Raw genomic sequence first — 56,584 nt, 5'->3', positions numbered from 1 at the left:
CCGAATTCGGCCAGCCAGTCGGCGAAGCGGATGCGCCGGCCCAGCCCGGTCAGCTTGTCGGCGGCGCTGGCGAAGCTGCGCAGCACCTCCAGGTCCGCGCGCACCTGTGCGGCGACCTCGGGCTTCTGCACCTTGATCGCCACCGGGGTGCCGTCGCGCAGCGCGGCGCGGTGTACCTGCGCCAGCGAGGCGCTGCCCAGTGGGGTGTCGTCGAAGGCGGAGAAGGCCTTGTTGATGCCGACGCCGAGCTCGGCCTCGACGATCTCACGGATGCGTTCGCTCGGAATCGGCGTGGTGTTCTCCTGCATCCGCTCCAGGGCGGTGGCGAACTCCGGCGGCACCACGTCCGGACGCGTGGACAGCATCTGCCCAAGCTTGACGAAGGTCGGGCCCAGCGCCTCCAGGTCGGTGACGAACTGTTCCGGCGTGCCTTCCGGCGGCAGCTCGTGCTCGCCCTGGGCGGTCTCCATGTCCATGCCGGAAAACACCCCGGAGCTGCGGTAGCGCAGCAGCAGGCGCAGGATCTGGGTACGGCGGCTGAGGCCGCCGATCACGTGCGGCGTGGCCGCAGCGTCGGGCGTCGCGCTCAAGGTGGGCTCCGGGCAGGCGAAAGGCTGCGACGAGTGTGGCCACGGCCGGGTCGTCGCGCAGTGAATCCCGCGCGGGGTCGGGCCCGGTGCCGGGGATTGCGGGCGCCAGGCTGCGTTGCCGTGGCGGCGCGCTGCCGGCAACAGGCTCGCCGGGACCGCGGTTTGGCCAACCGGCTTGTGCCGATGGTCGGGCGACGTGCCCGCCGCGTATGCTGCCGCGCAACGCGGGTCAGAGAGCAGCGCGCAGTGCGGCAGGACGAGTGGCGATGATGGTAAAGAGGGTGGGACGCAGCGGACGCTCCCGGTGCGGCGACGGAGCGCGGGTGGCACCCGCGCCGCGACGCGCTGCGCCGTGCGTTGCGCAATCGTACCTGGTCGGCCGGGTGCTCGGCCGTTGAGCGGACGTCGGCTCGCGCTGTTGGCGGCTGGGGTGATCGTGGTGCTGCTCGTGGTGGCCTGGCTGGGCGAGGACGGCGGCGGCATCGCCACCGAGGCGCGCACGGCGCTGCGGGCGCTGGCACGCGCGCTATTCTGACGCGCCGCCGTCCGCTCGCCTCTGGCCGGCCGCCACGGCCGGCCTTACCCTTGGCCTCCGCTGCCAGCCGCCAGGAACACCACCATGTCCTCCATCGTCTCGCATGCCGTTGGCCATGCCCGTGTGCTGTCGACGCGTGCACGCCTGGCTTTGCTGCTCGTGCTGCTGTCGTCGACCGCGACCGCGACCGCCGCGACGCAGACCCAGCAGTATGCCGGCGACGACTTCGATGCCAAGGCCTTCGCCGCCAGCACGCACCGCCGTTACGACCTGCAGGACTTCTCCGATCGCTACCGCGCCACGTTGGAGATCGAGGACAGCGGCGAGGTGTTCCGTCCCGGCATCGTGCGCGTGTTCGCCCGCGGCAACGCCACGCCGCTGCTCGAGGTGGCCTCCCCGGAGCTGGTGCTGGACACCGATGCGAAGAGCGGCAAGGTCAAGGCCAACGTGCACGAACTGCCGTACGGCGAGCAGAGCGTGCTGATCTACGACGATTTCAATTTCGACGGGATCAAGGACCTGGCGGTGATGGACGGCCAGAACAGCTGCTATCACGGCCCCTCCTACCAGGTGTACCTGGGTACCGCCGACGGCTTCGAGGCCGATGCGGACTTCACCGAGCTGGCGCAGAGCAACTGCGGCCTGTTCGAGGTGGATGCGCAGGCGCGCGAGCTCCACACCATGACCAAGGACGGCTGCTGCTGGCACCAGTTCGCGCCGTACTCGATCCGCGATGGTGAGCCGCTGCTGGAGCGCGAAGTGGTCGAGGATGCGCGCGGCGACGGGCCGGGACTGGCGCAGGAGACCGTGTATCGCGACCGTGGCGGCAAGCGCGTGCCCGACATGCACTACCTGTGGGACGAGGAAGGCGAGCCGGCGGTAGGCCAGCGCAAGATCCTGCTCGAGTTCCGTCTGGCGCCGGCCGGCAAGCGCATCGTGGTGTTCGCCAACGTCGGCGACGGCGCAAGCGGCACGCCGTACTACGCGGCGCTCGGTGCGCAGCAGAGGGTGGATCTGCTGTATCCGGACGCGCAGGGCGAGGCGATGGACTACGACGCCGACCGCCATCTGCTCAGCTTCGCGCGTGGCGACACCACCTATCGCATCGTCGGTAATGCGCAGGGCGTGCCGCAGCGCATGGAGGTGGTGGCGCGCGGCAAGACCCAGCCGCTGGCGCTGCAGCCCGGCTCGGTGCATGGCTCGCTGCAGGCGGTGGCGCAGGTGCTGGAGGCGGCGTCGGCGGAGTAGTGGGGTGACAAAGTGATCCGGCCTTGCAGCAGTCGGGACTGAAGTCCCTCCCACAGTGCGCTCGGACAGCCCATTGCAGCCGCGATGGCGCCCTCTGTAGGAGCGGCTTCAGCCGCGACCGGCGTTATCGGTGAATCCTGTCGCGGCTGAAGCCGCTCCTACAACGTGGGAGGGCACGGCTGCCGATCTCTGGTGGCATTGCATGCGGAGTTGCCTACGTGTGCGGCGACAACGTCATGCATGCCGCGTGCTTGCTTGTCGTAGGAGCGGCTTCAGCCGCGACCGGCGTTCCCGAACACGCCTGCCACCTCGATTGACCCATACCTGCCTCGCGCCGCATCGACCGACCCGACCGGCTGCTTCACCGCCACGCCGCGAATGCCCGCGCCACCGCTTCGGCACCGGGGTCGATCACGCCACGCAAGGCATCCGCCGGCACCGCGGCGGCGCGACCGGCGCCGGCGCGGATGAGCTGCGCGGTGGCATCGGCACCCGCGCGCGCGGCGTGCGCGGCGGCGTCCACGCCCGTGCCCTGCGCCAGGGCGTCCAGCGCCGGCAGCAGCGCATCGAGCAGGGTGCGGTCGCCGCGTTGCGCGCCGCCGTAGTGCTGCATCCGCGCCACGCCGGCCTGCAGCGCCTGCACCCAGTCGCGTCCCTCCGCCAGAGCACCGGCGGCGGTGGTGAACAGGATCGACAGCAGTACGCCGCTGGAGCCGCCCATGCTGTGTTCGATCGTCGCCGCCAGGCCGCGCGCCAGTGCGGCGGCGTCGCCGGTGGCCAGCGCATCGGTGTCCAGCGCCTGCCGCAGGGCGCGCGCGCCGGCGGCGAAGGTGCTGCCGGCGTCGCCATCGCCGCTGCGTGCGTCCAGCGCGTCCAGCTCGGCCTGCGCGGCGATCAGGGCTTGCGCCACCCGGCCCAGGGCCGCTGCGCACTGCGCATCGCGCGCGCCATCGCGGTGGCTGTCGTCGCGCTTCAGTGCCGGCGCAAAGGTCTGCACTGCATGCGGCACACGCACGCCGGGCCAGCCCAGGGTCTGCACCGGCGCCTGCAGCGCGGTGAGCACGTCGGCGTCGGCCGGGGCGAGGGTGATCGAGAAGCCGTGCATGTCCATCGAGGTCATCAGCGCTGCCGGCACCGGCATCAGCGCCACCCGCTCGACGCCGATGCGCTGCAACGCCAGCCGCGTCAGCACGCCCAGTTCCTGCGTCGAGCAGCCGCCGAGGTCGTTGAGCATCAGCACCAGCGGCGCGTCGGCGCCCAGGCGGGCATCGGCCTGCGCCAGCAGCGGGTCCAGCACCAGCGCCAACGCCTCTTCCACCGTGCCGGGCTGCACCGGCCGCGCGCCCGGCTCGTTGTGGATGCCCAGGCCCAGTTCCGGCGCGCGGCGGCCGGCCCGCTGGCCCGGCACGCTGCAACTGGACAAGGCCATGCCCAGCGACAGCAGGCGATCGGCGAAGGCCTGGCCGCGCTGCGCCAGGTCGGCCAGCGGCACGCCCTCGCGTGCCAGGTGGCCCACGTACTTGTGCACCAGCACCGTGCCGGCAATGCCGCGCGGCTGCGCGGCGTTGGGCAAGGCGATGTCGTCGGCGACCAGCACGCTGGCCACGGCGATGCCCTCGGCGCGGGCGCGCTCGGCGGCCAGGCCGAAATTGAGCCGGTCGCCGGTGTAGTTCTTGATCACCAGCAGTACGCCGGGCGCGTCGGCGCAGGCGCGGATCGCCGCCAGCACCGCCTCCACCCCGGGCGAGGCGAACAGGTCGCCGGCGATGGCGCCGCTGAGCATGCCCGGGCCGACGAAGCCGGCATGCGCCGGCTCGTGCCCGGCGCCGCCGCCGGACAGCACCGCGACCTGGCGCGGATCGCGCGCTGCCTGCAGCACGATGCGGGTGCCGCTGTCGGTCTCGGACAGCCGCAGCGGTTGCAGCATGGCCGCGGCCGCGAGCACGTCGTCGACGATGGCGCGGGGGGCGGTGAGGAACTGGTCCATTCGGGTCTCCTTCGCGGGCAATGCGGGCCTGCCGCGCACGGTAGCCGAGCCGGCGTTATGCGCGGCTGAGGCGGCACCGCTCACGCACGTGGCCGGCGGAATCGGCGAGAATCGCCGCTCATCCCGAATGGAATCCCCGCATGGCCGGCGCCAGCCTGTTCACCCTGCTCGACGACATCGCCACCCTGCTCGACGACGTGTCGCTGTTGACCAAGGTCGCGGCCAAGAAGACCGCCGGCGTGCTCGGCGACGACCTGGCGCTGAACGCGCAGCAGGTGACCGGGGTGAACGCCGACCGCGAACTGCCGGTGGTGTGGGCGGTGGCCAAGGGCTCGCTGCTGAACAAGGCGATCCTGGTGCCGGCGGCGCTGGCGATCAGCGCCTGGCTGCCGTGGGCGATCACCCCGCTGATGATGATCGGCGGCGCCTTCCTGTGCTTCGAGGGCGTGGAGAAGCTGGCGCACCGTTTCCTGCATTCGAAGGAAGAGGACGCGGCACGTCACGCGCAGCAGGTGCAGGCGCTGGCCGACCAGCAGGTGGACGTGGTGGCGCTGGAGAAGGACAAGGTCAAGGGCGCGATCCGCACCGACTTCATCCTTTCGGCCGAAATCATCGTGCTGTCGCTGGGCGTGGTCGCCGGCGTGCCGTTCGTGCAGCAGCTCGCGGTGCTGGTGGCGATCGCGCTGGCGATGACCGCCGGCGTCTACGGGCTGGTCGCCGGCATCGTCAAGCTCGACGACCTGGGCTTGTACCTGAGCCGCAAGGGCGCCGCCGCCGCGACGGTCGGCCGCGGCATCCTGTGGCTGGCGCCGTGGCTGATGCGCACGCTGTCGGTCGCCGGCACCGCGGCGATGTTCCTGGTCGGCGGCGGCATCCTGGTGCACAGCATCGGCCCGCTGCATCACGCCTTGCAGGGCATCGCCCCGAGCGGCGGTTTGGGCAGCCTGGTGCTTGCGCTGGGCAACGCCTTGGTGGGAATCGTGGCCGGCGCCTTGGTGCTGGCGGTGGTGTTAGGGATCAAGAAGGTGCGGGAATAGGGATTCGAGATTCGAGATTCGTAACAGCGGTGCGCATTCCCGCTTTTGCGCATCCCCAATCCCGACTCCCCAATCCCGCGCCGGCCACGCCGGCGCCAGCTAGTCTGCCGATACCACCCGATTCTTGCCGGCCTTCTTGGCCTCGTACAGCGCACGGTCGGCGCGGCGGATCAGCGCGTCCTGCGCTTCGCCGGGCTGGCGCAGCGCCACGCCGGCGCTGAAGCTGACGAACACCCGCTGGTCTTCGTGCACCACCGCGCGCTGGGCCAGCGCGCGCTGCACGCGGGTCACCGCCGCACTGGCCTCGAAGATCGTGCAGTCCGGCATCAGCAGCACGAATTCCTCGCCGCCGAAGCGGGCGATGGCATCGCTGGCGCGCAAGGTGGTGCGCGCCACTTCCACCAGGTGGCGCAGGGCGCTGTCGCCGCCGGGGTGGCCAAAGGTTTCGTTGAGCTTGCGGAAATCGTCCAGGTCCAGCATCGCCACGCACAGCGGCTGCGCGCTGCGTTCGGTACGCACCAGCTCGCGCGCGAACAGGTCCTCCAGCCCACGGCGGTTGAGCGCGCCGGTGAGCTGGTCGACCCGCACCAGGCCGCTGACGTCCTGCAGTTCCTGCTCCAGGCGCAGGATGCGCTGCTCCGCCGCCTCCACCTCCTGGCGTGCGGCGATCAGGTGATCGCGCGCGCGCAGCGCCTGCTCCTGCACGTGGCTGGTGTCCTGCAGCACTTCCTGCAGCAGGCGGTTGAGGTCGGCGATGCTGCGCGCGTCGCGGATGGTCTGCGAGTAGTCGGCGATGCGGTCGTGGAATTCGCCGGTGCTGGCGGCCATGCCGTCCAGGTCCGCGACGAAGGTCAGCATCAGGTCCTTCATCGCCTCCTTGGATTCGGCGATGCCCTGCTTGAGCAGGCCCTGCTTGTAGATCACCTCGCGCAGGCTGCCGCGCGCCTCCTCGATCGAGTAGCGGTCCAGCGGCCCGGCGATCAGGTCGCGCACCACCGCGATCTGGCCCTGCAGCCAGCTGGTGTCGTCGAGCAGTTCGCCGACGTTCTCCAGCAGCAGGTCGAACAGGCTCAGCAACAGCGCCTGCTGCTCCTGGCCGTCGTTGGCGCGCAACGCGATCTGGTGGCACAGCTCGCGCACCTGCTGCGCCACCGGCTCCAGCGGTTGCCCGGGGCGCCACTGGCGCAGCGCCTCGCCGCTGGCCTCGGCCTCGCCGGCCAGTTCGGGCAGGGTGTGCAGCAGTGCCGCCAGCGCGCCGGCCACGGTCTGCCGCAGCAGGTCGCGCAGGCGCTCGCTGTCGCTGGGCCCGGCCAGCGGGTCGTCGACGTCGATGGTGCGGATGTACTTGTCGATCAGCTGGCGCAGTGCGCGGCCATAGCTGGGCCAGTCGCCGCTGCTCGCCGCCGATTGCAGGCGCCGGCCCATGTCGCCCAGTTCGCCGTGCAGCGCGGCCATGCCGTCGGCGAAGGCGCCGAGCAGGCCCAGTGGCTCGTGCGCCTGCTGGAACAGGCGGATCAGCGCGGCCGTGGCGGCGGCCGGGTCGGTCGCCGCCTCTGCAGGCGGCGCCGCGTGGCCGTGCTTGTGCCCGTGGCCCTGCGCGCGGGCCGGCAGCGTCGCGGTCGCCGCCGGATCGCGCCGACGCGGCGACAGCAGCTTGCGCAGTCCGCTGATCGGCGGCTCGTCGCGTTGGTCCGACATGCCAGCCGGCTCCTCCCCAGGTCAATGCGCCGCCCATGCTGGCGCTCAGGATCTGGATATCGGCGCCGGCGGCGCGCGCTTGAGCGGGCGGGCGGTGGGTCTGTGAAGAGGATTCCATGGCGGCCGTACCCTCACCCCCGGCCCTCTCCCTGAGGGAGAGGGGAGTGGCGTGGCCGGCGGCGGAACTCGTGAGCACGGCGGCCCTTCCCTTCTCCCTTCGGGACCATGGCCCCCTTTTCGGGGGAAGGTGCCCCGAAGGGGCGAATGAGGGTTGGGGCGCTAGGGAGGTGTCTGGGGGACGAGGTTCCCTAGCCGTCGCACCCTCACCCCCAACCCCTCTCCCGGAGGGAGAGGGGAGCAACACCTGGCTTCCGAAAGATCGGGCGTGCCACGGCGCTGTGCAGAACGCGCACGACGCTGGCACTCTGTCGGCCGCGCCTGCCGCGGCGCGCCCACCACCTCCACGGAGACTGCGCATGGCCGATTCCCGCGAACCCCTGCTGCACCCGGTCCCGATCCTGTCCCTGCGGCCCACGCAGATGACCGTGGGCATGCGCGAGGTCAAGGAGAAGCGTAGGCGCTGGCGTGCGCATGCGTCCAAGCACAAGCAGGCCGAGCTGCTCGGCACGCACATGATCCCGGTGGTGCTGGGGCCGGACGGCAAGTACTACGTGGTTGATCACCACCACCTGGCGCGGGCGCTGCACGACGAAGGGGTGAAGGACATCCTGGTCACGGTGATCGCCGACCTCAGCGTGGTCGACAAGGGCGCGCTGTGGAGCGTGCTGGATCATCGCCGCTGCGCCTATCCCTACGACGCCAAGGGCGAGCGCCGCCCGTTCAAGGACATGCCGACGTCGATCGCCGACCTGAAGGACGATCCCTACCGCAGCCTGGCCGGGGAGGTGCGGCGCGCGGGCGGCTACGCCAAGGACACCACGCCGTTCAGCGAATTCCTGTGGGCCGACCTGTTCCGCCGCCGGCTGCGGCGCCGCGACATCAAGGAGGATTTCGCCCGCGCCGTGGAAACCGCGCTCGCGCTGGCCAAGAGCAGGGACGCGAGCTACTTGCCCGGCTGGTGCGGGCCCTTGTCCGACGACTGATCCGGCGGGGTGTCATGCGCCGGCCTGCCGCCCAGGAGCGCGTGCAAGGCGCGTTCGACGCGCCCGCCGAACAGCAGGATGACGAAGGCGATGACCAGCGACACCGCCACGATCTGCCACTGGCCGGCGCCGCACATGATGCCGACGCAGGCGGTGAGCCAGACGCAGGCAGCGCTGGTCAGGCCGTGGACCCGCACGTGCTTCTCGACGTGATAGATGACGCCGGCACCGAGGAAGCCGATGCCGGTCAGGATGCCCTGGATGACGCGGCTGCCGGCGTCGGTGAAGCCGCCCTTGCCGAGCGGGTCGGCCAACAGCACCACCATCGCAGTGGCCAGGCCGACCAGGCCCAGCGTGCGGATGCCGATCGGCTTGCCATGCAGGTCGCGGTTCAACCCGATAGCCGCGCCTGCAAGCGCAGCGATGCCCAGGCGCACGGCGATGTCGGACAGCTCGATCAAGGCAGGTCTCCTGGTGGATGCGGCGGGGTGGACGGCCGGCTCATCTTAGGCAACTCGGCCGCGCGCGCTGCGTGCACATTGTCGGCCGACGTCAGAGCGCGGCGCGGACCTCGTCCAGACGGGGCGGGTTGGCGCCGGCGCGGGTGCAGTTGATCGCCGCGGCGGCCACGCAGAACTGCAGCAGGCGTTCCAGCGCGGCGGGCTCGCTGCCCAGCGCCGCCAGCGCGGCCGGATTGGGCAACTGCTGCAGCAGCGCCGCCTGGAAGCTGTCGCCAGCGCCGACGGTGTCGGCCACCTGCACCACGCGGCCGGGCACGCGCGCCTCGCTGTCGCCGCGCCAGGCCACCGCGCCGTCGCTGCCCAGGGTCATCACCACCAGCGACGGGCCCTGCTGCAGCCAGCTGCGGGCGACGGCGAACGGATCCTGCTGCGGATACAGCAGCTCGATGTCCTCCTGGCTGACCTTGACCACGTGCGCCAGCGCGATCCAGCGCGCCAGCCGCGCGCGCCACACCGCCATGTCCGGCTCCACCGTCGGCCGCACGTTCGGGTCCAGCGAGATCAGCCGCTGCCCGCGCTCGCGTTCGGCCAGCGCCTGGAAGGTGCTGGCGGTGGTCTCGGCGACGAGGGTGTAGGAGCCGAAATGCAGGCCGCCGACGCGCGCGTCCAGCGCCGGCAGGTCGGCCTCGGTCAGCGCGCGATCGGCGCAGCCGGTGCCGTAGAAGGCATAGTTGGGCACGCCGCTCGCGTCCAGCGCGACCATCACCAGGGTGGTCGCCTCGCGCTTGTCGATGCAGTAGTCCAGGGCCACGCCTTCGCCTTCGAGGGTGGCGCGCAGCTGGCGGCCGAGCGGATCGGTGGACAGGCCGGTGAACAGCGCCGACGGCGCGCCCAGGCGGGCCAGGCCGATCGCCACGTTGAACGGCGAACCGCCCTGGCGCGCGGTCATCGCGACCGAGGTGCCGGCGTAGCCGTCGATGAAGATGTCGTACAAGGCCTCTCCGCACACCACGAACATCGAACCGCTCCTCGTCAGGTTGCAGCGCGCCGGCCGGCGCGATGGGGCGGCTATTGTGGCGTACCTGCTGCGGCGCGGCGACCGTGGGTGGCGGGTTGCTGGGCTGCCGTGTGGGATGGACGCCTGGCTGGGCTGCCGTCCCTTCTGCAGGGAGATGCCTGGCTGGCGCCCGTACCCTCATCCGCCCCTTCGGGGTACCTTCTCCCGGTGGGAGAAGGGAACAGCCAAAGCCCCTCTCCCTCCGGGAGAGGGGTTGGGGTGAGGGTACGGGCGCGCAGCGCCTCATGGATCCTGGAGGCGAGCGGCCGGCGCTGTGCTGGCGCGCTTGGCTGCATGCTGGCGTTTAGGACCGATGCCTGGCTGGCGCCCGTACCCTCATCCGCCCCTGCGGGGCACCTTCCCCCGAAAAGGGGGCCATGGTCCCGGTGGGAGAAGGGAGAAGCCAAAGCCCCTCTCCCTCCGGGAGAGGGGTTGGGGTGAGGGTACGAGCGCGCAGCGCCTCATGGCCCACGCCCACCGCAAACATCCCAGACAGCGCCTTGCCACCACCCCTGCAATAGTCGCCCCATCCCAGCCAACCCCAAGGCCGTTCCCATGAAGATCCTGCTCGCCGGCGCCACCGGCCTGGTCGGCGGCCACGCGCTGACCCAGTTGCTGGCCGAGCCGGCCTGCAGCGCGGTGATCGCGCCGACCCGGCGCGCGCTGGCCATGACCCATCCCAAGCTGCACAACCCGGTGCTCGACTTCGACGCGCTGCCGGCGCAGGCACCCTGGTGGCAGGTGGAGGCGGCGATCTGCGCGCTCGGCACCACGATGCGCCAGGCCGGCGCGCGCGCAGCATTCCGCCGGGTCGATCACGACTATCCGCTGGCGATCGCGCGCCTGCTGCGCCAGCACGGCACCGAGGCCTTCGCGCTCAACTCTGCGCTGGGCGCGGATCCGCAGTCATGGGCGTTCTACAACCGGGTCAAGGGCGACCTGGAACACGACCTGCGCGCACTCGGCTTTCCCTCGCTGGCCCTGGTGCGGCCGGGCCTGATCGGCGGCGAGCGAGCGCAACGCCGCCGCGGCGAGCATGCCGCCAGCGTGGTGCTGCGCGCGCTCGGGCCGCTGCTGCCGCGGCGCTACCGGATCAACCCGGCCGAACGTATCGCCGCGGCGCTGGTGGCTGCCGCGTTGCGGCCACGTCCGGGCGTGCAGGTGATCGAGGCGGCGCAGTTGGTTTAAGAGCGGGGATTGGGGAGTGGGGATTCGGGATGGGAGAGCGTGCGCGAGTGCGCAGCATCGCCCGTGCGACCAGCCTCAGGCGCCCAGCGACTGCCCGCCGTCCACCGCCAGCACCTGGCCGGTGATCCAGCGCGCCTGCGGCGAGGCCAGGAACAGCGCCGCGTTGGCGACGTCGTCGAGTGCGCCGAAGGCGCCGAACGGAATGCTGGCGCGGATCTGCCGGTACAGCTCGGGCTGCTGCTGGCGGCGCTGCTCCCACAGGCCGCCGGGGAACTCGATGGAACCGGGCGCGATCGCATTGACCCGGATCCGCTCGCGCGCCAGCTGCGTCGCCAGGGTGGTCGTGTAGTAGTTCAGTGCCGCCTTCGCCGCCGAGTACGCCGGCACCCGCGGCGTCGGCCGCAGGCCGTTGATCGAGCTGATGTTGAGGATGCAGCCGCGGCCGCTGCCGCGCAGGTGCGGCAACGCGGCGCGGTTGCAGCGCACCGCGGCCATCAGGTCGATGTCGAAGCCGGCCTGCCAGCTCGCATCGTCGTCGCCATGGCCGTAGCCGGAGGCGTTGTTGATCATCACGTCGATGCCGCCCAGCGCGTCGGCGGCCTGCGCCACCCAGGCCTCGATCTGCGCGGCGTCGGCCAGGTCGCAGCACTGCTGCGCCACCGGATGGCCATGGCGCTGCAACTGCGCGGCGGCCTCGGCCAGCGGCGCGGGACTGCGCGCGCAGATCGCCACCGCCGCGCCGTGGCCGGCGAAGGCGTCGGCGATGGCAAGGCCGATGCCGCGGCTGGCGCCGGCGACGAGCACGCGGTATCCCGCGAAGGCGGACGGATCGGTCATCGGTGGCTCCTGCGTGGCGGTGGGGCGTGCATCGATTATCCGCGCAATCCGCAGTGCGCGGCCGCTTCTGGCACCATGGCGGCCCATCCCACGCAGCGCCGTCCCGCGACGGCCGCCTGAGCGTGGCTCACAACACGTCGCGCGCAGTTCCGCACCCGCTTGGCGGCTGCACAGTCGTTTTGTTGGCTGCGCTTATTCCCTTTCCAGGATTTCCCACAATGAAGAAGACCTACCGGCTCCGCATCGAAGGCAAGCATCCCGACCGCCTGCTCGACGCCGCCAAGCACGACATCCGCAAGTACATCCGCCGCGAGCGCCGCAAGACCCTGCCGGCCGGCGCCGACTACTGGGATTTCGACACCCTGTTCGGCACCGAGGAAGCCACCGCCGCCGTGCTGCCGCCGGCCGAGCTGCTGCGTGCGGTCGACACGCTGGCTGCCGCCGGCGGCGAGCAGTTCTACGTGGAGATCCGCAGCCGGGCATGCACGCGGCCGCCGCGGGCCAAGGGTGGGCAGGGCGAAAGCGAGCACGATCCCTTCGAGGACTGAGCGCGATCCGGCGCACCCGCGCGTCGGGGCCCGTGCCGCGCGGCTCAGCCGCTCGCGGGTGGTTCGCCGCCCTGCGCACGCGCCGCGCGCAGCCTGTCCTTCTTGCTCGGCCGCTTGCCTTTGACGCCACCGGTGGAGGCGGTCGCCTCCGTCGCCGCAGCGGCCGGTGCCGGTGCAGGCGTCGGCTCGAAACCGGGGATGCGTTCGCGCGGCACGCGCACACCCTGGCGTTTCTCGATCAGGCGTAGGTGCGCCGCGCTGGCGGCATCGACGAAGCTCAGCGCCTGACCCTCGGCGCCCGCGCGTGCGCTGCGGCCGATGCGATGGGTGTAGTCCGCGGTGGAACGCGGCAGGTCGTAGTTCACCACCACCGGCAGCGCGGCGATGTCGATGCCGCGCGCGGCCAGGTCGGTGGTCACCAGCACGCGCAGTTGTTGCTGACGGAACGCGTCCAGGGTGCGCTGGCGCCGGCCCTGGGCGAGGTCGCCGTGCAGTGGTTGCGCGGCGATGCCGGCCTTGCTCAGTGCCGTGGCGACCTGCTCGGTGCTGTGCCGGCTGGCCACGAACACCAGCGCCCGCGGCCAGGCCTCGTGGTCCAACAGATGCTGGAGCAAGGCCAGACGCCGGTCGCTGTCGACCTCGATCCCGCGCTGACGCAGCGTCGCCGGAATCGGTGCGGCGTCGGCGGCGTCGCCGATCCGCCGCGGCGCGCGCAGCAGGTGCGCGGCCAGCGCCGCGATCGGCGCCGGGATGGTGGCCGAGAACAGCAGGGTCTGCCGCGTCGGCGGCAGTAGGCGCAGCAGCCGCTCCAGTTCGGCGCCGAAGCCCAGGTCGAGCAGGCGGTCGGCCTCGTCCAGTACCAGGTGCGCCACCGCGTCCAACTGCAGCGCGCGCTGCGCCAGCAGATCCAGCAGGCGTCCGGGCGTGGCCACCACCACGTCGGCACCGCCGCGCAGCGCCAGCATCTGCGGATTGATCGAGACGCCGCCGACCGCCACCACCACCCGCGGCCGCCGCGGCAGTTCCAGGCCCAGCGCGACGAAGGTGTCGGCGACCTGCACCGCCAGTTCGCGAGTCGGCACCAGCACCAGCACGCGCGTGGAGCGCGCCGGCCTGGCCGCTTGCGCGCACGCCTGCAGCAACGGCAACGCGAACGCCGCGGTCTTGCCGGAACCGGTCTGCGCCATGGCCAGCAGGTCGTGGCCGGCGATGATCAGCGGCACCGCCTGCTGCTGGATCGGCGTGGGCGTCTGCCAGCCGGCGCGCGCGAGCGCGGCGGCGAAGGCGGGATACAGCGCGGGCGACAGACCGAGGGAAGCGAACGGCATCGGGGGCGGGCAGGGCGCGGGAGAGACCGCACAGTATCGCCGACCCGGCGCAGGAGCGGCTTCCGTCGTGACGCTTTGGCGATCGCGCGTCGCGGCTGATCCCGAAAAAGGGACAAGAGCCGCTCCCACAAGGGCGTGCGGCGAGCTCGCCGAGTGCACTGTGGGAGGGACTTCAGTCCCGACGCATTGCGCCATCGGTACGCACGCCGCTTCGCCCGTCGCGGCTGATCCCGAAAAGGGGACAAGAGCCGCTCCTACAAGGCGATCGGCGCGAGCCGCTGTTGCCAATCCCCAATCCCAAGCCGCAACGCACGGCCATCCACGCGGATGGCCGTGCACGTCTTCGCAGGCCTTACTGCGGGCAGCTCACGCCAACGGCGGCGAAGGCATTGCGCACCGCGGTCACCGAACGGCTCAGGTCGCTGGCCGCGGTCTGCACGCCGCAGGCGCCGCTGTTGAAGCTGGTGCTGGGCGTCCAGTACAGCTGGTTGGCGCGGGCGAACACTTCGAAGGCGCTGCGCGTGTTCCAGCCGGAGGTGGTGGCCAGGGTGTAGAACGCCTTGTTGTAGACGCCCGAGGAGTAATGCACGTCCAGGCCGCTGCGGTAGTTGGCGGCGTTGTCGATCGAGCTGCCGTCCTGGGTCGGGGTGGCCATGTAGCGCAGCGCACCGTTGGCCTTGAAGATCTCGGTGCCGACCTTGAAGTCGTTCGTGCCCTTGAGGTAGTACTCGGTGGCCTCGCCGGCCATATCCGAGAACGCCTCGTTGATGCCGCCGGACTGGCCGGAGTAGGTGAGGTTGGAATGCTGCTCGGTGAAGCCGTGCGAGACTTCGTGGCCGGCGACGTCGGCGCTGACCAGCGGATAGAAGCGCGTGTTGCCGTCGCCGAAGTTCATCGTCGAGCCGTTCCAGAAGGCGTTCTCGTAGCGCGTGCCGTAATGCACGCGCATCACCAGCTGGAAGGTCAGCGGCGCCACGCCGACGTAGCTGCGGTACATCTTCTCGATCACGCCGCCGAAGTAGTGCGCGTCGTTGATCGGCGAGTAGGCGCCGTTGATGGTCTTGTAGGTATTGCGCGGGCAGGTGAACTGGTACGCGGTGGTGCCGGAGCTGCCGCCGTTGAGGTTCACCGACTTGACGTTGGTGTTCTGCATGCGGCAGTTGTCGTCCACCTCCAGGAAGCCGTGGATGCTGTCGCTGCCGTACTCGTACTGGCCGGTCTTGGCGTTGCCGCCGGGGCCGGTGGCGTCGCGCGTGGTCAGCGCGTCCCACTGCTTGAGGATGGCGCCGCTGCGCGCATCCACGATCACGAACGGCCGGCTCGGCGCGCCGCCGTTCGGCGCATCGGCGAAGAACGACACCACGTAGGCCAGGTGCGCACGGTCGCTGTCGTCGAGATAGATCATCTGCGGCGCCTGCGCGCGTTCGATGCGACGCTCGGCCTGCGCGGTGCCAAGCGCGACGCGCTGGGCCACACGCAGCGCGGCATCGGCGCTCAGCGACGCACTGGCCGCATTGGCGGCGGTGGCCGGCAGTTCGCTGGCCAGCCCGGCCACCGAACGGCCGAACAGACTGCGCACGCTGCCGTCGGCACGTTCGCTGACGATCACCTGCTCGCCCCACACCGGAATGCCACGGAAGGTCTGCTGATAGCGGCGGTGCACGGTGCCGTCGGCATCTTCGCTGCTGCCGAGCAGGGTGAGCGCGGACTCGGCATCCAGCCCGATCAGTTCGGCATGGCGCACCGCGGGCGCGGCCGGGATGCCGCCGACGCGGGCGGCGGCGCTGCGGTACTGGGTACCGAGCGTATCCGGGTTCTTGGCGTGCAGGTCGACGCGCTCCGCCGCGTGGGCGGACGTGGCGGCGAGCGCAAGCAGCAGGGACGGCAGCAGTGCCAACGGGCGATGACGAAGCGACTGGGTCATGTGCGGAATCCTCGAGCGCAAGAAGGAAGGACGCGCCGACGCGGCAGCGAAGCGGCCGTGGCGCGGTGCGTGGCATGACGTTTCATGGCAGTGCGGCCGATCGGCGCAGTGCCTCCCCTGTGCAGCGACCATAACGGCGTCGTCGCGTCGCGTGGTAGACAGGTTTTGTTCAGGATTTTTGCATCGAGCCGATGTGGTGTCGCCGTACCCCGATGTGTGCTGCGAAATCAAGCCAAGGCGATTCGCCATCACGGTGCCTGCAGGCGGCGAATGTGCACCGACTGCACGTGAAGGGATCGGTAGCGCCATCCCAGGCCGCCGGTAGCGCTTGATCAATGCACTTGTGGGAGGGGCTTCAGCCCCGACGCGCTGTGCAGGAATTGCTCTGGAGAGCATCCCTCTGTGTGTAGAAGGCCGTAGAAAACACGCGCTCCTCTATGTCGCCTCTGAGGCCTCCGCTGCAGAACGGCCTCAATCCCGATGCCTTTAGTTCGTCGCGTCGGGACTGAAGTCCCTCCCACAACGGGACGCATCTACTGCCTGGCGCGCAGATGCACCGTTTGGTTTCATGCAGATCGGCTGATGTGTACCGAATGCATGCGAAGCGATCGGCAGCACCAATCCGGGGCTGCCGGTAGCGCTTGGTCACTGCACTGTGGGAGGGGCTTCAGCCCCGACGCGCTGTGCAGGAATTGCTCGGGGAGAGCATCCCGTAGTGTGTAGAAGACTGCAGAGACCACGCGCGCCTCTGCTTGGCCTCCGAGGCATCCAATGCAGAACGGCCTCAATCGAGATGCTTTTAGTTCGTCGCGTCGGGACGGAAGTCCCTCCCACAATGGGGTTGCCTCAGCTGCGCCTGGCGCAGCAGATGCACAGCGTGATGTCAGGCTGGTCGGCCGATGTGCAACGAACGCATGCATAAGCGATTGGCAGTGCCGATTCCAGACCGCCGGCAGCGCTTGGTCAACACGCTGTGGGAGGGGCTTCAGCCCCGACGCGCTGTGCTGGAATTGCTCGGGAGAGCATCCCGCAGTGTCTAGACGACCGCAGAGAACACGCAGCTATACGTCGCCTGCGAGGCATCCGCTGAAGGGCACGAACCCCGGCGCCCTTTCGTTCGTCGCGTCGGGACTGAAGTCCCTCCCACAATTGGGGGGCATACCACCATGGCGATGCATCTGCTGCGTCAGGCGCAGCAGATGCACCGTCTGGTGTCAGGCAGGTTGGCTGATCTGCAAGGCGGCCGGCGCTCAGGCCGGCAGCGCCAGGTCGTCGATCATCGCGCGCAGGAAGCGCGCGGCCTCGCCGCCGGTGCAGGCGCGGTGGTCGAAGCTCAGCGACAGCGGCAGGATCTTGTGCGTTTCCACGCCGCCCATCACCGGCACCAGTTGGTGGCGGGCGCGGCCGGCGGCGACGATGGCCACGCACGGCGGCACCACGATCGGGGTGGCGTAGCGGCCGGCGAACATGCCGAAGTTGGACAGCGAGATGGTGTAGCCGCTCAGCTCCGAGGCCGGGATGCTGCGCGCCTCCACCTGCTGGCGCAGGCGGTTGATGCCTTCGCGCACGCCGCGCGCATCGAGCATGTCGGCATTGCGCAGGGCCGGCACGAACAGACCGTCGTCGGTGTCCACGGCGATGCCGATGTCCACGTGTGCGTGCAGGGTGCGGGTCAATGCCTCGCCGTCGAACCAGGCGTTGAGCGCCGGCACCGCCTGGCAGGCGACGACGATCGCGCGCACCAGGCGCCCGGTGGTGTCGTTGCCCGGCGTCCATGCGTGCAGGTCGGCGTCGTCGTTGAGCGTGGTCAGCACCACCTGGCGCTGCGCCTCGGCCATCACCCGCGCCATGTTGCGGCGTACGCCCTTCAGCGGCTCGGGCTGGCCCTGCACGGCCACGCCCGGCGGCTGCGTGCGCATCGGCTTGCCGGCGGCGGAGAGCGGCGTGCGCGCGGGCGCGGCTTGGGGTGTGCGGGCTGCCGTAGGAGCGGCTTCAGCCGCGACGGCAGGACGGCGTGGGGTCGCGGCTGCAGCCGCTGCTACGACGGCGCCGGCCTTCGCCGAGCCATCTGCCACGGCCTGCTTGACGTCGGCCAGGGTGACCGCGCCGTCGGCGCCGCTGGCGCGCACCCGGCCCAGGTCCACGCCCAGTTTCTTGGCCAGGGCGCGTACCGCCGGCATCGCGCGCACGCCGCCGACCGACACGGCCTGTTCGCTGTGCACGGTGTTGGAGCTCTGCATCGCCCCGACCACGGTGCCGGCATCGTCGCGCTCGCCGGCGGCCTGCGCGTTGTCGGCGTCGTGCAGTTCGCCGCCGCCGTCGGAGGCGACCACGCGGTCGTCGGCCGCGGCGGTGTCCGCACCGGCGCCCTTGCCGGACGCGGCCGGCGCCGCGCCGCCATGGTGATGGCCGGTGTCCTGGCCTTCGGCGCGCTGCGGCAGGGTCGGGTCGGGCGCGAACTGCGCCAGCATGCTGCCGGTGACGACGATGTCGCCCGGCGCGCCGGCCAGCTTCAGCACCTTGCCGGACACCGGCGAGGGCACTTCGACCACCGCCTTGGCGGTTTCCATCGACACCAGCGGCTCGTCCAGCCGGATGGTGTCGCCTTCCTTGACGAACCACTCGACGATGGTGGCGTCGGGCAGGCCTTCGCCCAGGTCGGGCAGATTGAAATTCTTGGTTTGGCTCATGTGGTCTCTTCCAGCAGTTCCAGGTCGCGTGCCGGCAGCCAGCCCTGCGTGCCGTCGGCGCGCTCGGCCCACCACCAGTCGCCGTATTCGTGATGCAGGACGACGGTGTCGCCCTGCGCGGCATCGAGTTCGCGCGCGTCGTAGTCGCGCAGCGCCACGGCATGGCCGTCGCCGGTCGGCTGCAGCCACGCCAGCGGCGCCCAGCCGGCACTGCCGGCGGCATTGGTGATCCAGACGAACGCGGGCCACTCTTCGTCGCGCACGCCCAGCGCGATCCGCTCGCCAGCGGCGATGCGGATCGGATGCGGATAGGCGGCGCGGTAATCGCTGATCAAACGTGCCTGCATGTCAACCCGCGGCCATCGCCCGCTTGGCTGCCGCGACGATCTTGTCGGTGCTCGGGAGGTACTTCATTTCCAGGCGGAACAGCGGGATGTGAGTGTCGTAGCCGGTCACGCGCTGCACCGGCGCGACCAGGTCGTACATCGACTGCTCGGCCAGGCGCGCGGCGATCTCGGCGCCGAAGCCGGCGCTGCGCGGGGCCTCCTGCACGATCACGCAGCGACCGGTGCGCGCCACCGATTCGGCGATGGTGTCGAAGTCCAGCGGGCGCAGGGTGGCCACGTCGATCACTTCGGCGCTGATGCCGTCGGCGGCGAGCCGGTCGGCCGCTTCCAGCGCTTCCTTGACCTGCGCGCCCCAGGCGACCAGGGTCACGTCGGTGCCGTCGCGCAGCACGAAGCACACGTCCAACGGCAGCGCCTCGCCGTCGTCGGCGACCACTTCCTTGTACTGCCGGTAGATGCGCTTGGGCTCCATGTAGATCACCGGATCCGGCTCGCGGATCGCCGCCAGCAGCAGGCCGTAGGCGCGCTGCGGCGAGGACGGCAGCACCACGCGCAGGCCCGGCACGTTGGTGAAGATGGCTTCGTTGGCTTCGCTGTGGTGTTCCGGCGCGCGGATGCCGCCGCCCCACGGCACGCGCAGCACCAGCGGGCAGTGCAGGCGGCCGCGGGTGCGGGTGCGCAGGCGCGCGGCGTGGCAGATCAGGTGATCGACCATCGGGTAGACGAAGCCGTCGAACTGCGCCTCGGCCACCGGCTTCATGCCCTGCGCGGCGAGGCCGACGCTGAGCCCGGCGATGGTGGTTTCGTCCAGCGGGGTATCGAGCACGCGCTGCGCGCCGAAGCGCTGCTGCAGGCCGGCGGTGGCGCGGAACACGCCGCCGTTGACGCCCACGTCCTCGCCCAGCACCAGCACCGACGGGTCGTGCTGCAGTTCCCAGGCCAGCGCCTGGGTCACCGCTTCGATCAAGGTAATGGGCGTGCTGGTCATCGGGGTGTCTCCGCGCGACGTCGCCGCGCTGTGGGCGGTGCCGGCCGCAGAGGCGGCCGCGTGGTCGGCGAGGCGGGGGCTCAACTCATCCATGGCGCTGCTCCAGGGCGATGGCCTCGGCGCGCTGCGCGAGCAGGTCCGGCGGCGGGTCGGCGTACAGGTAATCGAACATGGCTTCCACCGGCTGCACCGGGGTTTCCAGGTAGGCGTTGAGCTCGATGTCGGCCAGGCGCGCGCATTCCTGCTTCCACGCCGTTTCCTCGTCCTCGCTCCACAGGCCCTGCGCGCTCAGCCAGGCGCGCAGGCGCAGCAGCGGCTCGCGTTCCCAGGCCTGCTTGACCTCGGCATCGTCGCGGTAGCGGCGCGCGTCGTCGGCGGTGGTGTGGTCGGACAGGCGGTAGGTCATGAACTCGATCACCGTGCCGCCCTGGCCGGCCAGCGCGCGCTCGCGCGCCTGGCGCATCGCTTCCAGCACCGCAATCAGGTCGTTGCCGTCCACCTGCAGGCAGTGCAGGCCGCCGGCCAGGCCCTTCTGTGCCAGGGTCTGCGCGCCGGTCTGTGCATTGCGCGGCACCGAGATCGCCCAGCCGTTGTTGATCACGCACAGGATCAGCGGCAACTGGTAGGCGCCAGCGGAGTTGAGCGCGGCGTAGAAGTCGGTCTTGGACGAGCCGCCGTCGCCGCAGGTGGCCACCGCCACCTGCTGCTCGCCGCGCAGCTTGAACGCCAGCGCGGCGCCGGCGGCGTGCAGGCACTGGGTGGAGATCGGCACGCAGATCGGGAAGTCGCGGGCGGCGTCGGAATCGCGCTGGAAATCGTTGCCGCGCTCGTCGCCGCCCCAGTACAGCAGCACTTCGCGCGGACGCACGCCGCGCATGAACATGGCGCCGTACTCGCGGTAGCTGGGCGCCAGCACGTCGCCGCGGCGCATCGACGCGCCGATGCCGACGTGGGTGGCCTCGTGGCCCAGGCAGGAGGCGTAGGTGCCCAACTTGCCGGTGCGCTGCAGGGCCACCGCCTTGCTGTCGAAGGTGCGCACGTAGAGCATCTGCTTGAACAGCGCCAGCAGCGTCTGCGGGTTGGCCGAATCGGCCGGAAGCGCGTCGCGGACCGGCTGGCCGCCCGCGTCGAGGTACTGCAGGAACTCAATTTCGAACTGGGCGGCGATGGGCATGGCGATGGCGCTCTCGACAACAAGTTTCAAATGATATGAGTCGGCATGTTAAGGAAGCCGTGCACAAAAGCCGTCGTGCACCGCAGCACGCGGCGATGCCGTATCGCACAAGAAAAGCGTGGTCCTCTCGCGTTGCCGATTGATGGCGTTGGGTATCGGCGATGTTGCAGTGCGATGCATGCCGTTCATGTGCGCGTGGGTGTCCACCGGTGGCGGTGGCAATGCCGTCGTCGTGGCGCGCATGCAAGCGCGGGCGCCTCGGAACGGCTAGGAGGCAGGGCATGCATGCGCGCCCCGGAGCACCGCTCATCGCTGGCGCCGCGCATGGGGCTTGTCCCGTAGGAGCGGCTTCAGCCGCGACGGGCCTTCCCGGGAATGCCCGGTCGCGGCTGAAGCCGCTTGTGTCAAATAAGGGTCTATCGTTGCAGGTGAGAGCGGAGTGCGGCAGGCCGTTTAGCCGCAGTGCCAGCAAGCACGAGTAGGAGTCAGCGCCGCCGCACTCCGGTTCTCCTGCCTGATAAGCCCGAACAGTTGCCCGAGTGACGAGCTCGAACTCCACAAGCATGGGCATCGGCAGGAGCGCTCTCGTCCCTGAGTCTACTGCGGAGAACGTCTATGCGGCGCCATGTCGGGATCGATGTATCCAAGGCCGAACTGGTCATTCATGTCCTGCCGGACGAGCAGGCCTGGACCCAACCCAATACGCCACAGGGGCAGCGCGCGCTGGCCCAACGCCTGGCCGAGCTGGGCTGCGAGCGGATCGTGCTGGAAGCCAGTGGCGGCTACGAACATGCCGTGCTGCAGGTGCTCCGAGAGGCAAACCTGCCGGCAGTGCGGATGGCCGCCGATCGTCCGCGCAAGCTCGCCCAGGCCTTGGGCCTGCATGCCAAGACCGATGCCCTGGACGCGCGCCTGCTGGCCATCGCCGCCCAGCACATCCCGACCATGCCCACGCCCGTGGCGCCCGAGCACCAGCAGTCTCTTCGCGAACTGCTGGACCTGCGTGCCACCCTGGTGAGCCAGCGTGATGCCCATCGGCGGCGCCTGGAGCACATCACCAGCGCCAAGGTGCAACACCGCTGCCGAGAGGTGATCGCCCTGCTGAACCAGCAGATCCAGACGTTGACGCAGGAGATCGAGCAGCAGGGCAAGACCTGCTCGAGCCTACCCAAGGTGCCTGGGCTCGGCACGATCCTGCGCGCGGTTCTGGCCGCGCGGCTGCCAGAGCTGGGCACGCTGCCGCCACGCAAGCTCGCTGCCCTGGTCGGGCTGGCCCCGTTCAATCACGACAGCGGCTGCTGGAAAGGCCAGCGCCGCATCAAAGGCGGACGTGCCGACGTGCGGCGCGTGCTGTACATGGCCACCTGGGCCAGCATCCGCGCCAAATCCCCCTTGGCCAACACTTACGCGCGCCTGCGCGCAGGCGGCAAACCGGCCAAGGTCGCCATCGTCGCCTGCATGCACAAGTTCCTGCGCTGGCTCAATGCCATCGCGCGCGATCAGGCCCCGTACGCTCCTCCTGTCATCGCAGGTGCATGACAGTTGACTCCTACGCGATGGCGCCTGGGAGCCGCTCAATGTCGGCAGCACGTGATCAGCACCGGGGTGGCATTGCCCCAAGCAAAAAGGGCGTGGCCTCGCGGCCACGCCCTTGCACTTGCACCGCTTGCCGCGATCAGCGACCGAACAGGCGCAGCCCCTCTACGCGCGTGCTGAAGCGCGCGCTGTTGTCGCTGGGATCGGCGTCGGCCGAGGTCGAGCCGACGCTGGCGCCAATCACGATCTGGCGGTTGGCCGGCAGCGGCCGCGTCGCCAGGCTCAGGCGGAACGCGGCGCTGGCGCCCGGCGCCAGGTCGGCGCCGCTGCGGCACTGGAAGCGCGCGCTGCGCAGGCCGTGGTTCTGCCGCACGCACTGCCAGCCGCGCGGCGGCACCAGCGCGGTGAGCGCCGACAGGGTGCTGCCGTCGATCTCCAGGCTGGCGCCCTGCACCGGCGCATTGCCGTGGTTGCGCACGTCGATGCGGTAGTCGGCGAAGAACGCCAGGAACGGCAGGGTGGCCGGGCCGTCGATCGACACCGCCAAGTCGCCGGCCGGACGCGCCTCCACCACCACCGTGGCGCTGCCGCCGTTGTCGCCGGGGTTGGGGTCCTCGGTCTGCGAGGCCACCGACGCGGCCAGGCTCAGGCTGCGTCCGACCAGGGCGGCGCCGGCCGGCACCGCCACCTCGAAGCGCGGCGTGGTGCCGGCGGCGAACTGCGCGGTGCTGCAGGTGACCACGGTCTGCGCGGCCACCTCCGGCGCGGCGCAGTCCCAGCCCGGGGCGGCGGTCACGCTCGGGGTCACCGCCGCGTCCAGGGCGAAGGCGACCGCGGCGGCGCGCGCCGCGTCCGGACCGGCGTTGGCCAGATCCACGCTGTAGCGGATGGTGTCGCCGGCGTAGACCGAGGCGTTGGCGGCGCTCACGCGCAGGCTCAGGTCGGCGCGCTCCAGCGGCTTGAGCTTGATCAGCACCACCGCCGGGTCGTGGTCGGACAGCCGCGCCGGCGAGTTGGCGTCGTTGCGGGCCACGGCCGGGAAGTCGGCGTTGAGCCGCGCGTGGGCTTCGCTGAGGCCGGCGATCTGCGCCGAACGCATCAGCGCGCGGTTGGCCAGGATGTGATCCAGCGACTGCACGTTGCCGTCGTAGGCGTAGGAGTAGCTCTGGTCCGGCGTCGACAGCAGGGTCAGGTTGTACAGCGCCGGATCGACCAGGGTGGCGCCGTCGCCGGGCACCACGGTCTGCGCGTCCGCCGCCGGCAGCCCGGTGATGGTGCCCATCGCATCGACATAGCCGTCGTTGAACTCGAAGGCGTTGAAGTCGCCCATCACCAGCAACTGCTCGCTCGGATCGGCGGCCTGGCGCGCCTGCAGCAGGTTGGCCAGGAACACCGCCTGCGCCTGGCGCTTGGCGCGGATGCGCTGGCCGCTGGCGTCGTCGGTCTCGGCGCCGTTGAGCGACCGCTGGTGCACCTCGACCACGGTCAGCGGCAGCGCGCGGCCGTCGGCGAAATGCACCACCGCCTTCAGCAGCAGCGGCGGGCGGTCGTTGAGCAGGCTGACGGTGCCGCTGGGCTCGGTCCAGGTGGTGGCCTTGCCTTCCTGGCTCACCGAGACCACCTCGACGCGGGCGAGGCCGGCGCCGATCTGCGCGGTCTTGACCAGGAAGCCGACGTCGATGCCGCCCACGTCGTTGCCTTCCTGCAGGTAGGCCACGTACTGCGGATCGGGCTGGCCGGCGGCCACCGCATCGCGGTTGACGCGGTCGGCCAGGGTCTGCAGCACGCTCAGGTTCTCGATCTCCACCGTGCCGAGGATGTCGGGGGTGTTGAGGTAGTTGCGGATCGCCAGCGAGGCCTTGTTGAGGCGCGCCTGGTAGGCGGCCGCGGTCAGCACCGGTTCGCCGATCGCCGGATCGTTCTGGTCGTCGAAGAAGCGCTCCATGTTGTAGGTGGCGATGTTGACGTCGTCGGCCTGCGGCGCCGGGGCCGGCTTGGGCTGGTCGGCGCCGTCGCACTGCACGGTGGGCGCGGTTTCCGGGTAGATCGTGTAGCGGCGGAAGCTGTAGTCCAGCGGGCCGCTGACGCCGAGCACGGTGCAGCCGGCGGCCACGTCGATGCGCTCGCCGCCGAGGCCGGCGCTGCCGACCGCGATCACCTGCGGGCTGGTGTTCCAGCGCGGCACGTCGCTCGGCGAGCCGGCCGGCAGCGCGTCGGGCTGCTGCACGCCGGCGGTGCGCCAGGCGCGCGGCAGGCCGGTGACCACCGCATGGAACACGCCGTTGCTGGTGGCGCTGGCGTTGGTCTCGTTGACGTTGCCCAGGGTCGGCGTGTTGACGGTCAGGCTGGGCACGGTGACGCGCATGCCTTCCAGGCGCTCGAGCTGGTCGTAGGCGCCGTTCGGGTCGGGGAAGCGGGTGGTCAACTCGACCGCGGCCGGCAGCGGATTGCCGGTGGACTGCAGCAGCACCGTCGGCGAGCTCAGCTCGGTCAGCGGCGGCTGGCTGGGGTCGGTGCTGGGCACGTATTCGACCACCGTGGCCTGCACCCGCACCGCGTTGCCCACCGCGGCCTCGGCCGGCGGCGCGCTCCCGGTGTAGACGTAGATGCCCTCGGAGGTGAGCGGGTCGGCATCGGCCTGGGCGTCGGGCGTCTGCAGGAAGAAGCCGGCGCTGCGCCGCGCGGTGACGATGCCGCTGGTGGCGACCACCTGGCCGACCAGCGGCGAGCGCGCGCCGCTGCCCTGGATGCTGTGGATCGGCACCAGGTTGAAGTCGTCGTTGAGGATCACCCCGCTGGCGGTCAGCGTGGCCGGCAGCGCGCCGCTGACCCCGCTGATGTCGAGGTAGAAGGTCTCGTCCGGTTCGTTGCTGGTGTCGCCGTTGACCAGCACGCGCACCTCGGCGCTGCTCTCGCCGGCCGCGATGGTCACCTGGGTCGCGGCCAGCGCCTGGTAGTCGCTGCCGGCGGTGGCGGTGCCGTCGCGGGTGGCGGCGGTGAAGGTGACGCCGGCGCTGCCAGCCGGCTGGCTCAGCGTCACCGTAAACACGAACGCGGTGCTGCCGCTGTCGCCTTCGGCGCGGCTGACGTTGGCCACGCTGGCCACCGGCAGGTTGCCGCCGCCGCACAGGCTGACCGGCGCGGCGCTGTTGCGCGGGTTCGGCGCACCGGTGGCGAAGTCGGCGTTGTTGTTGTCACTGTCGCTGCAGCCGCCGTTGCCGCGCAGCACCGCCAGGGTGTTGCTGGGCGCGGCGGTCGGGGCGCTGCCTTCGGCGCAGCTGGCGCTGCTGCCGTAGCCGACGAAGTCGGCGTTGCCGGCCGGGCAGGCGCCGCTCAGCGCGGCGCTGGCCTTGCTCAGCGCGATCTTGCCGGCGGTGCCGCTCATGGCGATGGTGCCGGTGGCGTCGGGCGTGGGCAGCGCGGTGCTGCCGCCGCTGCCGTCGGCCTGCTTGACCAGGTAATAGCCGCCAGGCGCGATGCTGCCGCTCAGCGTGGTGACCTGCCAGCTGCTGCCGGCGGCCGAGGCGTACTGCACCGACCAGCCGGCAAGGCTCACCGCCTCGCTGCCGTTGTTGTGCAATTCGACGAAATCGCTCTTGTAGGTGGCGCCGCTGTTGCCGCCACCGCCATAGACCTGGCTGATGACCACCTGGGCCTGGGCGTACCCGGCACCCCCCAGCGCGCACGACAACACTGCAGCTCGAAGCAGCATGGTTCGCATGAACAAGATCTCCCCAATCCTTGAAGACGTGGACTAACGCAGATGAACCGACGGCGCCCCCCAGGCACCGCCGACGATTGTGCAGGAGTTTGACAAGGTGTGCTGACCAATGTGTGACATTCGTCGCTGCGGTACCCTTGCCGGCCCGGAACGCCCACGCCGCCCATGCCCGTCGAACAGAACCAGCGCCCGCTCGAAGCCGGCATCCACACCGACCTGGAAGGCCGCCTGACCTATGGCGGCTACCTGCGCCTGGACCGGCTGCTGTCGGCGCAGCAGCCGCTGTCGAACCCGCCGCACCACGACGAACTGTTGTTCATCGTCCAGCACCAGACCTCCGAGCTGTGGCTCAAGCTGCTGGCGCACGAGCTGGGCGCGGCGATCGCGCACCTGCAGCGCGACCAGGTGTGGCAGTGCCGCAAGGTGCTGGCGCGCAGCAAGCAGGTGTTGCGCCTGCTGACCGAGCAGTGGTCGGTGCTGGAGACCCTGACCCCGTCCGAGTACATGGGCTTCCGCGACGTGCTGGGCCCGTCCTCCGGGTTCCAGTCGCTGCAGTACCGCACCATCGAATTCATGCTCGGCAACAAGAACGCGCAGATGCTGCCGGTGTTCGATCACGACCCGCAGGGCCAGGCGGCGCTGCAGGCGGTGCTGGAAGCGCCCAGCCTGTACGAGGAATTCCTGCGCTACCTGGCCCGCTTCGGCCATGCGGTGCCGGCGCCGTACCACGCCCGCGACTGGCGCCAGCCGCACGTGAGCGACCCGCTGCTGCGCCCGGTGTTCGAGCGCATCTACGAGAACACCGACCGCTACTGGCGCGAGTACGCGCTGTGCGAGGACCTGGTGGACCTGGAAACCCAGTTCCAGCTGTGGCGCTTCCGCCACATGCGCACGGTGATGCGGGTGATCGGCTTCAAGCGCGGCACCGGTGGTTCCAGCGGCGTCGGCTTCCTGCAGCAGGCGCTGGCGCTGACCTTCTTCCCGGAACTCTTCGAGGTGCGGACCTCGGTGGGGCTGGAGGGTCGGGACGCGGGCATTGCGAACGCGGCGGCAGGGCAGGGACCGTCCTCGCAGTAGCCGACCGCGCCGCTGACGATCGGCTCCGCCACGGCATGTTCGCGTGCAGCAATCGACGCGGGCGCGGCGGTCGTCGTTTCGCCGCCAGGACGGCGGTTCTGCGGGGTCTGCGCCTGGACATTGCGGCATCCGGGCCGTCGAGGATTTGACGCCACGCCGTCGCTCGGTGATCCTCGCCCGTTGCCCGGCCTGGCCGGCCGCACCGCCCCAGCCCATCCTGAATACGCAAGGGAACACCGCATGAGCGTTGACGTCGTCGCGTCGAACAACCCCGCCTCACCGCAACCGCCGTCAGCGCAACCGCCCGAATTCAAGACCCTGCTGGGGCATCCGCGTCCGCTGTGGATGCTGTTCATGACCGAGTTCTGGGAACGCTTCGCGTTCTACGGCATTCGCTGGGCGCTGGTGCTGTACATCGTGGCGCAGTTCTATGACGGCCAGGGCGCCGGCCAGGCGCCGGCCAGCGCCACCTACGGTGCCTACCTGGCGCTGGTGTACGCGGCGGCGATCTTCGGCGGCTACATCGCCGACCGGGTGCTCGGCTACCAGCGCTCGATCCTGGTCGGTGCGGCGGTCATGTCCACCGGCCTGTTCCTGATCTCCGTGCCCAACCCGCAGGTCTTCGAACTGGGCCTGGCCACCGTGGTGGTCGGCAACGGCCTGTTCAAACCCAACATCTCGACCATGGTCGGCAAGCTGTACAGCGCCGCCGATCCGCGCCGCGACAGCGGGTTCACCATCTTCTACATGGGCATCAACCTCGGCGCGATGATCGCGCCGTGGCTGACCCAGCAGCTGGCCGAGAAGGTGTTCGGCACCGAAGCGATGCCGTCCTACAAGATGGTGTTCATCGCGTCGGGCATCGGCATGCTGATCAGCCTGGTGTGGTTCTGGTTCGGCCGCCGCCAGCTCAAGGGCATCGGTGCGCCGTTGCCGGGTGGTGCCGGCGGCATGCGCGTGGTCTACGTGCTGCTGGGCATGCTGGTGGCGATCCCGGCGGTGTACCTGGCGCTGGCCGCCGGCGCCGAAGTGCTGCAGTGGATTCTCAGCACCATGTTCGTGGCGTTGGCGGTCATGCTGCTGGTGGAAGGCATCCGCAACGGCAAGGTGGCGCGCGACAAGGTCATCGCGATGCTGATCATCTTCGCCTTCAACGTGCTGTTCTGGATGTTCTTCGAGCAGGCCGGCAGTTCGTTCACCTTCCTCGCCGACGAGATCGTCAATCGCCAGTTCGGCGACTGGACATTCCCGACCGCGTGGTTCCAGTCGGTCAACTCGCTGGCGATCATCACCCTGGCGCCGATCATCGCCTGGATCTGGGTCAAGGCCGGCCGCTTTAATCCGTCGATCTCGCGCAAGTTCGCGCTCGGCCTGGCGTTCAACGGCCTGGCCTTCCTGCTGCTGATGTTCGCGCTGTCGAGCCTGGTCAACGACGCCGGCAAGATCCCGTTCTGGACCCTGTTCATGGTCTACGTCATCCAGTCGGTGGGCGAGCTGTGCCTGTCGCCGATCGGGCTGTCGATGGTGACCAAGCTGGCACCGGTGCGGCTGGTCGGCTTCGGCATGGGCGGCTGGTTCCTGTCCACCGGCATCGGCAACAACCTGTCCGGCATCTTCGCCAGCCATGTCAGCGGCGAAGGCGGCATGACCGTGTCGTCCGCGCTGGGCGGGTATACCTTCGGCTTCTGGGCGTTGCTGGGCGCCGGCGTGGTGCTGTTCCTGATCGCGCCGCTGATCAGCAAGCTGATGCACGGTGTGAAGTAACGTGAGGACCAAGCAATGGCGATGAACAAGACGATCTGCGCTGCCCTGGCGGCGATCCTGGCCCTGGCGGGTTGCAGCCAGACGCCGCCGCCCGACGATCAGGCGCCGGCCAAGCCGCTGGACACCTCGGTGCAGAAGCCGCCGGTGGCCGATCCCAACCAGCCGGTGGCCTCGGGCAATACCCCGGCCGCCGCCGACATCGCCGCGGCCAAGGCGCTGGGTGCGCAGTTCGATCCGCAGCGCAACCCGGCCGACGACCTGGAGACCGCCATGGTCGAGGCCAAGCGCGGCGGCAAGCGCATCCTGCTCGACGTGGGCAACGAGGCCTGCGACTGGTGCCACACCCTGGACACCTTCATCGAGGGCGATGCGGAGCTGCGCAGTTTCCGCGACGCCAACTTCGTGTGGGTCAAGGTCAACGTCAGCGACGCCAACAAGAACGAGGCGTTCATGGCCCAGTACCCGAAGATCGTCGACTTCCCGCACCTGCTGGTGCTCGACGCCGACGGCAAGCTGCTGCACTCGCAGATACTCGCCGACCTGCAGAAGGGCAAGGACTACGACCGCAAGAAGTTCTCGGACTTCCTCAAGGAATGGGCGCCGCCCAAGGCCTGAGCGGTCGCGAAACGCAATTCTCGTAGGAGCGGCTCTTGTCCCCTTTTGTGGGATCAGCCGCGACCGGGCATTACACGGAATGCCCGGTCGCGGCTGAAGCCGCTCCTTGTATCTGGACATATCGCCCCTAAACAGGCGTCATGTCTTCCGACTGATCATCGGAGGAGGTGTGGGAGGTCCAGTCGCTCCTAAAGCTTCGAGCTTGCATCGTAGATCGGCTCCGCCCTCCACATGCTGGCCCTTGTGTGTCCGAACGGTATCCAGAGTCCGCCCCCGGGCGTGAACTCGCATCGACAAGGCAGGACCGGGCCCAGCGCCGATCATGACCCTGACACGATGGAGGAATCGCGTATGTCTCCCGTCATCGGCATCGACGTCGCCAAACGCAGTTTCGATGTGGCCATCGATCTGACCAATGGCAAGCACCGTACCAAGGCCAAGTTGTCCAACGATGCCAAGGGCTTCCAGGCCCTGCAGGCATGGCTGCAGACGCATGCGCAGCCCGATAGCTGGATCGCCATGGAGGCCACCGGCACCTACCACCAGGCGCTGGCCGAGTTCCTCCACGCACAAGGCTATCGGGTGTGCGTGCTCAATCCGGCGCAGACGGCCGCGTACGCACGCAGCCAACTCAGCCGGGTCAAGACCGATCGCAGCGATGCCAAGCTGATCGCCAGTTATGCCCTGCGTCATCGCGAGCAGTTGCGCCGTTGGTCCCCTGATCCGCCGGCGCTCAAGCAACTCAAAGCGCTGGTGCGCCGGCGCCAGGACCTGCAACAGATGCTGCAGATGGAGCGCAACCGGCTGGAGGTCGCTCCGGCCCAGGTGAAGGACTCGATCCAGGTCCATCTGGCCGATCTGCAACACCACATCGCCCAGATCGAGCAGGCCATCGATGACCATATCGACCAGGATCCGACCTTGCGTGGGCAGCGCGAGCTGCTGGTGAGCATCCAGGGCATTGCCGACACCAGCGCGGCCTTGATGCTGGCCGAGCTTGGCGATGTGAGGCGCTTCGCCAATGCCTCGGCGGTGACCGCCTTCGCGGGCCTGAATCCGTGCCTACAGGAGTCAGGCGAGCGCAAAGGCCACGTCTGCATCTCGCGCACCGGCTCGCCCCGCCTGCGCGCGGGCCTGTTCATGCCGGCCCTGGTGGCCATGACCCACAACCCGATCATCCGGACGCTGAAACAGCGGCTGAGCGAACGCGGCAAAGCCGGCAAGCAGATCGTGTGCGCTGCCATGCGCAAGCTGCTGCACCTGGCCTACGGGGTTCTCAAATCGGGCACGGCGTTCGATCCGAAAAGGGGCCTTGCCTGCTAGGGGGTAAGACGGTATCTACGACGTTCAAGGCTTGCCTCTCGCGGCACCGGCGCCTCAGCGCCCGGTCATGCTCGGCAGGCCCTCGGCCGCCAGGCGGTCGATCAGCCGGTTCAGCAGCCGCTGCTCGTCCTCGCTGAAGGGCGCCAGCAGGCGCCGCTCGCACTCCAGCACCATCGGCGCCACCACCTGGTACACCTCCACCCCGGCCGCGGTCAGGTGCAGCACCGAGCGGCGGCGGTCGTCGCCATGGGTCTCGCGCTGGATGAACCCGCGCTCCAGTTGCCGCGCCACCGCCCGGCTCACCGCCACCTTGTCCATCGCGGTGCGCTCGGAGACCTCGCCGGCCGACAGGCCCGGATACAGCGCCAGCACCGCCATCACCCGCCACTCGGTCACCGCCATGCCGTAGCGCTCGCCGTAGACGCGGGCGATGTCGCTGCTGATGCGGTTGGACAGCACGCTGATCCGGTACGGCAGGAACCGTTCCAGATCCAGGGAGGGCGCGTCGGGCGTCGGGGCGGGCGTGGCGATCGTCATGCTGCATTGCACCTTGCTGGTGGTTTCACTTGTAACTATAACGGAGGATACTACGGTCCATTCTCGCGAGTCTGGCGCCCGTCCGCATCCGAAATTTCGGCCCGGCCGCCGCGACTCCCCCCTCCAGGAGACGCGTCATGAATGCACAAGCGCAGCATCCGTCGCAGCCGGCCAACCTCGGCATGCAGGTCACCACCTTCGAGAACCCGATGGGCATCGACGGTTTCGAGTTCGTGGAATTCGCCGCGCCGGCCGGGCAGGGCGAGCAGTTGCACGCGTACTTCCGCAGCATGGGCTTCACCGCGGTGCTGCGTCATCGCCAGCGCGCGATCACCGTGTACCGCCAGGGCGGGGTCAATTTCCTGGTCAACGAGGAACCGGATTCCTTCGCCGCCGATTTCGCTGCCGCGCACGGCCCCTGCGCCTGCGGTTTCGCGATCCGCTTCCGGCACCCGGCCGACGAGGTCTTCGCCAAGGTGCTGGAGAACGGCGGTGAAGCCATCGCCGACAAGGCCGACACCCGCGCGGTGCCGGCGCCGGTGGTCAAGGGCATCGGCGACTGCATGCTGTACCTGGTCGACAAGTACGGCGAGAAGGGGTCGGTGTACGACGGATTCGAGCCGGTGCCCGGCGTCGAGCAGCATCCGGCCGGCTTCGGCCTGACCTTCATCGACCACCTGACCCACAACCTGTACTTCGGCAACATGCAGCGCTGGTCGGACTACTACGAGCGCCTGTTCAACTTCCGCGAGATCCGCTACTTCGACATCAAGGGCGCCAAGACCGGCCTGGTGTCCAAGGCGATGACCGCGCCGGACGGGGTGGTGCGCATCCCGCTCAACGAATCGTCGGACCCCAAGAGCCAGATCAACGAGTACCTGGACGCCTACCACGGCGAAGGCATCCAGCACATCGCCTGCTTCACCGACGACATCTACGAGACCGTCGAGCGCATGCGCGCGGCCGGTGTCGGGTTCCTGGACACGCCGGACACCTATTTCGATGTGATCGACCAGCGCATTCCCAACCACGGCGAGGACGTGGCGCGGCTGGCGCGCAACAAGATCCTGATCGACGCCGACCCGGAGACCAAGCAGCGCAAGCTGCTGCAGATCTTCACCCAGAACTGCATCGGCCCGATCTTCTTCGAGATCATCCAGCGCAAGGGCAACGAAGGCTTCGGCGAAGGCAACTTCCAGGCACTGTTCGAGAGCATCGAGCGCGACCAGATGAAGCGTGGTGTGCTCTGAGGGCAGATGCTGACAGCGCAGCGCGGAGAGTTCGGACAGCGGCATTAGCCCCTCTCCCATCGGGAGAGGGGTTGGGGTGAGGGTACGGTGGGGTCATGGAACTCAAGCCGCCATTGCCCACCGCCACATTGAGAAACGCCCGCGGTTTGCGCCGTGACATGACCGATGCGGAAAGAAAGCTTTGGCGCCACCTGCGAAACGGAGGCCTGCTTGGTATGAAATTCCGCAGGCAGCATCCAATGCCGCCTTACGTCGTCGATTTCTATTGCGGAGCGTTGAAGCTTGTCGTTGAGCTGGATGGCTCGCAACATTCGCAAGCGGCCGACGCCGAGCGAACGCGTTACCTGCAGTCGCAAGGGATGCAGGTACTGCGTTTCTGGAACAACGATGTGATGCTGCAAGTTGATGCGGTCCTGGAGTCGATTCTGTACTTCGTCGGTACCCGTACCCTCACCCCAACCCCTCTCCCGGTGGGAGAGGGGCTTCAAGCAGAAGAGCCCTCGCCATGAACATCCAACCCAACGGCTACATGTCCGGCTTCGGCAACGAATTCGCCACCGAGGCGGTGCCCGGCGCATTGCCGGTCGGGCAGAACTCGCCGCAGCGCGTGGCCCATGGCCTGTACGCCGAGCAGTTGTCGGGCACCGCGTTCACCGCGCCGCGCGGCGTGAACCGGCGCAGCTGGCTGTACCGCATCCGCCCGGCGGTGATGCACGGCGGCTTCGTCGCCTACGACCGCGCCGGCGCGTTCCATAACGACTTCCAGCGTGGCCCGGTGCCGCCGGATCAGTTGCGCTGGAGCCCGTTGCCGCTGCCTGAGACGCCGGTGGACTTCGTCGATGGCCTGTACACGATGGCCGGCAATGGCTCGGCCGAGGCGCAGCATGGCGTGGCGGTGCACCTGTATGCGGCCAACGCGTCGATGCAGGGCCGGTTCTTCTACAACGCCGATGCGGAACTGCTGTTGGTCCCGCAGCTCGGGCGACTGCGCCTGTGCACCGAACTGGGCACGCTGGAAGTGGCGCCGCAGGAAATCGCGGTGATCCCGCGCGGCGTGCGCTTCCGCGTGGAACTGCCCGACGGCCCCGCGCGTGGCTACGTGTGCGAAAACTTCGGCGGCCTGCTGCGGCTGCCCGACCTGGGGCCGATCGGCGCCAACGGCCTGGCCAACCCACGCGACTTCCTGACCCCGGTCGCCGCCTACGAGGAAGACGAGGGCGCGTTCGAACTGATCGCCAAGTTTCAGGGCCATCTGTGGCGCGCGCCGATCGGGCATTCGCCGCTGGACGTGGTTGCCTGGCACGGCAACTACGCTCCTTACAAGTACGATCTGCGCCGCTTCAACACCATCGGCTCGATCAGCTTCGACCATCCCGATCCGAGCATCTTCACCGTGCTGACCGCGCCCAGCGACACGCCGGGTACCGCCAACATGGATTTCGCGATCTTCCCGCCGCGCTGGCTGGTGGCGCAGCACACCTTCCGGCCGCCGTGGTTCCATCGCAACGTCGCCAGCGAGTTCATGGGCCTGGTGCACGGCGTCTACGATGCCAAGGCCGACGGCTTCGCCCCAGGCGGTGCGTCGCTGCACAACTGCATGAGCGGGCATGGCCCGGACGCGGCCACCTTCGACAAGGCCTCGCAGGCCGATCTGTCGCGGCCGGACGTCATCGCCAACACCATGGCCTTCATGTTCGAGACGCGCGCGGTGCTGCGTCCGACCGCGCAGGCGCTGGACGCCGCGCATCGCCAGCGCGACTATCAGCAGTGCTGGCAGGGCCTGCGCCGGCACTTCCGCGCGCCCTGAGCGCGCACCGGCGCGGCAGTGCCGCTCAGGCCGCCGTCGAGGCTGCGGCCCGAGCGGACGTGATCGCGGCGCTCAGGCGGCCTCCGCCGCGGTCGCCAGCGCGCCGTGCAGCGATGCCGGCAGGATCTCCAGCACGCGCTCGCGGATGCGCTGCGCGTAGCGCTCGGAGGTCATCTCCGGCATCGTGCGCAGCGCCAGCCCGATCGCGCGCAGGGTGTCGTGTTCCTCGCGCGCGGCGCGCAATTGCTGCTGCAACGCCGGCGAGGCCGGATGGCGCTGCAGTTGCAGCAGGTCCAGCAGATACATGCGCGCATTCAGCAGGGCGCGGCGCGGGTCGGCCGGTGGTGGAGGGGCGCTGGTCGCCACCGGCGGGGCGGCGCTGCTGCGGCCATCGTCCAGATAGCCCTGCTGCAGCAGCCCCTGCACGATCGCATCGGCCCCGCGGCCGCCCAGCGTCGCCAGCTCCTCGATGCTGCGCTGGCCGTCGGCCAGGATCAGCACACGTCGCTGGCGCATGTCCAGCGGCGCATCGTGCGATTGCAGTGCCGCAAGGGCGAGGGCGGTCTTGCGCGGATGCATGGCGGCGGGGTCGGTAGGCGCGCAGCTTGGCGCGCAGCGGTGAAATGCCGATGACAGGGGCGATGCGCTGGCGTGTCGGTGCCGGCGGCCGGCTTGTCGTCGGTGTGCTCGAACGCCGGTCCGGGACGCGGTTGCTCTGCCGCGCATGCCTGGCAGTGTGTCGCCGCTGCCGTGCAGGGCGAGGGCATGCACGCTAGCCTATGCGCTGGTCCAGCGAGGAAGTGCGATGAAGCCGATTCAACCAGGCGTGGCGGTGTTGCTGCTCGCGCTCGCCGCCTGCGACCGGCAACCGCCCGTGCCGCCGGCCGCGCCTCCTGCACCGTCCGCGCCGGCTCCGGCTCCGGCGCCCGCCGCAGCCGACGACGGCGCCTTGCCGCCGCCGGACATCGACCAGCCCGACGGCGACGTGCCGCCGGCGCAGGCGCCGGCCTCGGCGTTGCCGCCGGAGCTGGCCGCCGGCGACCGGCAACTGGCGCGCATCGACGGCTACGGCGACCTGCGCCTGGGCATGCGCGCGGCGCAGGCGCGCGCGGCCTGGGGCGGGGAACTCGACGGCCAGCCCAGCGCCGGCAGCAGCTGCTACGTGCTGCGTCCGCGCTGGGCCAAGGGCAACAACCAGTTCGGCCTGATGGTCGAAGGCGACACACTGGTGCGCTACGACGTGCGCACCGCCAAGGAGACCGCGCCCGGCGGCGGCAAGGTCGGCATGGACCTGGCTAACCTGCGCGCGCTGTACGCCGGCCGCCTGGAGGAGCAACCGCACAAGTACGTCGAAGGCGCCAAGGTGCTGCGCGTGCGCGAGCCCGGCCAACCCGGCGTGCTGGTGTTCGAGACCGACGCGGCCGGCAAGGTCATCGCCTGGCGCGTGGGTTTGCCGCCGCAGGTGGATTACGTGGAAGGGTGTGGCTGAGAAGCCGGGAATAGGGAATCGGGAGTGGGGAATGGGAAGAGCATGAGGGTCGAGTGACTGAGGCAACTGGTGCCGCTTTCGCCTCAGTGGCGCATGACCGCTCTTTGCTCCTCGCTTTTCCGATTCCCCATTCTCTATTCCCGATTCCCGGCCTTCAGGCCACCCGCAAGCTGCCGGCGTTCGCGTCGGCGCGCACGACGCGCGTACCAGCGTTCGCGCAGGCAGGAGAAGATCACGTACAGCGCCGGGGTGCTGAGCAGGGTCAGGCTCTGCGAGATCAGCAGGCCGCCGATCATCGCGATGCCGAGCGGGCGACGCAGTTCCGAGCCTTCGCCCAGGCCCACCGCCAGCGGCACCGCGGCCAGGATCGCCACCATCGTGGTCATCATGATCGGGCGGAAGCGCACGATGCAGGCCTCGCGCGCGGCTTCCAGCGGGGTCTTGCCGTGCTCGCGCTCGGCGACCAGGGCGAAGTCGATCATCATGATCGCGTTCTTCTTGACGATGCCGATCAGCAGCACCAGCGCGATCATCGAGATCACCGACAATTCAGTGCCGGTGACCCACAGCGCCAGCAGCGCGCCCATGCCGGCGGCGGGCAGGGTGGAGAGGATGGTCACCGGGTGCACCAGGCTCTCGTAGAGCATGCCCAGCACGATGTAGACCACCACGATCGCGGCCAGCACCAGCACCAGCATCGAGTTCGGCTGCAACTGCACGCCGAAGCCACCTCCGTCGGCGATGCGGATGTCGCCGGGCATGCGCAGCCCGGCCACCGTGGCGGCGATGATCGCATCGCCTTCGCCGGTGCTCACGCCCGGGGCCAGGTTGTAGCTCAGGTCCATGGTCGTGTACTGGTTCATGTGGCTGATCTGCGACGGCGCCAGGCCCGGGACCTGGCGCGCCACCGCGGTCAGCGGGATCATCGTGCCGCTGCGGGTGGGCACGTAGATGCGGTCCAGTGCCGCCGGCGTGGCGGTCTGGTCCGGCAGCGCGTTGACCACCACGCTGTACTGGTTGAGATCGGAGTAGATGGTGGAGATCTGGCGCTGGCCGAACGCGCCGTACAGTGCGCCGTCGATGGCGCCGACCGACACGCCCAGGCGCGCGGCCAGGGCGCGGTCGATGACGATGTTCTGGCGCAGGCCGGCGTTGTCCACGTCGGTGCCGACGTCGCGCAGCTTGGGGTTCTGCTTCAGCGCGGCCTGCAGCTTGGGCAGCCACTCCTGCAACTGCGCGTTGTCGTTGCCCTGCAGCGAGACGCGGTACTGCGCGCCCTGGCTGGTGCCGCCGCCGCCGTCGCTGGGCAGGTCCTGGATCGCGCGCAGGCGCAGTTGCAGGTCGGGGTAGCGGTCGGCCTTGGCGCTGAGCCGCGCCAGCACCTGCGCGGTGGTATCGGTGCGGCCTTCGTCGCGGCGCTTGAGCTCGATGTTGAAGCTGGCGCTGGAACCCTGGCGGCTGCTGCCCAGGCGCGCGCCGACGATCTTCACCGCCGGGTCGGACATCAGCATGTCGGTGATGCGGCGCTGGCGGGTGACCATGTCGGCGAAGGACACGGTGGCGCTGGAGGTGGCGCGGCCCCAGATCAGGCCGGTGTCCTGCGCCGGGAACGAGCCCTTCTGGACCGCACCGGCCAGGAACACCGTGGCCGCGATCAGCAGCAGCGGGGTCAGCGCCAGCAGCAGCGCATGGCGCAGCGAAAAGTCCAGGGCCACGGTGTACACGCGCAGCATGCGTGCGTGCATGCGCTCCAGCCACGCGCCGAAGCGGCCGGGTTGTTCCGGCTCGGCGTGCGCGGACAGGAAGCGGCTGCACAACGCCGGGGTGAGCGTCAGCGAGACCACCGCCGACACGCAGATCGCCGCCACCAGGGTGACGGTGAACTCGCGGAAGAACACCCCGATCATGCCGCTGGCGAACAGGATCGGAATGAACACCGCCACCAGCGAGGCGGTGATCGAGACGATGGTGAAGCCGATCTCGCGCGCGCCGGCCAGCGCCGCGTCCAGCCGCGACATGCCCTCGTCGAGGTGGCGCATGATGTTCTCGATGACCACGATCGCATCGTCGACGACGAAGCCGATCGCGATCACCAGCGCCAGCAGGCTCAGGTTGTTGAGGGTGAAGCCCATGACGTACATCGCCAGCGCCGCGCCGGCCAGCGACAGCGGCACGGTGGCCGCGGCGATCAGCGTGGGCGCCAGCCGGCGCAGGAACAGCGCCATGGTCAGCACCACCATCGCCAGGCTGATCATCAGCGTGGCCTGCACCTCGTTGAGCGAGGCGCGGATGGTCGGGGTACGGTCGAAGTACGCCGTCATCTTGGTGCCCGGCTGCAGGTAGGTGCGCAGCATCGGGATCTCGGCCTTGACCCGGTCCACCGTCTCCACGATGTTGGCACCGGCACGGGTGAATACGTACATCACCACCGCCGGCTTGCCGCCGAACCAGGCCGCCTGGTAGGCGTCCTGCTGGCCGTCGTAGACGTTGGCGATGTCGCGCAGGCGCACCGCGCGGCCCTGCTGCTGGCTGATCACCACCTGGCCGAAGTCGGCGGCCTTGGCCACCGCGTCGTTGGCGACGATGGCCGTGGTGGTGGCGCCGTCGCTGAGGAAGCCGGTGGGCGAGGTGACGTTGGCCGCGCGCACCGCATTGCGCAGGTCGTCCGGGGTCAGGCCCATGGCGTTGAGCGCGCGCAGGTTCACGTCCACCCGTACCGCCGGCGTGGAGGCGCCGCCGATGTCCACCGAGGCCACGCCGGTGATCTGGCGCAGGCGCTGCGCCAGCAGCGAATCGGCGACGTTGTACAGCTCGTCGGCCGACTGCGTGTCCGAGGTCAGGGCGATGGCGATGACCGGATCGTCGTTGGGATTGGCCTTCTGGTAGCGCGGCGTGGCCAGGCCGGAGGGCAGGTCGGCCTGCGCGGCGTTGATCGCGGTCTGCACGTCCTGCGCGGCCGAATCGATGTTGCGGCTGCTCTGGAACACCATGAACACCTGGCTGTTCCCCTCCGAGCTGGAGGAGCGCATGGTGTCGATGCCCGGCACCTGGCCCAGGTGCCGCTCCAGCGGCGCGGTGACCGTGGCGGCCATGGTCGAGGCGTCGGCGCCGGCCTGGCTGGCCTGCACGAAGATCACCGGAATCGAGATGTTCGGCAGCGCCGCCACGCCCAGGCGCAGGTAGCACATCATGCCGATCACGAACAGGCCGATGGCCAGCAGCGCGGTGCCGATGGGACGGCGGATGAAGGGCGCGGAGATGTTCATGGGGCAGGGATTGGGGAGTCGGGATTGGGGATTCGGGAAGCGGCATTCCCGCGCGCTGCCGGCTCAGTGACTCCATTTGGGAATTCCGGGGATCCGACGCCGCACGCGCGCCACGACTCCCGAATCCCCATTCCCCATTCCCGGCCCCTCACGCCCGCCCCTCCGCCGCCGTCGCGTGCCGCGCCGCACGCCGCTCACGCCAGGCGCGTGCGCGTTCGGAGGCGCGTTCCATGTACAGGTAGATCACCGGCGTGGTGTACAGGGTGACCAGCTGCGACAGCAGCAGGCCGCCGACGATGGAGATGCCGAGCGGGCGGCGCAGTTCCGAGCCGATGCCGTCGCCCAGGGCCAGCGGCAGTGCGCCCAGCATCGCCGCGGCGGTGGTCATCATGATCGGGCGGAAGCGCAGCAGGCAGGCGCGGCGGATCGCGTCGTGGGCGTTGGCGCCCTCGCGGCGCGCGTCGATCGCGAAGTCGATCATCATGATCGCGTTCTTCTTGACGATGCCGATCAGCAGCACGATGCCGACGATGCCGTCCACCGACAGGCTCAGCCCGCACAGCATCAGCGCCAGCAGCGCGCCGACGCCGGCCGGCGGCAGCGTGGAGATGATCGTCAGCGGGTGGATGTAGCTCTCGTACAGCACGCCCAGCACGATGTAGATCAGCACCACCGAGGCCAGCAGCAGCCACACCACGTCGGTCTGGCTGCCGGTGAACTCGGCGGCCTTGCCGATGAACTCGGCATGCAGCTGCGGCGGCAGTTGCAGCTGCGCGCGGGTTTCCTCGATCGCCGCCACCGCCTGCGACAGCGAGTAGCCCTGCGCCAGGTTGAACGACACGGTGACCGCCGGCAGCTGCTGTTGGTGACTGACCACCAGCGGGGTGGTCGACTGCTTGGCCTCGGCCACCGCCGCCAGCGGCACGGTGCCGCCGCTGCCGACGGTGATGCCGGTGTTCTGCGCGCCGATGCCGGTGGCGGTGGAGGAGTTGCTGGAGGTGGTCTGGCCGAAGCTGGTGGCGTTGCTGGCGGTCAGCGCGCCGCTGCCGTTGCTGGCCACCGCCAGCTGGTTCAGCAGCGCGGTGCTGGTACGGAACTCCGGCGCCACTTCCAGCACCACGCGGTACTGGTTGAGCTGGGTGAAGATGGTGGAGATCTGGCGCTGGCCGAAGGCGTCGTACAGCGTGTCGTCGATGGTCTGCATCGGCACGCCGAGGGTGCTGGCCTTCTCGCGGTCCACGTGCAGTTCCAGCGCGCGGCCCTGGTTGGCCAGGTTGTTGTCCACATCGGCCAGTTCCGGGCGCTTGCGCAGCGCCTCGGTCAGGCGCGTGGCCTGGGTCGCCAGTTCGGCGCTGTCCACGTCCGAGAGCGAGTACTGGTACTCGGTGGCGGCCACGCGGGTGTCCAGGGTCACGTCCTGCACCGGCTTCAGGTACAGCGCCACGCCCGGCAGCCCGGCCACCGCCTTCTGCAGCCGCGGCAGCAGGTCTTCCAGGCTGTCGCGGTCGCTGCGCGGCTTCAGCACGATGCTGAGCTGGCCCTGGTTGAGGGTGGGGTTCATCGAGCCGGCGCCGATGAAGGCGGCCACGCCGGTCACCGCCGGATCGCGCCGCAGCGCCTCGGCCACCGCCTGGGTGCGTTGCTCCATCTGCGGGAACGCCACGTTCTGGTCGGCCTGGACCACGCCGGTGATCAGCCCGGTGTCCTGCTCGGGCAGCAGACCCTTGGGGATCACCACGTACAGCAGCACGGTCAGCACCATCGTCGCCAGCGCCACCAGCAGGGTCAGCTTCTGGTGGCCCAGCACCCAGTCCAGGCTGCGCTCGTACACGCCCACGGTGCGCGACCACAGCGTGGTCTTGCCGGCCGCCGCGGTGCGCTCGTGCGCGTCCTCGCCCTCGGGCAGGGCGTCGGGCTTGAGCAGGTAGGCGCACATCATCGGCGTGAGCGTCAGCGACACCAGCATCGAGATCACCACCGCGATGCTCAGCACCCAGGCGAACTCGTGGAACAGGCGGCCGGTGACGCCGGGCATCAGGATCAGCGGCAGGAACACCGCCACCAGCGACACGGTCAGCGACAGCACGGTGAAGCCGATCTGGCGCGCGCCGATCTCCGCCGCCTCGCGGCCGCTCTTGCCCTGCTCGATGTAGCGCACGATGTTCTCGATCATCACGATCGCATCGTCGACCACGAAGCCGGTGGCCACCACCAGGGCCATCAGCGACAGGTTGTCCAGCGACATGCCGGCGAAGGCCATCACCGCGAAGGTGCCGGCCAGCGACAGCGGCACCGCCACCGACGGGATCACCGTGGCCCACAGCCGGCGCAGGAACACGAAGATCACCGCCACCACCAGGCCGATGGTCAGGATCAGGGTGAACTTGACCTCGTGCACCGAGGCGCGGATGGTCTCGGTGCGGTCGGAGAACACGTCCAGGTGCACGCCGGCCGGCAGCACGCCCTGCAACTGCGGCAGGATCGCGCGGATCTGCTCGACCGTCTGCACGATGTTGGCGCCGGGCTGGCGGCGCACTTCCAGCAGCACCGCCGGCTTGCCGTCGGCCCAGGCGGCGAGCTGGTCGTTCTCCACCCCGTCCACCACCTTGGCCACGTCCGACAGCCGCACCGGCGCACCGTTCTTGTAGCTGATGACGGTGTCGCGGTACTCGGCGGCGCTGGACAACTGGTCGTTGGTGCCGATGCTGTAGGACTGGGTCTTGCCGTTGAGCGAGCCCTTCGGTGCGTTGACGTTGGTCTGGGTCAGCGCGCTGCGCAGCGCCTCCAGGGTCAGGCCCATGTTCGACAGCTGCGCCGGATTGACCTGGATGCGCACCGCCGGGCGCACGTTGCCGGCGATCGACACCAGGCCCACGCCCGGCACCTGCGACAGGCGCTGGGCCAGGATCGAGTCGGCGTAGTTGTTGACCTCGCGCAGCGGCAGCGTGTCGGAGCTGAGCTTGAGGGTGAGGATCGCCGCATCGGCCGGGTTCACCCGGTTGTAGACCGGCTGGTAGGGCAGCGACGAGGGCAGGGTGGCCTGGCGGATCGCCGCCTGCACGTCCTGCGCGGCGATGTCGATGTCGCGGTCCATCGCGAACTGCAGCACGATCGTGGACAGGCCCGCCGACGAGTCGGAGGTCATCATCTGCAGCCCGGAGATTTGCCCGAGCTGCCGCTCCAGCGGCGTGGTCACCAGCGAGGCCATGGTGCTGGCGTTGGCGCCGGGGTACTGCGTGGTCACCACCAGGCTGGGCGCGTCGATTTCCGGCAGCGCCGACACCGGCAACTGCCGGTAGCCGAGGATGCCGAGCAGCAGCACGCCTGCCATCAGCAAGGTGGTGGCGATCGGGCGGCGGATGAAGATCGTCGAAAAGCCCACGGGGAGATCCTTGCTGGTGAGAGTCCGGCGCGGCCGCGTCGGCTCCGGGAGTTACGGCGAAATCAGCGGCGGCCGTGGCCCGGCGCCGCGATCGCGGCACTGGTCGGGAACGCCGCCTGCGGGCGACCCGGCGAGTGCCGGCCGCGCGGACGCGGCACGGCCGTCGCCGGCGTGCGCGTCACGCTCAGCGTGGCCCGCCGCCGCCGCCGCGGCGTCCGCCGCCGCGCTGCTGCTGCTTGCCCTCGGCGGCCTTCAGCTCGGCCTCGGTCGGCTCCGGCGGCGCCTCGCCCGGCTTCAGCGCGTTCACCTTGGTGCCGGGCTTGAGCCGGAACTGGCCTTCGGTGACCACCCGCTCGCCGGCCTTCAGGCCCTCGGTCAGCTGCACGTGGCTGTCGCCCACTTCCGCGCCCTGCTTCACCGTCTGCATCTTGACCGTGTTGTCGGCCTGCACCACGTACACATAGTCGCCGTTGGGTCCGCGCTGCACCGCCTGGGTCGGCACCACCACCCCGTCGGGTACGGTGCGCAGGGTCAGGCGCACGTTGACGAACTGGCCCGGCCACAGCGCACGGTCGTTGTTCGGGAAGACGGCGCGGACCTTGAACGTGCCGGTGTCGGCGCTGATCTGGTTGTCGATCACGTCGACCTGGCCGTCGCTGGCGATGGGGTGCGCATCGGTGCGGTCCAGCGCGGTCACCGGCAGCGGCGCCGCCGCCTGCGCCTGGCGCACGTCCTGCAGCTGGATCTCGGGCAGGTTGAAGGTCACGTAGATCGGGTGCACCTGGGTGATGGTGACGATGGTGCTGCTGGTGCTGACGATGTTGCCCACGTCCACCCCGCGGATGCCGGCGATGCCGTCGTTGGGGGCGAGGATGCGGGTGTACTGCAACTCCACCTGCGCCGCGCGCATCTGCGCGTCGTTGGCGGCGACGGCCGCTTCGTACTGCGCCACCTGGTTGCGCTGGGTGTCCAGGTCGGTCTTGGCCACGTACTGGCGGTAGGCCGGCGAGTCGGAGCGCTGGAAGGTGGAGCGTGCGGTGGCCAGCAGCGCCTGGTTCTGGCGCTTGCTCGCCGCGGCCTGGTCGTAGCTGGCCTGCAGCGAACGCGGGTCGATCTGCGCCAGCAGCTCGCCCTTCTTCACTTCCTGGCCTTCGCGGAAGTTCAGGCTCATCAGCTGTCCGCCGACCTGCGGGCTGACGGTGACGGTGCTCAGCGCGGTCACCGTGCCGGTGGCGGTGGCATAGATCGGCACCGTCTGGCTGCTTGCGGCGACCACCGTCACCGGCACCGGCGTGTTGTCGCCGTCCTCGCCCGTGCCGTCGCCGCCGCCGCCCTTGTGATGCCCGCCGCGCATGAAACGCATGCCCACCAGCACCACGGCCACCGCTGCGAGGATCAGCAGCGCAATCTTCCAGAAACGCGACATCCGGGGAAACTCCTGTGGCGAGGCGGGGTGGGGGACCCTCCCGCAGTGGCTGGTGCAAACGGTCGCGAAAGCATATCGCCGGCGCGTTGCGATTGGACCATGACTGAAGGGACAGACCCCGCGGGCGGGCAAGGCCGGTCGTCCGTTCTCGCAACGCACCGGCGGCGCATCGGTTGACACGGATTCGCAAGGGTTTTTTCCCCGCAGCGGGATCCGTGGCCGCCCCCTGCCGGTCGCCGATGCACTACAGTGACTGAACGCCCGTTGCGTCCCGATCTGGAGCCATGCCATGCCGCGCCTGTCCCGCCTGCTGTCCGCCCTGCTGTTCGCCGTCCCCGCCCTGGCCTGGGCGCAGAGCGCCGAGCGCCCGGAGGTGACGGCCGCCGCGGCCAGGCTGCAGGCCAAGGTGGTGGAGTGGCGGCGCGACTTCCACCAGCACCCGGAGCTGTCCAACCGCGAGGAGCGCACCGCCGCCAAGGTCGCCGAGCAGCTGCGCGCGCTGGGCCTGAAGCCGCAGACCGGCATCGCCCACCACGGCGTGGTGGCGATCGTCAAAGGTGCGCTGCCCGGGCCGAGGATCGCCCTGCGCGCGGACATGGACGCGCTGCCGGTGACCGAGCAGACCGGCCTGCCGTTCGCCTCCAAGGCCACCGGGCAGTACCGCGGCGAGACCGTGGGGGTGATGCACGCCTGCGGCCACGACGCGCACACCGCGATCCTGCTCGGCGTGGCCGAGGCGCTGGTGGCGATGCGTGCGCAACTGCCGGGCGAGGTCATGCTGGTGTTCCAGCCCTCGGAGGAGGGCGCGCCGGGCAACGAGGAGGGCGGCGCCTCGCTGATGCTCAAGGAAGGCCTGTTCCGCGACTTCAAGCCGCAGGCGATGTTCGGCCTGCACGTGTTCTCCAGCGTCCAGGCCGGCAAGATCGCGGTGCGCGGCGGGCCGCTGATGGCCGCCTCGGACCGCTTCAGCATCAAGGTGATCGGCCGCCAGACCCACGGCTCGGCGCCGTGGAACGGCATCGATCCGATCGTGGCCAGCGCCGACCTGATCGGCACCGCGCAGAGCGTGATCAGCCGCCGCGCCAACCTGTCCAAGCAGCCGGCGGTGCTCAGCTTCGGCGCGATCAAGGGCGGCATCCGCTACAACATCATTCCCGACGACGTGGAGATGGTCGGCACCATCCGCACCTTCGACGAGGGCATGCGCCAGCAGATCTTCGCCGACCTCAAGACCGTGGCCGAGCACACCGCCGCCGCGCACGGCGCCAAGGCCGAAGCGCACGTGCCCGACCAGGACGGCAACCCGGCCACGGTCAACGACCCGGCGCTGACCGCGCGCATGCTGCCCAGCCTGCAGGCGGTGGTCGGTGCCGGCAACGTCTACGAACCGCCGCTGCAGATGGGCGCGGAAGATTTCTCGTTCTACGCGCAGCAGGTGCCGTCGATGTTCTTCTTCGTCGGCGCCACCGGCCCCGGCATCGACCCGGCGACCGCGCCCAGCAACCACTCGCCGCAGTTCCTGCTCGACGAAACCGCCCTGGACGTCGGGCTGCGCGCGATGCTGGAGGTGTCCTTGGATTATCTGGGGATGAAGCGGGAGGCCTGAAGGGCTGGTGGGAACTCGTAGGAGCGGCTTCAGCCGCGACGGGCGTTACCGGGAAGGCGGTCGCGGCTGAAGCCGCTCCTACGCCATGCGACGCTCGATCGCCCCTGTGGGAGCGACTTCAGGGCACCTCTAAAAACCCCACCTTTGGCATCATTGGTCTGGAGAACACGCCGAGGACGCCACGATGATCAGCCTGTTTGCCGGCCACGAACGCGAAGCCAAGCGGCAGCAGATCGGCGATCCTCTGGCTCTGCTGTCACGGCATATCGACTTTGCCGGGATTGCTCACGCCGTAGACGCGAAGCTGTCCTTGGGTACCGGCAAGCGCGGCGGCCGTCCGGCTTGGCCGACGCAGATGATGATCAAGCTGCTGCTGTTGCAGCAGTTGTACAACCTCTCCGACGATGCGCTGGAGTATCAGGTGCTGGATCGGCGCAGCTTCCAGCAATTCCTTGGACTGGAACACAGCGGCAAGGTGCCCGACGCCAAGACGATCTGGGTGTGGCGCGAACGGCTCAAGACCAAGGATCTGATGGGCGACATCAGCACGGCGATCGGTGAGCAATTGCAACGTGCTGGGTTCATTGCCCGCGGCGGTCAGATCATCGACGCCAGCATCGTCAGCGCTCCGATCCAGCGCAACACGCGCGAGGAGAACGCGCAGATCAAGCAGGGCGATGACGTCGGCCAGGACTGGAGTGATGCCAAGCGTGCGCAGAAAGACGTGCAGGCACGCTGGACCAGGAAGCATGGGGTGACGTTCTACGGCTACAAGCTGCACGCCAGCACGGACCGCCGCTGGGGTTTCATCCGCCGCTACGACGTGAGCGCGGCCAACGTGCACGACAGCCGCCACTTCGAGCAGGTGCTGGACCCGGACAACACCGGCCGCACGGTATGGGCCGATAGCGGGTATGCCGATGCAGCGCGAGAAGCAGACCTGAAAAAGCGTGGTTACCGCCCCGCGATCCAACATCAAGGGCAGGCACGCAAGCCCTTGAGCGAGGCAGCAAAGCGCCGGAACCGTCGCATTGCCAAGGATCGGGTGTTCGGCGAGCACCCGTTTGCGCGCTTGGCCCAACAAGGCGGCAAGTTCGTACGCTGCATCGGCTTGGCGCGGGCAAAGGTGGTGATCGGGCTGAAGGTCGCCAGCCATAACGTGATGCGGCTGGCACGGCTACAGGAGCGGGCCATGGTGCCGGCGTGATCGGCTGAGGTGGCCGAGCGGCCACCTCAGCCTCCCAACCACCACGATCAGGCGCCGCTCTGGTGCCGTTGCGACAGATGCTGCCCCTGGCTCCAGGTCGTGGCAGGTTGTTCGAGGTGCCCTTCAGTCGCGACGCACGAAGCCCTGAATCGACGCAGGCGCATCGACGCAAGCAGCGCGATGCGCTTCTGCCAATCCCGAATCCCGAATCCCGAATCCCCGCCCCATACACCTGCCAGCCAGAACCCGCCCGCTACACTGCACCGCATGAACACCCCCCAGGATTCCAGCCTCGGCCGCGAGGTCGCCTATCCGTCGCAGTACGATCCGTCGCTGCTGTTTCCCATCCCCCGCGCCGCCGCGCGCACCGAGATCGGTCTCGATCCCGCGGCGCTGCCGTTCTTCGGCGTGGACCGCTGGCATGCCTATGAACTGAGCTGGCTCGATGCGCAAGGCAAGCCCTGCGTGGCCACCGCGACCCTGCAGGTGCCGTGTGCTTCGCCGAACCTGATCGAATCCAAATCGCTCAAGCTCTATCTCAACTCGCTCAACGCGATGCGCTTCAACAGCGCCGAAGCCCTGCGCAGCTGCATCGTCACCGACCTGTCGGCGCGCGCCGGCGCCGACGTGGCGATGGAATTCGGCCTGCCGCCGATGGACACGCTGGGCGAGGGCGAGTCGCTGGATGCGCTGGACATCGCCATCGACTGCTACGGTCCGCCGCGTCCGGACTTCCTGTCCGCCGCCGACGGCGAGGTGGTCGAAGAGACCCTGACCAGTGAATTGCTCAAGTCCAACTGCCCGGTCACCGGCCAGCCGGACTGGGCCTCGCTGCACCTGCGCTACCGCGGCGGCCGCATCGACCGCGAAGGCCTGCTGCGCTACCTGGTCAGTTTTCGCGAGCATGCCGGCTTCCACGAGCAGTGCGTGGAGCGCATCTTCCACGACCTGATGACGCGCTGCCGCCCACAGTCGCTGCAGGTGGAGGCACGCTACACCCGCCGCGGCGGCCTGGACATCAATCCCTGGCGCGCCACCGTGGATGTGGCCGAACCGCTGAGCTTCCTGCGCGATTTGCGCCAGTAGCGCACCTCCGAAACCGCGATTGCACCGAGCGTGCTGCAGTCGGGACTGAAGCCGCTCCCACAAGGAGCGCCCTGAGGGTAGCGCTGTCGTCAACTTCTCTGCGGCAGACCGGGGCTCGCGCAGTCGTCGCCTAGACGATGCGCGACATGGCGATGGTGGCGTGTGCTCGCGGTCCCGCTGCCATGCACGGTCGCGACCTTTCGAGCGACACGTCTCGCCGTGTTGGAAGGCTTGCGACGCGCCTGAACCGCAGCGGTGAAGTTCACGGCCGCGCGATCCTTTTTTAACAAATCCTGTGACACCGTGGCAGCGTCCCATCACGCAGGGAGCCACGCGATGAACAGCGACAAGCGCGCCGATTTTTCGGCAGTCACCGCCAAGGTGGACACCACCGCCGACGTCGTGCAGAAGGCGGATTTCTCCGCCGTGCAGAGCAAGGTCGACAGCACCGCCGAGCAGGTGCAGCAGGTGTATGTGGTCAAGCCCGGCGATTCGCTGTCCAAGATCGCCAAGCTGCATTACGGCGACGGCAATGCCTGGACGCGCATCTTTGAGGCCAACCGCGATGTGCTGGTCGACCCCGACAAGATCTATCCGGGCCAGACGCTCAAGTTGCCTGCTGGCGCCTGAGCCGCCGCTGGCGCATTTCTTCGTTATTCCGACAGGAGTCTTTTACCCATGAAGCACCGCACGATGTCCTCGTTTTCGCCCCTCATGCTCGCACTGGTCGGCGCGTTGGCGCTGGCCGGCTGCAAGAAGCAGGAGCAGCAGCAGACCGTGTCGCCCGATCCCACGTCGTCCGCGCCGACCGAGCAGATGCCGGGTCCCGCGGCTGCGCCGGCAGAACAGCCCGCGCCCGCCGCCGCCAATGCGGTGAACGTTGCCGCGGTCGCCGTCGGCAACACCGCCGCGGCCGACAAGTCGGTGGCGCCACTGACCACGCTCGCCAGCAAGGACAAGATCATCGTATCGGTGAAGACCGAGGGTTCGGCCACCAATGCCAATGTCGGTGCCAAGCTCGTGTTCCAGGACGGCCAGACCGCCGGCGAGCGCACCGAAACGCTCAATACCAGCGGTGCCGAGACCACCAACTTCGAATTCACCAACCCCAAGGGCTGGCCGGCCGGCCAGTACAAGGCCGAAGTCACCGTGAACGGCCAGGCGGCGGGCACGCCGCAAACGTTCGAGGTGAAGTGATCCAGGGCTGAGCCCGGGTCACGGGTCGCACGCGCCGCCTCTCTCCCGGCGCGTGCGGCACGCTGGCGCAGCCGCGAGGCTGCGCCTTTTTTATGCGCGAGCCGATGCTTCGACAGCACTGCCGACTCGCCGGATGAAGAAGGTGTGGGAGACTTCAGGACACTCCCAGAGCCCGGAAACCCGTCGTAGGAGCGGCTTCAGCCGCGACCGGCCTTACCGGGAACGCCCGTCGCGGCTGCAGCCGCTCCTGCCACGCAGGCGCAAGCTGCATCCGGCGGATCAGCGGCGCCCTTCTATCCCCCACGCACGTCCTGGGCAATGCCCTGCCGTCCACTCGGCAGGGTCTGCGCGCACCACCGTTGGCCAGCGCCGCGTTTGCACGCTGCCGCGCACGGCGATCAGTGCGGCGCGTGCAACTCCAGCAGGCGCCCGCCGACCACCACCTGCCGCAGGCGCAGGTCGCTGTCCAGCACCACCAGGTCGGCGCGGGCGTCGGGAGCGATGCGGCCGCGATCGCCCAGGCCCAGGTAGTCGGCCGGAAACGTGGACACGCGCTGCGTGGCATCGGCCAGTTCCAGGCCCGCCTGCACCAGGTTGCGCAAGGCCTGGTCCATGGTCAGTGCGCTGCCGGCCAGCGAGCCGCTGGCCAGGCGCACGCAGCCGCCGCACTTGTGCACGCGCTGCTCGCCCAGTGCGTATTCGCCATCGGGCATGCCGGTGGCGGCGGTGGCGTCGGTCACCGCGTACAGCCGCGGGATCGCGCGTGCGGCCAGGCGGATGACCCCGGGGTGCACATGCTGCAGATCGGGAATGAGCTCGGCGTACTGCGCATGCGCCAGCGCCGCGGCGGCAATGCCGGGGCGGTAGTGATCCACGCCGGTCATGCCGTTGAACAGGTGGGTGAAGCCGGCCGCGCCGGCCTGCAGCGCCGCCACGCCGTCCTCGTAACTGCCCGCGCTGTGGCCGAGCTGCACGCGGATGCCCAGTGCGGTCAGCGCCGGAATCAGCGCGGTGTGCGCGCCGATTTCCGGCGCCAGGGTCAGCACCCGGATCGGCGCCAGCGCGTGCCACTGCTGGACCTGGGCGAGGCTGGCCTCGATCGTGCGGTCGGGCTGCGCGCCCAGTCGCTGCGGGCTGATGAAGGGGCCTTCCAGGTGCACGCCGGCGATGCAGGCGGCGTCGGCATCGGGCGCGGCCATGGTCGCGGCGACGCCGCGCAGTGCGTGCGCGATCTCCTCGACGCCGGCGGTCATGGTGGTCGCCAGCAGGGTGGTGGTGCCGAAGCGCAGGTGGGCGCGGGCGATGCGCCGCGCCGCGTCGCCGCCCTGCATCAGGTCCACGCCGGCGGCGCCGTGCACATGCAGGTCGACGAAGCCCGGCAGGATCAGCGGCAGCTGCGGATCGTCGCCGCCACTGTGGTCGTCCACCTGCAGCCGGCGCACGTGGGTGTCGAAGTGGACGTGGCCGCGGCGCCAGCCCAGCGGGGTGAGCAGGCGGCCGTGCAGGGAATGGGTGTCGGTCATGGTGCGGACTCGGCGATGATCACCTCGATGCCCAGCCGTTGCAGCCCGTCGCGGGTGGCCTCGTCGATGCCGGCGTCGGTGATGATGGCGTGGATCTGGTCCAGGCGGGCGATGCGGTGCAGGCTGACCCGGCCGAACTTGGAGGCGTCGGTCAGCACCACGATGCGCCGCGCGCGCTCGACCATGCGGTGGTTGAGCCGCGCTTCGGCCTCGTCGTGGGTGGTCAGGCCGAATTGCAGGTCCAGGCCGTCCACGCCCAGGAACAGCGTGTCGAAGCCGTAGGCGTTGAGGCTGGCCTCGGCCTGGCTGCCCTGCAGCGACAGCGACTGTTGGCGCAACTGGCCGCCGGTGAGCAGCACGTTGATGCCCGGCGCGTTGGCCAGTTGCCAGGCGATGTTGAGGCCATTGGTCATCACCGTGACGTCGCGGTGCCCGCGCAGATGCCGGGCCAGGGTCATCGTGGTCGAGCCGGAGTCGATGATGATGTTGGCGCCGGGCTGCACCATGCGCGCGGCGCAGGCGCCGATGGATTCCTTCAGCGGCAGGTTCAGCGCGTCCTTTTCGTGGATGTCCTGCTCCTTCGGCGGCGTGCGCACCAGCGTGGCGCCGCCGTGGGTGCGGGTGGCCAGGCCCTGCGCCTCGAAATGGTTGAGATCGGCGCGAATGGTCACCGCCGATACGCCGAAGCGGTCGACCAGGTCGGCAACCTGCACCGTGCCGCGTTCGAGCAGCGACTGCAGGATCTGCTGGCGACGGGAGCGGGTGTTGCGCATGGCCATTCTCGGATTCGCGGGCGACCGACAAGATTAGCCGTTCGCCGCGACGCCGGCAGCCGCCCCGGCGTGCGGGGCGCGCGCGCCGGAGCGGTTGGCGCTGCAGGCGCGGGCGTATTCGCCCAGGCACAGGCCGATGCGGTGCTGGACCAGCGCCGCCGGGGTAGTGGCGAGCTGGCCTGCGCGCACCGCGCGGTACTGCTCGGGCAGGAACTGGCTGAGCAGTACCAGTGGCGGCGCATGTGCTTCCAGGTTGGCGAACAAGGTGTCCACCGCCGCGCGCACCGCCGGCTCGCCCCAGTAGTAGCGGCAGCGGTCGCTGAAGGAATAGCGGCGCAGCAGGCGCTGCTGGGTCGCGTCGCCCGGGTAGTAGGACTGCCAGGATCCGGGCTGCGCCAGCATCGCCGCGTCCAGCACCTGCGGCAGCCGCGAGCACTGCGCCGCGGGGAGCAGTTCGGCTTCGATCGCCGCCAGCGCGCACAGCGCTTCGCGATAGGCGAAGGTGGCGGCCGGGCCCACCTTGAGGATGGCGAAGTGGTCGCGCACCAGCGCGTGCAGCGCGTCCTCGCGCTGGTAGTCGGTGGAGTGCGCCTCGAACACGATGCGCGGCTGCTGCTCGAGGAAATCGGCCAGCGCGGCGGCCGCGGCCGGGTCGTAGTCGTGCACGCTGCTGTGGTCGAAATCCACGCCCGGCTGCACCACCAGCGCGATCACCCGCTGCCACGCCGCGCGCAGCGACGGCGTGTCGAAGGCCTGCCGGTGGATGGCCAGGGTCTGCGCGGCCGCGACCGGCGTGGTCACCTGCAGGCCGCCGGCCAGCGAGGCTTCACCGCCGGGAATCGGCACCTCGGTGCCGATCACGTACACCGGCGGTGGCAGCCCATGGGCGGCGGCGGTGCGCTCGGCGATCTCGGCCAGTTCGGCCGACCGCGCGGCGACGATGGCATCGGGCAGCGGCACCGGGTCGTCGGCGCAGGCCATGCTGCAGTCCAGGTGGATCTTGTGGAACCCCGCGGCGACGTAGTGCGCGATCAGCACGCGCGCATGCGCCATGGCCTCGGCGGCCGGCCCCTTCTGCCAGGCATTCGGCCCGAGATGATCGCCGCCCAGGATCAGCCGTGCGCGCGGAAACCCTTCCGTCTCGGCCAGTGCGCCGACGTAATCGCGGTACTGCGCCGGGGTCATGCCGGTATAGCCGCCGAACTGGTCGACCTGGTTGGAGGTGGCTTCCACCAGCAGCAGCGTGTCGTGGGCCAGCGCGACCTGCATCGCCGCGCGCAGCACCTGGTCGTTGCTGCAGCAGACGCTGTACAGGCCGACGTTGGCGCCGGCGCGATGGGAGGCGAGCAGGGTCTGCAAGGGCGACATGGACACTCCGGCGGATCAGGAATAGGCGGGATGGCAGGCCAGCAGCGCGGCGCCGCGGGCGCCGCCGGCATCGCCGAAGCGCGGCGGTACGATCGGCGGCACCTGCACGCCGGCGAACAGATGCGCGGCGATGGCATCGGGCAGTTGCCGGTACAGCGGCGGGTATTGCGACAGCCCGCCGCCGAGCACGATCACGTGCGGATCCAGCGCCAGCACCACGGCGGCCAGGCTGTGGCCGAGCAGGTCGCGGTGGATGTCCAGCGCCTGCTGCGCGCGCGCGTCGCCGGCATCGGCCAGGGCGATCACCGCGCTGGCGTCGGCGGCGTCGCTGCCGAGATGGCGCGCGATCGCTGCCACGCCGCTGCCGGACACGTAGCGCTCCACGCAGCCCTGCAGGCCGCAGCCGCAGGCGAGCAGCGGCAGGTGGTGGCGCTGCAGCAGGTGCCCGGGGACGCTCCAGTGGCCCCACTCGCCGGCGATGCCGTTGCAGCCGGCGAGCAGGCGGCCGTGCACGCAGAAACCGCCGCCGGCGCCGGTGCCGAGGATGGCGCCGAACATGCTGGGGTAGCCGTCGGCGGCACCGCCGTGCGCCTCGGACAGCGCGAAGCATTGCAGGTCGTTGCCGATAGACAGCGGACGCGGCAGTCGCGCCTGCAGGTCCTGCGCCACGCACTGGCCGGTCAGCGCCGGCACGTTCGCGCTCAGTTGGCGGCCGCTGCGGCGGTCGCGCACGCCGGGCAGGGCGATGCCGAGCGCGCTGTCGTGGCGGCCGAGCGCGGCATCGGCCTCGGCCACCAGCGCCACCACCGCCTGCAGGAAGCCGGCGTAATCGCCCTGCGGCGTGGCCACGCGGCGGCGCCACAGCACCTGCAGTGCGGCGTCGCAGGCCACCAGTTCGATCTTGGTGCCGCCGACGTCCAGGCCGTAGCAGGTGGGCGCGCCAGGCTCAGCCATGGTGGATGGTGACGCCCTGGACCACGCGGTTGACGGTGCCATCGGGGAACGGATTGTCCGGGGTCAGGCCGAGCGCGGCCGAACGCTGCAGCGCGAACAACTGCGCGAAGCCCAGCCACAGCGGCGCCAGCCACGGATCGTCCAGGCCGGCGACGGCGAGCGTGTAGTCGTCGCCCGCGCCGATGTCCGCATGCGGGCCGATCGCCAGCACCTGGCCGGCCACGCCATCGCGGCGCAGTTCGTCGAGCAGATCCTGTTCGTAGCGGCGCGCCAGCGGCTGCACGCTGCGCAGCATCACCACCAGGGTGCTGCGGTCCAGCGTGGACTTGGGGCCGTGGCGGAAGCCCAGCGGCGTGTTGGCCAGCGCCAGCACGCGGCCGGCGGTGAGTTCCAGCACTTTCAGCGCGGCCTCGCGCGCCAGCGCTTCCAGCGGGCCGCTGCCGAGATAGATGACCCGTGCGAACGGGCGCTGCGCCAGCGCCGCCACCGCGCCGTCCCACTGCGCCAGGCCGTGGTCGGCCAGCTCCGCCAGCCGCTGCAGGCGCGCGCTGCGCGCGTCCCACGGCGCGCGGTCGAACACGCTCAGCGCCGCCAGCAGCATGCAGGTGAGGCTGCTGGTCATGGCAAAGGCGCGGTCGCAGCTGGTCGGCGGCATCAGCAGGGTGCAGGTGTCGGCGCGGTCGGCGCCGCGGCGGGCCAGTTCGCCGTCGGCGTTGCAGGTGATGTCGAGGAAGCGCGCCTCGTCCACGTCACTGCGCACGCGCTCCACCGCGGCCACGCTTTCCGGGCTGGAGCCGCTGCGCCCGAACGACACCAGCAGGGTCGGCCGCGCGCGCTGCAGGTAAAGCGCCGGATGGGTCAGCAGGCTGGTGGTGTGCACCGCGCGCACCTCGGCCGGCCACTGCGCATTGATCGCGTCGGCCACCATCTCGGCGATGAAGCCGGAACTGCCGGCGCCGGTGAACAGCACGCGCTGGTTCGGATCGGCGAGGCGGTCGCCGAGGAAGGCCTGCAGGCGGTCGCCGGCCTGTGCCAGGTCCTGTGCCAGGGTCCGCCACAGCGCCGGCTGCTGGGCGATCTCGCGGGCGGTATCGGCCCCGCCCAGGCGCTGCCAGGCGGATGCATCGGAAAGCGGAAGGAGGTCCATGCGGTGGTTCCTGTTGGGCCAGCGCACCATCCGGCTTTTCTTTCGAAATGTCAAACATCGAAAGAAAAAAGAAAGTATTCGTTTGATGGGGCTTTTGCCCGGCTACAGCACATCAGAAACGAAAGATGTCGCGTGATGTTGCTGTCGTAGCTGAGTTTTGACTACTTCCGCTGTGCAAAAGAAAAGAACGGCATTGCCTAAACTTTCGATTCGCCAAAATAAATCTTGTTTTTTGCTTTCAATTTATTGACATCTTTCAAATCCTTGGCCTAGAGTCGGTGCAACGCTTTCGAAACGCCCGGGGAAACGGGTTTGGGGGTCGTGTGGAGAATCGCGTTCGTCGTTCGCCGCTGTTACCGGCGATCGCGCTGCCGGCCCTGCTGCTGGTAGCCGCCAGCGCCGTGGCCGAGCCGGTCGGCAACCTGCGCACGGTCGCCGCCAGCGCCAGCCGCGACGGCGTGCAGGGCTGGGACCTGCAGACCGACCGCGGCGTGCGCCTGCGCATCGAACTGCCGGCGGCCGACATCGTGCGCGTGCAGGCCGGGCGCCACGGCACGCTCACCGGTGCCGGCGACAAGGCCACGCCGATCGTGCTGCCGCAGCCCAAGGCCGCGGTGCAGGCGCAACTGGAAGACGATGCGCAGGAACTGCGCGTGCGTACCGGCGCGCTGGTGCTGCACGTGCAGCGGCAACCGCTGCGGCTGCGCCTGGAGCGGCTGGACCAGGGCCGCGCGATGGCGCTGTGGCAGGAACTGCAGCCGCTGGACCTGGATACCGCGCAGAGCGTGCAGGTGCTGTCCTCGCAGGCCGACGAGGCCTATTACGGCGGCGGCCAGCAGAATGGGCGCTACCAGTTCAAGGGCCGCGAGCTGGAGGTGTCGTATTCCGGCGGCTGGGAGGAGGGCGATCGCCCGAGCCCGGCGCCGATGCTGCTCAGCAGCTGCGGCTGGGGCATGCTGCGCAACACCTGGAGCGACGGCAGCTACGACCTGCGCCAGCCCGACCAGGCCACGCTGCTGCACCGCGAAGACCGCTTCGACGCCTACTACTTCGTCGGTGCCGATCTGCCGCGCCTGATCGAGCGCTATACCCAACTGACCGGCCGCCCGAGCATGCTGGTGCGCTGGTCGCTGTCCTACGGCGATGCCGATTGCTACAACGACGGCGACAACGCCAGGAAGCCCGGCACCGTGCCAGACGGCTGGCACGACGGCCCCACCGGCACCACCCCGGACGTGGTCGACAGCGTGGCGCGGCAATACCGCGAGCACGACATGCCCGGCGGCTGGATCCTGCCCAACGACGGCTACGGCTGCGGCTACACCAGGCTGCCGGAGACCGTGCAGGGCCTGGCCCGCTATGGCTTCCGTACCGGCCTGTGGACCGAGAACGGCGTGGACAAGATCGCCTGGGAAGTCGGCAAGGCCGGCAGCCGCGTGCAGAAGCTCGACGTGGCCTGGACCGGCAAGGGCTACCAGTTCGCGATGGACGCCAACCACCAGGCCTACGACGGCATCCTCGCCAACTCCGATGCGCGCCCGTTCCTGTGGACGGTGATGGGCTGGGCCGGCATCCAGCGCTACGCGGTGGCCTGGACCGGCGACCAGAGCAGCAGCTGGGACTACATCCGCTGGCACGTGCCGACCCTGATCGGCTCCGGCCTGTCGGGCATGGCCTACGCCGCCGGCGATGTCGACGCGATCTTCGGCGGCAGCGCCGAGACCTTCACCCGCGACCTGCAGTGGAAGGCCTTCACCCCGGTGCTGATGGGCATGAGCGGCTGGTCGTCG

45 protein-coding genes (2 of these 45 only partly in view) are annotated in these 56,584 nt (G+C 69.8%); 22 read left to right on the top strand and 23 right to left on the bottom strand.

The features are described 5' to 3' along the window. On the bottom strand, positions 1-590 hold the 5' end (the start) of the coding sequence (locus AC1G9L_RS18865; RefSeq protein ID WP_010340957.1) for an ABC1 kinase family protein. It extends 1,102 nt beyond the left edge of the window; only the first 590 of its 1,692 coding nucleotides appear in the window; the start codon lies at positions 588-590; its stop codon lies beyond the left edge, outside the window. Between the two features lie 394 nt (positions 591-984). Between AC1G9L_RS18865 and AC1G9L_RS18860 the strand changes: the two genes are divergently transcribed. Next, entirely contained in the window at positions 985-1,125 is a 141-nt protein-coding gene (locus AC1G9L_RS18860) for a hypothetical protein (RefSeq protein ID WP_481069703.1), read from the top strand. Positions 1,126-1,209: 84 nt separating this feature from the next. Then, positions 1,210-2,373 (top strand): XAC2610-related protein, encoded by a 1,164-nt coding sequence (locus AC1G9L_RS18855; RefSeq protein WP_481069702.1) that lies wholly within the window; start codon positions 1,210-1,212, stop codon positions 2,371-2,373. A gap of 361 nt (positions 2,374-2,734) precedes the next feature. On the opposite strand, the gene AC1G9L_RS18850 is transcribed toward AC1G9L_RS18855, so the two are convergent. Further along, the gene (locus AC1G9L_RS18850) at positions 2,735-4,360 is read right to left on the bottom strand and encodes a dihydroxyacetone kinase subunit DhaK (protein ID WP_481069701.1); all 1,626 of its coding nucleotides are present in this window, start codon (positions 4,358-4,360) and stop codon (positions 2,735-2,737) included. Between the two features lie 140 nt (positions 4,361-4,500). On the opposite strand from AC1G9L_RS18850, the gene AC1G9L_RS18845 reads away from it, so the two are divergent. Then, positions 4,501-5,397, top strand: coding sequence for a DUF808 family protein (locus AC1G9L_RS18845; protein ID WP_019800350.1), 897 nt, complete (start codon positions 4,501-4,503; stop codon positions 5,395-5,397). Positions 5,398-5,496: 99 nt separating this feature from the next. On the opposite strand, the gene AC1G9L_RS18840 is transcribed toward AC1G9L_RS18845, so the two are convergent. Beyond that, positions 5,497-7,095, bottom strand: a complete 1,599-nt coding sequence (locus AC1G9L_RS18840) for a GGDEF domain-containing protein (protein ID WP_481069700.1) — start codon at positions 7,093-7,095, stop codon at positions 5,497-5,499. A gap of 476 nt (positions 7,096-7,571) precedes the next feature. Between AC1G9L_RS18840 and AC1G9L_RS18835 the strand changes: the two genes are divergently transcribed. Further along, a complete protein-coding gene (locus AC1G9L_RS18835; protein WP_019801993.1) occupies positions 7,572-8,198 on the top strand; it encodes a ParB-like protein in 627 nt (208 codons plus the stop codon). Here the strand turns inward: AC1G9L_RS18835 and AC1G9L_RS18830 are convergent. Further along, positions 8,159-8,659, bottom strand: coding sequence for an MgtC/SapB family protein (locus AC1G9L_RS18830; RefSeq protein WP_019801994.1), 501 nt, complete (start codon positions 8,657-8,659; stop codon positions 8,159-8,161). The genes AC1G9L_RS18835 and AC1G9L_RS18830 overlap by 40 nt on opposite strands. Before the next feature lie 91 nt (positions 8,660-8,750). Further along, a complete protein-coding gene (locus tag AC1G9L_RS18825; protein ID WP_481069699.1) occupies positions 8,751-9,677 on the bottom strand; it encodes a carbohydrate kinase family protein in 927 nt (308 codons plus the stop codon). 594 nt (positions 9,678-10,271) lie between these two features. Here AC1G9L_RS18825 and AC1G9L_RS18820 point away from each other — a divergent pair. After that, positions 10,272-10,904, top strand: coding sequence for a Rossmann-fold NAD(P)-binding domain-containing protein (locus tag AC1G9L_RS18820; protein ID WP_481069698.1), 633 nt, complete (start codon positions 10,272-10,274; stop codon positions 10,902-10,904). Between the two features lie 75 nt (positions 10,905-10,979). On the opposite strand, the gene AC1G9L_RS18815 is transcribed toward AC1G9L_RS18820, so the two are convergent. Then, on the bottom strand, positions 10,980-11,741 hold the full coding sequence (locus AC1G9L_RS18815) for an SDR family NAD(P)-dependent oxidoreductase (protein WP_481069697.1): 762 nt from the start codon (positions 11,739-11,741) through the stop codon (positions 10,980-10,982). A 218-nt stretch (positions 11,742-11,959) separates the two neighbouring features. On the opposite strand from AC1G9L_RS18815, the gene AC1G9L_RS18810 reads away from it, so the two are divergent. Then, the gene (locus AC1G9L_RS18810) at positions 11,960-12,289 is read left to right on the top strand and encodes a DUF6172 family protein (RefSeq protein ID WP_019802192.1); all 330 of its coding nucleotides are present in this window, start codon (positions 11,960-11,962) and stop codon (positions 12,287-12,289) included. Positions 12,290-12,333: 44 nt separating this feature from the next. Here AC1G9L_RS18810 and AC1G9L_RS18805 read toward each other — a convergent pair whose 3' ends face one another. The 6 genes from AC1G9L_RS18805 to pdhA all read right to left on the bottom strand — a co-directional run bounded on the left by AC1G9L_RS18805 (position 12,334) and on the right by pdhA (position 20,740). Continuing rightward, a complete protein-coding gene (locus AC1G9L_RS18805; protein ID WP_481069696.1) occupies positions 12,334-13,617 on the bottom strand; it encodes a DEAD/DEAH box helicase in 1,284 nt (427 codons plus the stop codon). Positions 13,618-13,969: 352 nt separating this feature from the next. After that, on the bottom strand, positions 13,970-15,541 hold the full coding sequence (locus AC1G9L_RS18800; RefSeq protein ID WP_010340970.1) for a M4 family metallopeptidase: 1,572 nt from the start codon (positions 15,539-15,541) through the stop codon (positions 13,970-13,972). 1,250 nt (positions 15,542-16,791) lie between these two features. Next, positions 16,792-18,231 carry a dihydrolipoamide acetyltransferase family protein gene (locus AC1G9L_RS18795; protein WP_481069695.1) on the bottom strand — a complete coding sequence of 480 codons (1,440 nt, stop codon included), beginning with the start codon at positions 18,229-18,231 and terminating at the stop codon, positions 16,792-16,794. Next, the gene (locus AC1G9L_RS18790) at positions 18,228-18,578 is read right to left on the bottom strand and encodes an SH3 domain-containing protein (RefSeq protein ID WP_010340973.1); all 351 of its coding nucleotides are present in this window, start codon (positions 18,576-18,578) and stop codon (positions 18,228-18,230) included. Before AC1G9L_RS18790 ends, AC1G9L_RS18795 begins: the two co-directional genes overlap by 4 nt. A gap of 1 nt (position 18,579) precedes the next feature. Beyond that, positions 18,580-19,659, bottom strand: a complete 1,080-nt coding sequence (locus AC1G9L_RS18785) for an alpha-ketoacid dehydrogenase subunit beta (protein WP_019799772.1) — start codon at positions 19,657-19,659, stop codon at positions 18,580-18,582. Further along, positions 19,652-20,740, bottom strand: a complete 1,089-nt coding sequence (gene pdhA, locus AC1G9L_RS18780; RefSeq protein WP_019799771.1) for a pyruvate dehydrogenase (acetyl-transferring) E1 component subunit alpha — start codon at positions 20,738-20,740, stop codon at positions 19,652-19,654. Before pdhA ends, AC1G9L_RS18785 begins: the two co-directional genes overlap by 8 nt. A gap of 615 nt (positions 20,741-21,355) precedes the next feature. Between pdhA and AC1G9L_RS18775 the strand changes: the two genes are divergently transcribed. Next, on the top strand, positions 21,356-22,279 hold the full coding sequence (locus AC1G9L_RS18775; protein WP_481069107.1) for an IS110 family RNA-guided transposase: 924 nt from the start codon (positions 21,356-21,358) through the stop codon (positions 22,277-22,279). Positions 22,280-22,415: 136 nt separating this feature from the next. Here the strand turns inward: AC1G9L_RS18775 and AC1G9L_RS18770 are convergent, their stop codons facing one another. Continuing rightward, positions 22,416-25,997 (bottom strand): lamin tail domain-containing protein, encoded by a 3,582-nt coding sequence (locus tag AC1G9L_RS18770; RefSeq protein WP_481071187.1) that lies wholly within the window; start codon positions 25,995-25,997, stop codon positions 22,416-22,418. A gap of 165 nt (positions 25,998-26,162) precedes the next feature. Here AC1G9L_RS18770 and AC1G9L_RS18765 point away from each other — a divergent pair, with 165 nt between their 5' ends. From AC1G9L_RS18765 to AC1G9L_RS18750, 4 genes are all read left to right on the top strand, one after another. Next, complete coding sequence (locus AC1G9L_RS18765; protein ID WP_019800684.1) at positions 26,163-27,074, top strand: tryptophan 2,3-dioxygenase; 912 nt, start codon at positions 26,163-26,165, stop codon at positions 27,072-27,074. A 240-nt stretch (positions 27,075-27,314) separates the two neighbouring features. Further along, positions 27,315-28,838, top strand: coding sequence for a peptide MFS transporter (locus AC1G9L_RS18760; protein ID WP_019800685.1), 1,524 nt, complete (start codon positions 27,315-27,317; stop codon positions 28,836-28,838). 15 nt (positions 28,839-28,853) lie between these two features. Continuing rightward, on the top strand, positions 28,854-29,453 hold the full coding sequence (locus AC1G9L_RS18755; RefSeq protein WP_019800686.1) for a thioredoxin family protein: 600 nt from the start codon (positions 28,854-28,856) through the stop codon (positions 29,451-29,453). Positions 29,454-29,804: 351 nt separating this feature from the next. Beyond that, on the top strand, positions 29,805-30,776 hold the full coding sequence (locus AC1G9L_RS18750) for an IS110 family RNA-guided transposase (protein WP_481069694.1): 972 nt from the start codon (positions 29,805-29,807) through the stop codon (positions 30,774-30,776). A gap of 54 nt (positions 30,777-30,830) precedes the next feature. On the opposite strand, the gene AC1G9L_RS18745 is transcribed toward AC1G9L_RS18750, so the two are convergent. Beyond that, on the bottom strand, positions 30,831-31,313 hold the full coding sequence (locus AC1G9L_RS18745) for a MarR family transcriptional regulator (RefSeq protein ID WP_019799926.1): 483 nt from the start codon (positions 31,311-31,313) through the stop codon (positions 30,831-30,833). 182 nt (positions 31,314-31,495) lie between these two features. Between AC1G9L_RS18745 and hppD the strand changes: the two genes are divergently transcribed. The 3 genes from hppD to hmgA all read left to right on the top strand — a co-directional run bounded on the left by hppD (position 31,496) and on the right by hmgA (position 34,370). Then, entirely contained in the window at positions 31,496-32,563 is a 1,068-nt protein-coding gene (gene hppD / locus AC1G9L_RS18740; protein WP_481071185.1) for a 4-hydroxyphenylpyruvate dioxygenase, read from the top strand. A 95-nt stretch (positions 32,564-32,658) separates the two neighbouring features. After that, positions 32,659-33,072: an endonuclease domain-containing protein gene (locus AC1G9L_RS18735; RefSeq protein ID WP_481069693.1), complete on the top strand. Its 414-nt coding sequence runs from the start codon at positions 32,659-32,661 to the stop codon at positions 33,070-33,072. Beyond that, positions 33,069-34,370, top strand: coding sequence for a homogentisate 1,2-dioxygenase (hmgA, locus tag AC1G9L_RS18730; protein WP_019800306.1), 1,302 nt, complete (start codon positions 33,069-33,071; stop codon positions 34,368-34,370). The genes AC1G9L_RS18735 and hmgA overlap by 4 nt, the downstream gene beginning before the upstream one ends. Positions 34,371-34,442: 72 nt before the next feature. Here the strand turns inward: hmgA and AC1G9L_RS18725 are convergent, their stop codons facing one another. Beyond that, positions 34,443-34,949, bottom strand: a complete 507-nt coding sequence (locus tag AC1G9L_RS18725) for a hypothetical protein (RefSeq protein ID WP_019801775.1) — start codon at positions 34,947-34,949, stop codon at positions 34,443-34,445. 226 nt (positions 34,950-35,175) lie between these two features. Here AC1G9L_RS18725 and AC1G9L_RS18720 point away from each other — a divergent pair, with 226 nt between their 5' ends. Then, positions 35,176-35,859: a lectin gene (locus AC1G9L_RS18720; RefSeq protein ID WP_481069692.1), complete on the top strand. Its 684-nt coding sequence runs from the start codon at positions 35,176-35,178 to the stop codon at positions 35,857-35,859. A gap of 134 nt (positions 35,860-35,993) precedes the next feature. On the opposite strand, the gene AC1G9L_RS18715 is transcribed toward AC1G9L_RS18720, so the two are convergent. The 3 genes from AC1G9L_RS18715 to AC1G9L_RS18705 form a co-directional block, all read right to left on the bottom strand. After that, a complete protein-coding gene (locus AC1G9L_RS18715; RefSeq protein WP_481069691.1) occupies positions 35,994-39,125 on the bottom strand; it encodes an efflux RND transporter permease subunit in 3,132 nt (1,043 codons plus the stop codon). A gap of 148 nt (positions 39,126-39,273) precedes the next feature. Further along, positions 39,274-42,507 (bottom strand): efflux RND transporter permease subunit, encoded by a 3,234-nt coding sequence (locus AC1G9L_RS18710; RefSeq protein ID WP_010341586.1) that lies wholly within the window; start codon positions 42,505-42,507, stop codon positions 39,274-39,276. A gap of 184 nt (positions 42,508-42,691) precedes the next feature. Next, positions 42,692-43,933: an efflux RND transporter periplasmic adaptor subunit gene (locus tag AC1G9L_RS18705; protein WP_481069690.1), complete on the bottom strand. Its 1,242-nt coding sequence runs from the start codon at positions 43,931-43,933 to the stop codon at positions 42,692-42,694. 289 nt (positions 43,934-44,222) lie between these two features. On the opposite strand from AC1G9L_RS18705, the gene AC1G9L_RS18700 reads away from it, so the two are divergent. From AC1G9L_RS18700 to AC1G9L_RS18680, 5 genes are all read left to right on the top strand, one after another. Next, positions 44,223-45,539, top strand: coding sequence for an amidohydrolase (locus AC1G9L_RS18700; RefSeq protein ID WP_019801291.1), 1,317 nt, complete (start codon positions 44,223-44,225; stop codon positions 45,537-45,539). A gap of 184 nt (positions 45,540-45,723) precedes the next feature. Then, complete coding sequence (locus tag AC1G9L_RS18695; RefSeq protein ID WP_019798968.1) at positions 45,724-46,746, top strand: IS5 family transposase; 1,023 nt, start codon at positions 45,724-45,726, stop codon at positions 46,744-46,746. Between the two features lie 267 nt (positions 46,747-47,013). Then, positions 47,014-47,832 carry an NADPH-dependent 7-cyano-7-deazaguanine reductase QueF gene (gene queF / locus AC1G9L_RS18690; RefSeq protein WP_019801236.1) on the top strand — a complete coding sequence of 273 codons (819 nt, stop codon included), beginning with the start codon at positions 47,014-47,016 and terminating at the stop codon, positions 47,830-47,832. Between the two features lie 336 nt (positions 47,833-48,168). Next, the gene (locus AC1G9L_RS18685) at positions 48,169-48,462 is read left to right on the top strand and encodes a LysM peptidoglycan-binding domain-containing protein (RefSeq protein WP_019801235.1); all 294 of its coding nucleotides are present in this window, start codon (positions 48,169-48,171) and stop codon (positions 48,460-48,462) included. Positions 48,463-48,510: 48 nt separating this feature from the next. Beyond that, positions 48,511-49,029 (top strand): hypothetical protein, encoded by a 519-nt coding sequence (locus tag AC1G9L_RS18680; protein WP_019801234.1) that lies wholly within the window; start codon positions 48,511-48,513, stop codon positions 49,027-49,029. 398 nt (positions 49,030-49,427) lie between these two features. Here the strand turns inward: AC1G9L_RS18680 and AC1G9L_RS18675 are convergent, their stop codons facing one another. The 5 genes from AC1G9L_RS18675 to AC1G9L_RS18655 are packed head-to-tail and all read right to left on the bottom strand — an operon-like array spanning position 49,428 to position 54,794. Further along, complete coding sequence (locus AC1G9L_RS18675; protein ID WP_019801233.1) at positions 49,428-50,552, bottom strand: amidohydrolase family protein; 1,125 nt, start codon at positions 50,550-50,552, stop codon at positions 49,428-49,430. Beyond that, positions 50,549-51,325, bottom strand: coding sequence for a DeoR family transcriptional regulator (locus AC1G9L_RS18670; protein ID WP_481069689.1), 777 nt, complete (start codon positions 51,323-51,325; stop codon positions 50,549-50,551). Before AC1G9L_RS18670 ends, AC1G9L_RS18675 begins: the two co-directional genes overlap by 4 nt. Before the next feature lie 33 nt (positions 51,326-51,358). Next, the gene (locus tag AC1G9L_RS18665) at positions 51,359-52,693 is read right to left on the bottom strand and encodes a D-tagatose-bisphosphate aldolase, class II, non-catalytic subunit (RefSeq protein ID WP_019801231.1); all 1,335 of its coding nucleotides are present in this window, start codon (positions 52,691-52,693) and stop codon (positions 51,359-51,361) included. 15 nt (positions 52,694-52,708) lie between these two features. Beyond that, complete coding sequence (locus AC1G9L_RS18660) at positions 52,709-53,647, bottom strand: ROK family protein (protein WP_481069688.1); 939 nt, start codon at positions 53,645-53,647, stop codon at positions 52,709-52,711. Beyond that, complete coding sequence (locus AC1G9L_RS18655; protein WP_481069687.1) at positions 53,640-54,794, bottom strand: SIS domain-containing protein; 1,155 nt, start codon at positions 54,792-54,794, stop codon at positions 53,640-53,642. The genes AC1G9L_RS18660 and AC1G9L_RS18655 overlap by 8 nt, the downstream gene beginning before the upstream one ends. On the opposite strand from AC1G9L_RS18655, the gene AC1G9L_RS18650 reads away from it, so the two are divergent. Together AC1G9L_RS18650 and AC1G9L_RS18645 are read left to right on the top strand one after the other, a co-directional pair. Beyond that, positions 54,793-54,930 carry a hypothetical protein gene (locus AC1G9L_RS18650; RefSeq protein ID WP_481069686.1) on the top strand — a complete coding sequence of 46 codons (138 nt, stop codon included), beginning with the start codon at positions 54,793-54,795 and terminating at the stop codon, positions 54,928-54,930. The two genes, AC1G9L_RS18655 and AC1G9L_RS18650, sit on opposite strands and share 2 nt — an antisense overlap. A gap of 187 nt (positions 54,931-55,117) precedes the next feature. Next, positions 55,118-56,584, top strand: the 5' end (the start) of a protein-coding gene (locus AC1G9L_RS18645) for a TIM-barrel domain-containing protein (protein ID WP_481069685.1). The gene runs 1,896 nt beyond the window's last position; the window shows 1,467 of its 3,363 coding nt (coding positions 1-1,467); its start codon is at positions 55,118-55,120; its stop codon lies beyond the right edge, outside the window.

The organism is Xanthomonas sp. NCPPB 1132, assembly GCF_056629235.1.
This window is presented reverse-complemented; position numbering and strand designations above follow the sequence as displayed.

What these genes read in the sequence shown, in the direction of transcription:
- AC1G9L_RS18785 (WP_019799772.1), bottom strand. Translation starts at nt 19,659, where the DNA reads ATGGATGAGTTGAGCCCCCGCCTCGCCGACCACGCGGCCGCCTCTGCG.
- AC1G9L_RS18765 (WP_019800684.1), top strand. Translation starts at nt 26,163, where the DNA reads ATGCCCGTCGAACAGAACCAGCGCCCGCTCGAAGCCGGCATCCACACC.
- AC1G9L_RS18735 (WP_481069693.1), top strand. Translation starts at nt 32,659, where the DNA reads ATGGAACTCAAGCCGCCATTGCCCACCGCCACATTGAGAAACGCCCGC.
- AC1G9L_RS18760 (WP_019800685.1), top strand. Translation starts at nt 27,315, where the DNA reads ATGAGCGTTGACGTCGTCGCGTCGAACAACCCCGCCTCACCGCAACCG.
- AC1G9L_RS18775 (WP_481069107.1), top strand. Translation starts at nt 21,356, where the DNA reads ATGCGGCGCCATGTCGGGATCGATGTATCCAAGGCCGAACTGGTCATT.
- AC1G9L_RS18815 (WP_481069697.1), bottom strand. Translation starts at nt 11,741, where the DNA reads ATGACCGATCCGTCCGCCTTCGCGGGATACCGCGTGCTCGTCGCCGGC.
- AC1G9L_RS18835 (WP_019801993.1), top strand. Translation starts at nt 7,572, where the DNA reads ATGGCCGATTCCCGCGAACCCCTGCTGCACCCGGTCCCGATCCTGTCC.
- AC1G9L_RS18680 (WP_019801234.1), top strand. Translation starts at nt 48,511, where the DNA reads ATGAAGCACCGCACGATGTCCTCGTTTTCGCCCCTCATGCTCGCACTG.
- AC1G9L_RS18675 (WP_019801233.1), bottom strand. Translation starts at nt 50,552, where the DNA reads ATGACCGACACCCATTCCCTGCACGGCCGCCTGCTCACCCCGCTGGGC.
- AC1G9L_RS18655 (WP_481069687.1), bottom strand. Translation starts at nt 54,794, where the DNA reads ATGGACCTCCTTCCGCTTTCCGATGCATCCGCCTGGCAGCGCCTGGGC.
- pdhA (WP_019799771.1), bottom strand. Translation starts at nt 20,740, where the DNA reads ATGCCCATCGCCGCCCAGTTCGAAATTGAGTTCCTGCAGTACCTCGAC.
- hppD (WP_481071185.1), top strand. Translation starts at nt 31,496, where the DNA reads ATGCAGGTCACCACCTTCGAGAACCCGATGGGCATCGACGGTTTCGAG.
- AC1G9L_RS18850 (WP_481069701.1), bottom strand. Translation starts at nt 4,360, where the DNA reads ATGGACCAGTTCCTCACCGCCCCCCGCGCCATCGTCGACGACGTGCTC.
- AC1G9L_RS18670 (WP_481069689.1), bottom strand. Translation starts at nt 51,325, where the DNA reads ATGCGCAACACCCGCTCCCGTCGCCAGCAGATCCTGCAGTCGCTGCTC.
- AC1G9L_RS18770 (WP_481071187.1), bottom strand. Translation starts at nt 25,997, where the DNA reads ATGCGAACCATGCTGCTTCGAGCTGCAGTGTTGTCGTGCGCGCTGGGG.
- AC1G9L_RS18650 (WP_481069686.1), top strand. Translation starts at nt 54,793, where the DNA reads ATGCGGTGGTTCCTGTTGGGCCAGCGCACCATCCGGCTTTTCTTTCGA.
- AC1G9L_RS18705 (WP_481069690.1), bottom strand. Translation starts at nt 43,933, where the DNA reads ATGTCGCGTTTCTGGAAGATTGCGCTGCTGATCCTCGCAGCGGTGGCC.
- AC1G9L_RS18695 (WP_019798968.1), top strand. Translation starts at nt 45,724, where the DNA reads ATGATCAGCCTGTTTGCCGGCCACGAACGCGAAGCCAAGCGGCAGCAG.
- AC1G9L_RS18660 (WP_481069688.1), bottom strand. Translation starts at nt 53,647, where the DNA reads ATGGCTGAGCCTGGCGCGCCCACCTGCTACGGCCTGGACGTCGGCGGC.
- AC1G9L_RS18845 (WP_019800350.1), top strand. Translation starts at nt 4,501, where the DNA reads ATGGCCGGCGCCAGCCTGTTCACCCTGCTCGACGACATCGCCACCCTG.
- AC1G9L_RS18700 (WP_019801291.1), top strand. Translation starts at nt 44,223, where the DNA reads ATGCCGCGCCTGTCCCGCCTGCTGTCCGCCCTGCTGTTCGCCGTCCCC.
- AC1G9L_RS18840 (WP_481069700.1), bottom strand. Translation starts at nt 7,095, where the DNA reads ATGTCGGACCAACGCGACGAGCCGCCGATCAGCGGACTGCGCAAGCTG.
- AC1G9L_RS18715 (WP_481069691.1), bottom strand. Translation starts at nt 39,125, where the DNA reads ATGAACATCTCCGCGCCCTTCATCCGCCGTCCCATCGGCACCGCGCTG.
- AC1G9L_RS18820 (WP_481069698.1), top strand. Translation starts at nt 10,272, where the DNA reads ATGAAGATCCTGCTCGCCGGCGCCACCGGCCTGGTCGGCGGCCACGCG.
- queF (WP_019801236.1), top strand. Translation starts at nt 47,014, where the DNA reads ATGAACACCCCCCAGGATTCCAGCCTCGGCCGCGAGGTCGCCTATCCG.
- AC1G9L_RS18665 (WP_019801231.1), bottom strand. Translation starts at nt 52,693, where the DNA reads ATGTCGCCCTTGCAGACCCTGCTCGCCTCCCATCGCGCCGGCGCCAAC.
- hmgA (WP_019800306.1), top strand. Translation starts at nt 33,069, where the DNA reads ATGAACATCCAACCCAACGGCTACATGTCCGGCTTCGGCAACGAATTC.
- AC1G9L_RS18810 (WP_019802192.1), top strand. Translation starts at nt 11,960, where the DNA reads ATGAAGAAGACCTACCGGCTCCGCATCGAAGGCAAGCATCCCGACCGC.
- AC1G9L_RS18795 (WP_481069695.1), bottom strand. Translation starts at nt 18,231, where the DNA reads ATGAGCCAAACCAAGAATTTCAATCTGCCCGACCTGGGCGAAGGCCTG.
- AC1G9L_RS18825 (WP_481069699.1), bottom strand. Translation starts at nt 9,677, where the DNA reads ATGTTCGTGGTGTGCGGAGAGGCCTTGTACGACATCTTCATCGACGGC.
- AC1G9L_RS18750 (WP_481069694.1), top strand. Translation starts at nt 29,805, where the DNA reads ATGTCTCCCGTCATCGGCATCGACGTCGCCAAACGCAGTTTCGATGTG.
- AC1G9L_RS18805 (WP_481069696.1), bottom strand. Translation starts at nt 13,617, where the DNA reads ATGCCGTTCGCTTCCCTCGGTCTGTCGCCCGCGCTGTATCCCGCCTTC.
- AC1G9L_RS18790 (WP_010340973.1), bottom strand. Translation starts at nt 18,578, where the DNA reads ATGCAGGCACGTTTGATCAGCGATTACCGCGCCGCCTATCCGCATCCG.
- AC1G9L_RS18755 (WP_019800686.1), top strand. Translation starts at nt 28,854, where the DNA reads ATGGCGATGAACAAGACGATCTGCGCTGCCCTGGCGGCGATCCTGGCC.
- AC1G9L_RS18800 (WP_010340970.1), bottom strand. Translation starts at nt 15,541, where the DNA reads ATGACCCAGTCGCTTCGTCATCGCCCGTTGGCACTGCTGCCGTCCCTG.
- AC1G9L_RS18720 (WP_481069692.1), top strand. Translation starts at nt 35,176, where the DNA reads ATGAAGCCGATTCAACCAGGCGTGGCGGTGTTGCTGCTCGCGCTCGCC.
- AC1G9L_RS18855 (WP_481069702.1), top strand. Translation starts at nt 1,210, where the DNA reads ATGTCCTCCATCGTCTCGCATGCCGTTGGCCATGCCCGTGTGCTGTCG.
- AC1G9L_RS18745 (WP_019799926.1), bottom strand. Translation starts at nt 31,313, where the DNA reads ATGACGATCGCCACGCCCGCCCCGACGCCCGACGCGCCCTCCCTGGAT.
- AC1G9L_RS18725 (WP_019801775.1), bottom strand. Translation starts at nt 34,949, where the DNA reads ATGCATCCGCGCAAGACCGCCCTCGCCCTTGCGGCACTGCAATCGCAC.
- AC1G9L_RS18685 (WP_019801235.1), top strand. Translation starts at nt 48,169, where the DNA reads ATGAACAGCGACAAGCGCGCCGATTTTTCGGCAGTCACCGCCAAGGTG.